The organism is Bradyrhizobium sp. HKCCYLS1011 (genome assembly GCF_051167795.1).
Classification (GTDB): domain Bacteria; phylum Pseudomonadota; class Alphaproteobacteria; order Rhizobiales; family Xanthobacteraceae; genus Bradyrhizobium.
In genome coordinates this window covers 225321-282991 of record NZ_JBNPTT010000012.1, presented here as the reverse complement: position 1 = coordinate 282991, position 57671 = coordinate 225321, and the positions used below count along the sequence as shown (strand labels likewise).

Below are 57671 nucleotides of genomic sequence, written 5' to 3'. Positions count from 1 at the left end.
CCGTAGCAGTCGAGGACTCCCGATCAATTTCGGATCGGTGGCTCTGCGATTATACTTGTCCGGTTGAATGTGTAGCTTTCGGCCATATCCCGATCTGATCTGTCGAGTGCAACAGCCATCGTCCAAGCTCGCGCGTCAACTTCCGGTCTACCAAATGCTCCGCGACGCCACTGGCCCAGAGTGATGCCGACCAACGTGGAAACATGTGCGTGAAGTGGCCTGATTAGTAAATCCAGTCGATTGCACAATCATGCCCCTCGGCCTCCAAGGCCCCTCTCAATGGAACAATTCGTCGTTAATAGTTCGTGGTGACGACGTAGTCCGACAGGCGGATCGCTCCGCACATTCTGTGATTCAGGACGCAATCACGCGGCGCCGCTAAGATAGAGCCGCTTGACGATATCGTTGCCCCGCAATTCGTCGACCGAAGCGGCCGATACGACGATTTCACCATGGACAATGATATAGCCGCGGCTGGCGATCCGGATCGCCTGATTGAAGTTCTGCTCCGCCATCAGCACCGTCAGACCGAGATGCCGATTGAGCTCGCCTATCTTGGCGATCGTTTGCGAGACCAGGAGCGGTGAGAGACCCACCGAAGGTTCGTCGACCAATAACAGGCGTGGTGACGACATCAGAGCGCGCGCAATCGCCAGCATCTGCTGTTGCCCGCCCGACATGGTGCCCGCTAGTTGCCCCTGCCGATCCTTGAGGACGGGAAACGTTTCGAAAGCGACCGCCAGATTGCGGTCGATACTGCGCCGGGCAGCCTTGCGGAACGCGCCGAGCATCAGGTTCTCCAGCACGGTTAACCGGGGGAACAACCGCCGGCCTTCTGGAACCATCGCTACGCCGAGGTCGACGATGTCTTCGGTCGACAGACGGGATAGATCGTGTGTCGCTCCATCAATCGTCAATGAGATGACGCCACGCTGCGGCCGCACCAGGCCCGCGATGCACTTCATCAGCGTGCTCTTGCCGTTGCCGTTCGTGCCGAGCAAGGCAACGGCTTCGCCGGTCTCGACATGGAGCGAAACGGCGCGCAGCGCCTTCACAGCGCCGTAACCCGCATCGAGGTCATTGATGGCCAGGCTAAGTGCCAAGGTAGGCCTCCTGCACCCGTTTGTCGGCCATGACTTCGGACGGTGTTCCGATTGCGATGATCCGGCCGGCATCGAGGCACATGACGCGTTCGGAGAAGCGCATCACTGCCTGCATAATATGCTCGATCATGATGATGGTGATATCCCGGCTTGCAAGGCTCAACAAAAGATCCAGCACCTCGTCGACTTCCGAGCCGGAAAGACCTGCCATGGCCTCGTCCGAAATCAGCAGCTTCGGGTGCGTCGCCATCGCACGCGCAAGCTCCATCTTGCGCAATTCCACCTGACTGAGCTGTGTGGCGGAGGCATTGACCTTCGAGCCAAGCCCCATTTGATCCAGGATCGACATCATGGAATCTCGGCGCTGCGTCACAGACACGTGCTCGCCCGCGGCGAAGTCAAGTGCGACCATGAGATTTTCGGCAACCGTCATGCTCCGGAACGGCCGCGGAATCTGGAAGCTGCGGGCAATGCCGCGGCGCGTACGCAGGTGCGGCTGGAGCCGCGTAATGTCCTCATCGCAAAACAGGATGGTGCCGGGTTCGGTGCGAAACGCGCCGGAAATGCAGTTGATCAGTGTAGTCTTGCCCGAGCCGTTGGGACCGATCAGGCCGAACCGCTCGCCGGGCCGAATATCGACGCTGACACTGTGGAGCGCTGTGAACCCGCCAAAGCGCTTCGTGAGCGCACAAATCCGCAACAGCGGCGACCGGCTCTCGGAGAGGGTCATTTCTCACCCTCCTTTCGGTTGCCGCGTAGCTTGTAGATCAGGCCGACGATGCCCTCCGGGGCGCCCACGACGAACAGTACCAGCATCAAGCCGAGCACTAACAAATTAACTTCCGACGAGATCGTGACCGTCAGAACCTGCTGCGTCGTACCGAGCAGGATCGCACCGATGATGGGCCCTGCCCAATGCGCGGTTCCACCGATCAGCGACATGGCCAGCGTCGTGACGGAGTAGTTGAGATTGAACGCCGACCCAGGGTCCGCATATTGCAGGTACATCGCAGCGGGGGCACCGACGGCGCACATCAGCGCCCCTGAGATCACGCAGGCGAGCAGCTTCAACCGCAAGGTCGGCACGCCCGTGCATTCGGCCGCAAGTTCGTCGTCCCTGAGCGCTTGCAAGCCGCGGCCGATCCACGAGTTGTGGATGTAGCGCGAGATCGCAACCGCGAGGACCACGAGGACAGCCTGGACGAAGAATAGCATCTGCACATAGCTGTCGAACGGTGGAGTCACCGCCGGCCGCTGGATCTGAATGCCCGCCGCTCCACCGACGTATCGCCAGTTCGTGACGGTCGTCTCGATTACGATCGTCAGCGCAATCGTCGCGATCGAGAAGAAGATTCCTTGCATGCGAAGCGTCAGAAGACCGAGCGCAAGCCCCATGACCGCGCCGATCGCGGCGCCGGTCAGGATCTGCACGGGAAGCGGCGCGCCAAAGGCACTCACCAGGAAGACCGAGGCATAGACACCAACGCCGTAAAACGCACTGGTGCCGAAATTCACATAGCCCGCATAACCGCCAAGGATACTCCATGCGACGGCGAGCGCGATGGATTGCAGGATGACGTAGCCGGCGAAGAACGGATATTGGTTACCGACGACTTGGGTCATCACAAGGACGGCAGCGAGAAAGACGACCGCTCCGGTCCAGAAGGCAATGCCGTCGCGTTTCATGATCGCCTGCCAAACAGGCCCTGTGGCCGTACGGCCAGAATGCCGAGCAACATCGCAAAGGAAATCGCTGGAGCCCAGGAGGCGCCAAACAGGGTGAGGACAATCGACTCGGCAACGCCCAGAATGATGGCCGCGACGAGTGTGCCTCCGAGGCTGCCGAGCCCCGCCATCACCACGATGCAGAATGTGCGTCCGATATAGGCGCGGTCGAGCGTCGGATCGACAGGAGCGACGATGATGAGCAGCGCACCAGCGATCCCGAGCACGGCCGTGGCGATGCCAAAGGCCCACTGCTTGACCTTGATCGGGTTGGCGCCCATCAACCGCAGAGCCTCCTGATCCTGTGCCACCGCGCGGATGGCGCGGCCCATGAACGTCCGCGATAGATACAACGTGAGCAACATGGTCAGTGCAGTGGCGACAGCGAAGGCAACGAGAAGCCGGTACGGAATGCGGATATCACCGAGTCGCCATGCCTTGCCGATATAGGTTGCGGTGACGGAGCGTTGATCGACGCCGAATTCCAGAATGGTCAGCACCTCGATGATGAAGGCGATGCCGAAGAAGAAGGCAATGCCGCGCACGCTGGCGTCGCTGCCTCGCTTCTCGAACGTCTCATAGTACAGGCGATAGGCCGCAAGCCCTAGCAGGAAGAATATCGGCGTGATCAGCAGCCCGGCGACTAGTGGGTCGACCGCATAGTTCTCGTTGAGAAAATACACCGCGTAGGACGCCAGCACCAGAAACGCCGGATGCGCTACATGGGGAACATCGAGCAATCCGAACGATACGGACAGCCCGAGGCTGACCGCGCCGTAAAAGCAGCCGAGCAGCACCCCGATCACCACCGCATCGAGCAGCAGATCCAGTGAAAACAATTGAGGTCCCCCTTGGCCCGGCTCGAGATGCGTCCCCGAGTGGCCCGCGCTGGAGTATTCCAACTTACAGCCCGGGACGCCTTTTTCCTGAGCCGTCTCGAGATACGTGGCTCATGTTCGCGCAGCCTCGAACGGAGCCACCAGCTCGCCCGACTTCAGGTTGTCAGGGAACAGGATCACCTGTTTGCCCGCGCTGCGAAACTGTTCGATGTTCTTGTCCACGACGCCCCGGAACTGGGCCTGCAACACCGCCGTTTCCTTACGCTCGCCGTCGGCCGAAAATGCGATCGGGCCGACGATGGTCTTGTGCGTGTTTTCGCGCAGATATTTTGCGAGTGCCTTTTGGTCCAGCGACCCTACGGCACTGATGGCCCGCTCGGTGAGCTGGCCGCTGGCATAGCCGAACGGCGCCAGATAGTAGCCGAGCGGATCGACTTTCGCTTCCACAGCCCGCTTGGTGTACTTGTCGAAGAACTCCTTGGTTCCCTCAAAGTACATGCTCTTCTCAGGAAGCCAGGTGTTGAAGTTGACAACGCCGTTGAGCAGCGAGCCCATATTCTCCATCACGGCGCCGAACTGAAGGCCAACCATGCCGCCGCCGAACACCTTGACGCTGTCGCCAATGCCGATCTCGTTGACGGCGCGCAGAATGCCGGTCGAGTCCGGCGGATAGGACGCGACGTAAACGATGTCGGGCTTGGTCGCCTTGAGCGCGCGGATGATGCTGGAAAACTCTACCGTGTTAGGCGGATAGGCCTGGTCGAACACGATCGGCAGGTTGCGCTTGGTCGCGACCTCGCGCGCGGTCTTCGCCAGATTCTGCGCGAATTCCTGATCGGCCGAAAGCAGCGCCATGGATTTTCCGCCGGCCTTCTGGCCGATATCGAGATACGAGGTCGCCCAGCTGTCAGCTGGTCCCCACGGCGCATTGTTGAACCACATATCGTGTCCGACCTTGCTGTTGACCTGGAAAGAGAAGTTGCCGATCAGCAGAAGCCCACGCTGTTTGACCATCGGCATGATCGGCGCTGTCGGTACCGTCGCATAGGGCGCGAACAAGAGGTCGACCTTGTCGATATCGATCAGCTTCGAATAGATCGCTGGCGTCTCCGAGGCGCTCGACTTGTCGTCATAGACCACGAGTTCGACCTTGCGGCCGCCAAGTAGCCCACCTTTGGCGTTGACGTCGTCACGCCAGATCTCGATGCCGAGCAGCGACGCCTTGCCGCCGCCAGCAAGACCGCCGGTTTGCGGCATGCTCATGCCTATCTTGATGGGCGCCTGCTGCGCGTGCAGCAGATTGGCGCCGAGCGGCGAAGCGGCAAGCGCCGCGCCAACGGTCGCCAGCAGACGACGGCGAGAAATCGATCTCGGCTTTATACTCTTGTTCGACATTGGAAGTCCTCTCCCTTAGCTGATTGTTGTTCGCGTGATCGCCTGTCACCCAGCGCCAGCACACAAGCGGGCAGTTCGGATGCCGGATCGGCCTGTGCAAGGCTGCCGCCAATGGCCCCCCGGTTGCGAATTGCGGGGGTCCGCGATGTGCGCCACCGCGGCGGCGAGAAGCGGCACGCATTTCACAATGTCGGATGATTTCAGGAGGTCGGCATGGCGGGTCAGCGCCCCGATGACGAGCGTTTCGCCCTCGACGGCGCTCACCGTAGACGGCCAGCAGCTCCAGCGCATTGGCAACGCTGGTCGCGCGCGCGTATGCGAAAGCCGAGGCTTTCATTCGGGCAAGTCCCTCCCCGGCCCTGCTCTTCTGCTTTTCTCGAATTAGAGGGTCGGACTTTTCAAAGGTCAAGCTACTTGATTTTGCAGTCCTATCGACTTTCGGACTTGCCCTATTCGAGCTGCCGACGCACGCTCGCGCCAAACAAGAATGGTTCGGGGAGACTCAGAAATATGAAACTCGGGTTTTTCACGATGCCGATCCATCCCTTGGACAAGGATTGGCGGCAATCCTTGCAGGAGGACCGGGAAGCCTTTCTGCTGGCGGATGAGCTCGGATTTTCGGAAGCCTATGTCGGCGAGCATGTCACCGATCGCGCCGAAAACATTACGTCCTGCATCGCTTTCGTCGCCTGGCTTGCCGCCGCCACCAAGCAGATCAAGCTCGGCACCGGCACGGTCAACATGCCGAACAGCCATCCGGCTACAATTGCCGCCTCCATCGCAATGCTCGACCACATGCTCGATGGCCGGCTGATCTTCGGCATCAGCCCGGGGGGCCTGTTGTCGGACGCGGAGCTGTTCGGCAATCTCGACGCCGATCGCAATGCGATGTTTTTGGAGGCGATCAACCAGGTGCTAGCGATCTGGGGCAGCAAGCCACCCTATAATCTCCTGGGGGAATACTGGAACATCTCGATCGAAAAAACCCTGATCGAGGACATCGGCCAGGGCTTTATCGCAAAGCCGCTGCAGCGTCCGCATCCGCCGATCGTGGTCACTGCCGTCGCCCCCTTCTCCAAGGGCGTCACCGAGGCGGCCGCACGCGGCTGGGAACCGATTTCCGCCAACTTCCTGATGCCGGCCTGGGTGAAGAGCCACTGGCCGAAATATATCGAGGGCTGCGAGCGCGTCGGCCGTCCGGCCGACCCGGCCAACTGGCGCGTGGCCAAAAGCGTCTTCGTCGCCGAGGACATCGCGACCGCCAAGGCGTATGCCACCGATCCGAACGGACCTTACGTCTATTACTATCGCTCGCTCTTCACCAAGCTGAAGCGAAATGGGCGCATCGAGCTATTCAAGACCCGGCGCGACCAGCCCGACGATGAGGTGACGCTGGAGAGCATCTGCGAAAAACTCATCATCTACGGCACACCGGAGAGCGTCGCTGATCGATTGCTGGCTTTCCAGGAAGAAGTCGGCAGCTTCGGCACGCTCCTTTACGCCGGCAAGGACTGGCGCGACCGCGAGCTCGGCCGCCGCTCCATGATCCTGATGGCAGAGCAAGTTATGCCGCGCGTCAACGCCGCCTGTGCCCGAAGTCGCGACACCGCAGGTTGGCCGCAATGACTCTCACCGAATCGCATCGCCTATCTGGCGCAGGCCGATCGCCCGAAACTCAGGTTGCCCGGCGGCAAGCGGCTCGCCGTCTGGGTCATCCTCAATGTCGAGGAATGGCGGATCGAAACCCCATACCTCGTACTGTACTGTCACCACCGCCGCCGCGCTGGAAGCGGGCTTCGAGTTTATGGGCCATGGCTTCCTGCAGGAGGCCGAAGCACAAGCTCGACGATCAGGCCGACGCGATCAAGCGTGCAGTCGACATCATCAAGTTCGCCGGCAAGCCGCCGCGCTCATGGGAGAGCCCGGGCCCCATTGAAACCGAGGCAACGCTCGACCTGCTCCGCCTTAACGGCATCGAATATGTCGCGGACTGCGTGATCGACGATCTGCCGCAGGATATCACCACCCCACGGCACCATAACCACCATCCCCTCTTCGGTGGAGACCAACGACATTGTCATCCATGCCCTACAGCATTTGCCGTCCGAGCAGTTTTTGAAGCGCTGCACCGACCATTTCGACCGCCTTTATCTCGGAGGCGCCGACAATGCACGGGTGATGGCGATCTCGATCCATCCTTACATCACCGGCGTCCCACATCGGATCAATTATCTGGAGGCGCTGCTCGACCATGTCATCTGCCATGACGGCGTAGCCCTGATGACCGCAAGTGAAAATGGCGACTGCTACCGCGCCGAGATGGCGAGGAAATAACGCTAGTTGAATTGGACCGGCTCAGATCCGAGATAGGCATGCGCAACGAACTCTGCGAGCTCATCTTCAAACTGGCTGCACCGAGATCTTTTTTGATCTCTCAGTGCACACATCGTGCACACGCTGGCTTCTAACCAGGTGAAACACAGAACTCGGCGAGGCGTTTTTGGCACAGTAGCAAGACGTGATGGGACCCTATGCAGCGGCTGCGCTGCCAAAAATCATGCCGGTAGTCGTGGAAACGGAAGTCCTTCACGCCTTGGCACGCATCCGCTGCCAAACCGGCTTCGCTCCATTAGGTGTGACAACATCTCACAACGTTAGAACCTCGACCGCGGTTGGTGAGACACACTGTGGAGGCACAAGTGCATTCGCATTCCTATTGTTTCCGCAGTTCTTTTGATGTCAGCCAAGGAGAAGGCCGTGGCGCAATTGGTACATATGGTGTGGAAGGGAGTCTCGGAGGATTCAGGCATTTACCACGCGACCTTCTTTTTCGACAGCCAGGGACGGCCGGCCTGGGGTCCTCAAAACAAGATCAATGGGGTTGGCACGAGCGCAAGTCCGGCCATTACATCCTTTTCCGGCGATGTGGTGCCGATCCCACGAACGGAACTGTTCATGGCTTGGAAAGGCATCCCTCACGATCAGGGGATTTATTGGTCACGGGACCTCGGAAGCCAAGCCAACGTACCTCACATCGGGACCAGTCATGGCCTGGCTCTCGCCCCGCAGCCCAATCAATATATTTACATGGCCTGGAAAGGCATCGAAGGCGACTCCGGCATCTATTGGTCGTTCAACAATCTTCTTCACGGTCTGGAGGGCTGGGCTCCGCAACAGAACGTGCGCGGTGTTGGCACGAGTGACAAGCCTGCCCTCGCCTATCGCTTCCCAAAACTCTACATGGCCTGGAAGGGAATTAGGGGTGATTCAGGGATCTACTGTTCGATCAATCAGGGCGACTCCAGCTGGCGGCCGCAGCATCGGGTGCCGAACGTCGGAACGAGCACTGGACCTGCCCTCGCTTTCTTCAAGGGCGCATTGCATATGGTTTGGAAAGGTATCGAAGGAGATTCAGGGCTCTATCATGCCTCGTCGACGGACGACGGACTGAACTGGACGCCACAGCAGCGCATCTCCGGCGTGGGCACAAGTCATAGCCCGGCTCTTACCGTCTTCAATGACCGGCTCATTATGGCGTGGAAAGGCATACCGGGTGACTCCGGACTCTATTTCTCCTCAAGCCTCGATGGCCTCCATTGGGACCCACAAGGCAAGGTACCCGATGTCGGCTCAAGCGACGGACCTTCTCTAGCCGTGTCGTAAGCCTTGGCGCACCCATTTGTGCTCCAGGTCATGTGGCTTACGACGAACTGGTTCAGAAGATTGGTGCCGGAGAAATATCGGTTCCGCTGGTGCGGTTGGAAGCCAGCCAGAAGTGTAAAGTAAATTCCTTGCGCGCAAGCCTCAACCCGGGCGCAATCGTCTCAACACGACGTCTGCGCCCAACAAGCTGTCCAACCGCTCCGACTGTCTTAAGACGGAACGGTCGATTGCATACCTATTTTATCGACGCCGAGGAGCGATCGCGAAGGTTGCGGGGAGCCGATGGCGGGCAGACGATCTACTGCGTATTTCCAGATTTCAAGTTGCCGCTGTTGCCGATATTCGACGTGCCGGCGCCAAGCACGATGGCCGTGGATCCCTGGCCCGTCGTATTGCCGAAGAGATTGCCCACGATGTTGACGTTTGACGCAGAACTGATGTTGATATTCGACGCGCCGCTTCCGCCATTCACGTTCATCAGATTGCCACTGATAACCAGTCCCGACACCCAGGCGCCAGCGCCATTCGAGTCAACGACGACATCAAAGTTGTCCCACATTTGATTGCCGGTGATGACGCCTTGGGTTGCGGTACAAGACGAAGGCGTCGGACACGAATTCGTATATCTGATGCAGGCGTTCAACCCCTCACAGCTATTCCCAACAATGGTGAGCGGCTCGACCGACGTATTGTTCAGTTGCGGGTTGATGGAAATGCCCGTGGTCTGGCTCGAGTTGGCACTTCCAGCCGTGTTGAATTTATTGCCGACGATCCGGCCTCCGCCTCCAGAAGAGATCAACAGATGCGAAAATGGACTCGTCGAGCCTGAAATAAACGTATTGTCGTTGATTTCCCAATCGCCGTATTGAACGCCTGCGGAATTGCCGAAAACGATCGAATACGTCAGCAGGTCATAAAACTTGCTCGAGGAGACCCACCATTCGACGCAACTTCCTATGCTGATCCCACGATCGCTTCCCGAGATCAGAACGTTCGAGATGCGCGAGTTGGAACAAAGTCCATTATTTCCCCCCGTCCCGGTAAACGCTATACCGGAGATGCCCGTGTAGGGAGCGGGATGGTTCAGATACACGATCTGCAAATCCCGAACTTGAATGGCATCATTCGTTGTCGCATATATGCCGTGGATTCCAGCCGACGGAAGAATGGTGGTCGCCCTGCTCGTCGTTCCCGCATCCAAATAGAGACAGCCTTGATCGAAATAACAGTAATTTTGCGTTCCCTGAATTCCGTCTCCATAAATAGCCACTCTGGACGAGATGGATAAGGTGCTCGAAATCACATATTGACCGCCAGGAATGTAGCAGGACGTCCTGAGCGTCTGTGCCTGATTAATGCAATTCTGCAGCGCCTGGGTATCGTCCGCTGAACCATTTCCCAATGCACCCAGATCGCGCGCATTGACATATGCTGATGCAGGATCAGTCATGCCAATTGCCATAGCCAACAACACGGCGACTCCTAACAGCTTGCCCATTGTCCCCTCGCTTTGAAATTTACGGCTACGTTTCCGACTGCACTCAACGACCGGCTGCTAACAGGTCCGCTATGTGATGAACCAAGCGGCCGGGCTGCCCACTTGCTGCTTCGGTGCGACGGCGATGGCGCGAGAATTTCCGGTCCCAAGTTTCTTGGCACATCCCCTCGTCCCAAGCTCGACGTTGGTGGTCGCAAACTGAGCTGCACGGCGTCTTCTCTTCCCGGTGTCCGCGGACACTATCGAGCAGCAATATGACACCTTCAATAGACGAAGAACTTGTCAACAATTTAAAATTGACTCGCATTTGCGCAGTCCGAGCGTCCTGCGTAACTAGCCACCACATCAGACGGAGATCAGGCGTTACTTAGGATAGAGCTGCAATTCGAGCGGCCGTCCGCTCTGCTCCAATTTCACACCGGTCCTATCAATCGATTTGACTTGCCAGCCCTGGAAAGCCTCTCCTTCACTCACCCAGGCTCCATTCGCCCCGCCCCTGCTCAACAGGAAGGCCCTGCTCAGGCCGGCTTTGATCATCACACCTTCAACAATCAAACCGGGATCGCTCGCCGCAACCAATGATTGTGTCTGGGGTGGAGGTTGAGGTGGCGTCGGCGGAGGGGCAACGAACGGGTCACGCGACTTGAAGAAGACCGGATGGACCAGAATCTGCGCGTAGGCCTCCAGTGGCTTACGGCCGGTCGCATCGGCGATCGACGATAGTCTGGCATCCCAGGTGGAACGACCGCTGATCGTCACGTCATTGGACAGAACGAACCTTGCGATCTCCAAGACCAAAAGCAGGTTGAGACAGCCGGTCGCAACTAGGGCGATTGCGGTGATCGGAGCAATACGCCTCCTCATGGTTGGCCACCGACCAGCGTCGCGCCGTAAACATCCAGCTGCGCCTGGAGCACCGGCTCCTCGACCTTGCTTGGCAGACCGAGCGGCGAGCTCTTCAAGCTCGCAGCCACGATAAAGAGATATGGTTTTGAACTTTCAATCGCATGGACCGTGCGCATCAAGCCTGGCAAAGGCGCGGTCAGATCGATCCGTACGCCGCTGAATTTGATCTGATCGATCGTCCGCGCCGGCAACGTCTGAACAGACCGGGATCGTGCACCGGTCGCTTCGATCATCGCTTTGAGCCTGGTCTGCAGGTCGGCTCCAATGACATTCTCGTTGGCGCCGGCGAGGAACTCGCCGCTTCGCAATTGAGCGTTGGTGTCGGACACGAAGGATTCGATGCGCGATGCCTGGGCGACGATGGCCTGGAGATGCGCAAGGACCCGCGCTTGATCCGCGATCTGCGCGTCACGATCGACGAACAGGGCCCGAATGGGCATCACGATGCCGCCAATGATCCCGATTAGAATTGCCAGATTACCGAGAATGAACAGCATCCGGCGTCGCAGCCGTGTATCAATCTGCGGTAACGGCTTCATCGCGCCACCTCCTTGATATCGGCAGGAGATCGCACCTTTGCCTGCAACGCGAAGCGCTCGCGACCCTCGTTCGCATCGAAAGCTACTGCCGACGTCAGCGCCGCATCAAAAAACAACCGAGACCCGTCAATGATGCCGACAAGGCTCGGCGCAGCGCCAGAGAAGCCGCTCATCATCACCTGCGCCTCCCGCCCGCCGGAGCCTTCGACGAGGCGGAGTTCGGTCAGCCAGGAATGCTGCGGCAAGATCCGCGTTGTCTCTTCCCATAAGTCGATCAATCCGGGCGCTTCGCTACGCTGAAGACGCAGCCGAACCAGCGCCTCTCTGCGCGCGCGCAGCTGATCGATCGTCTGACGCACCTGCTGCGCCTTATGGCCCGCCGAGGCAATCTCCACCGCCAAGCGATCGAGAGTCGTCTGCTGGTTGGAATATTCCAGATAGCCCAACAGCACCGCGAGAACGACGGCGCTACCGCAAAGCGCCGGGAGAACGGCTTGCCAAACGTTGCGCTTGCTAGCCTCGCGCGACAGTCGGATCGATGGAGCAGCCTGCTGCTCGCCAAAAGTGACAAAGCTCAGCTCAGCCAATGGCAGGCCAAGCTCATGAGCCGCACGCTCAACGGATTGCCGCCGCGTGACCCACTGCCGAACGAGGAGACGGCCTCCGTCGATTCCGCGGTCGATCTCGTGATCAGAATGGATGTCGGCGGCTTTGAACGGCGTCTTGCGTGCCAGGTCCTGGGCTGCGATCGCGTCGATGGACGCCCTCGCCTCGACCGGCAAGGCCAGCTCGCGGCTGAACACGAGCTCTTCCGGCAACCGCAAACCGATCTCGATGTCGCGCCGGTCGAGATCGCGCTGCGACAGGAAGGCGTCGATCGCTGCCACAACGTCTTCAGTGACGACGCGCTCGGCTTCGTCGACATCCGCCCCGGCGCTTCGCAGCCGCAATTCGAGCTGCCCATCTGTATGGCCCACGATAAGTGTCGGCCGGGCCTTTCCTCTCAGAGACGCGGCATAACGTGCGGGCAGCAAACTGAAGAATTCCTCCAGCCACCACGCCCCGGCCCGACCGGTCAGGTCCAGCAACCGAGCCAGACCATGTTGGCCCAACGTCAGCCACATGGAAACACTCTCAATTTGAAGCCGCGCTTATGCTCATGACGCATGTTTCCTTCAACCCATTCGTGTCGCACGCAACACCTCATCAATGGTTGTTTCGCCGCGCCAGACTTTCTGCACTCCCATTTCGTACATGCTCAACATGCCACGCTCGCGGGCAGCGCGTTCGATTGCAGCGTCTGACGCCTTCGAGAGCACGAGGCTTTGGCAGACCTCATCGACGAGCAGCATTTCGGCAATCGTCGAGCGGCCAGAAAACCCGACTTGACCGCACTCGGAACAGCCGAGCGGCTGGCGGATATCTGCCGGCCCGAGCGCTGCGATGCCCGGTAAGGCGCGCTCGCACGCCTCGCGCCAATACTCTGTCTGCCGATGGGTGCCCGTACAATGGGGACACAGCTTCCGAACCAGACGCTGTGCGATGACCCCCTTGAGGGTCGACGCCAGCAGATAGTTCTCCACACCGATATCGATCAATCGCGTGATCGCAGATGCCGCACTGTTGGTATGGAGCGTCGACAGTACAAGGTGGCCGGTGAGAGAGGCCTGAATCGCAATCCGGGCAGTTTCCAGGTCGCGGATCTCGCCGATCATGACGATATCCGGGTCCTGGCGCAGGATCGCCCGTAGCGCATACGGAAAGGTCAGCCCGATCTCTGCCTGGACCTGAACCTGGTTGATCCCCGGCATCTGGTACTCGATCGGATCCTCAACCGAAAACATCTTCCGTTCCGCGTTGTTCAACGCCTTGAGCGCGGTATAGAGCGTCGTCGTCTTGCCGCTTCCGGTCGGACCTGTGACCAGGATGATTCCATTGGGCTCCTGTAAGAGCTTTTGAAACGCAGCTATATGCCCGTCAGAAAAGCCAAGCTGCTTGAAGTCCAGCGCAACGCGATTGCGGTCCAGAATGCGCAGCACGACGCTCTCGCCGAAGGCAGTTGGAATGGTCGAGACGCGGAGATCGATGTCAATGCCGCGCACCGCGATCTTGATGCGACCATCCTGAGGCAGCCGCCGCTCGGCGATGTCGAGCTTGGACATGATCTTCAGCCGCGAGGTGATGGCCGCCCGCAGTCCCGACGAAAGCACCTGCGTTGACCGCAGCACACCATCGATGCGATAGCGCACCAGAACCTGATCGACATTCGGCTCGATATGGATGTCGGAGGCGCGCGCTTCGACGGCGTTGGCGATGATCTGGTTGACCAGACGGATGATCGGCGCCTCGCTTGCGATGTCACGCAACCGCTGGACGTCAACCTCGCTGGCCTCCGCCGAAGCCGACGGCCCTCCCTCTCTCTCGGCCTCTCTCGTGGCATAGAGCGCCTCGAACGCCCTTTCGAAATCGCTGACGGCAAAAAGCCGGACATCAAGCGCAAGGTCAGTCAGAAAGCTGATCGCGCGAACCGGCTCGCGATTGAAGGGATCGGTCACTCCGACCGAGAGCACGCCGCCTTCGATGCACAGAGGCAAAACCTGATTGCGCCGCACGAAGTCGGGCTCGATTATCTCCGGCAGCACCGGCTCAATCGGAAGGTCTGCGGAGCGCACCAGCTCCAGCGACAGGAACCTCGACAGCGCTACCGCAAGGTCGGATTCCGACACCAGGCCGAGCTTCGTCAGCACCCGGTCGAGCCGATCGCCGGTTTTCCGCGCGGCGCTGTCGGCGCGCTCCAGCACCATGCGATCGATGATCTTCTCGGTGAGAAGAAAGTCGCCAAAGTTCTGCTCCGGTCGGGCATCGTCCACCGACTGGACGAACGGCGAAGCTGCGCGTGGCTTGAGTAGTTGGAGCGATGCGCCGCGATTGCCGGTCACTTCGACCTCCAGTTCAACACCCAATAGGGCTGGTTCGGATTTTCCGTGAGCCGGATGGTAACTTCCGCGACGATCGCGCGCGAGGGCCGCGCAAATTCTGATCGGATCGTGAAGGCACGACCGCGCATATATGCGAGAACATCGCCGGCCAGCGCATCCATGATCGGCGGTCCGTTCTGACGCACGGCCAACGCAGCATCGACGGCCTGTGGCGTCATGCCGGGCATCACACGCAATACCTCGGGCGAAGCAACTTGAGGATCGACGAACTGGCGTCCAGAATAGACGGTCAAGGCTGGCGCTATTTTTCGATAGAGCTCCGGCGTCACGTCCATGACAAGCAGAAGCTCGTCGACGCTCTGAAACGGCCCGTTCCGAGGTCGATAAGCGCTGTTACGCGCGGCATAGTCCCGATCCTTGGCGCCATTGAGGTGCTTGAGCGGCGTCGCGATCCGCCAGTCGACGATCTTCTCCGCCATATTGTTCGCCGCATCGGCATCAAGGCCAGCGGATTGCAGCAGGCTGATCAGAAGCGATATATCGGCCTGGTTGAGGTCGATCTTACCCAGCTCGTCCTGAATTGTGATCTTGATAGGCGTGCCGTCAAAGGTGGCGTCATGCGGACGCCCGTCAGTCGGCCACCGGCGGTCAGGCGTTGGATCGAGCATCCCATCGACGGCCAGGTTCACGCCCGCTTCCACCATCGCATTGATGCCGGCCAGCTCAAGGTCGTTATGTGCCAGTCCGTAGGACACTCTGCCGGACCACAGCAGGGATGTCGACACTGCCGTCAATAGCGCGAGCGCCCATAGCACTGTTACCACCGGCATTTGCTTGCGCCCCGCGTCATCGCCTACCGTCCCCGGCAACGCATCGTAATCGGATCGTAAACGCAGCTCACATCCACCCGCACCCGCAAGCTGACCAGAAGCTCAGGCCAGGTCCGCGGGTCATTCGCACGAAACGCCACGCGCAGACGGACCAGACCCGGAATGTCGCTCTGCTTCTGCCAGCTGTCGTTCCATTGCCCGGACGCTCCCGGCTCCGGCGCGCCAAAATAAGCCAGCTCGGCGTGATCGATGTCGGAGACGAGCAATGTCCTTGTCGCCGAGACATCCTGTGCGCTCGCCAGCTCGGGCGTGGCCACCATCACGAGATCGGTCCGCTCGCGCGCATGATCAACGAACAACTTGAAGCGGAAGCGGCCGGCGCCTCCGGACACGCCCGGCGCATCGCTGAGGAACTCGACGGCTTCCTTCGTGCCTTCAAAATCGACCCGAGGCTGGATCGCATTTTCCGCTGACGTCATGGGATAGGCATTGCTCAGCAGGTGACGCAGGAGCCCCTGCGTCACCACGCTGCGCTGCAATTCGTCGGCGCGCGCGCTGCCACTGCGCCACGCCAGCACACCGAATCTGACATTGTTGAACAGCAACACCGAGACCATGCTGAACAACGCAAGCGCCACGATCATTTCGACCAAAGTGAAGCCGGCCTCGTTGCTCCTCCGGCTATATGGCTCGCAGGGCCGGCTCATGGCCTTGTAGCCCTGGGGCCCAACCGAAGCGTCGACAGTTCGAACGAGCGCTGACCGGCCCCTTCGTCCCAGCCAACCTGCGCGGACACCAGATAGAGCTCGATCCTGCGTTCTGCTCCCTCGCGCGACTGATGGTATGGGCGCATTATCAGCTGCCAACGGAACCCATGCGGGAACTCGCCGCTGCGCGCGCCCACTCCGACGGCGAGTTCAGTACCGACGCCAGCCAATAATGACTGCGCCAGCGACGCAGCTTCAGCGGTCCTCTCAGCAGTGCCGGTCCGACCGAGACCGCTCGAGATCATACCGAACAGAACGCTGAGCCCGACCAACAGCATCGCCAGCGCGACGATCACCTCGACCAAAGTGAAGCCGGCCTCGTCCGTCCGGTTCGAACGCTCCTGGACGATTGCACGACGTAGAAGCCTTGCCGGCATCGCGCATTGACGAATCCGCCTGACCAGCACGCCGGCCGCGGACCAGACCGGGCTAGCTGGCGCTGTCTCGACCGGACTCTGCATCACGATCCCCCTTCAGCACGTCGCTGCCGTGCGAACCAATCCCGTCAACCAGTCGACGCAAAGTCGAACCTGCTTTCCGTTCAACGCCAGTACGAGGTCTCCACCCGTTGACGATCCGTCCGGAAAAAACTGGAAGCCGCCCTCGGACGACGCCGAGCGCGTGGCCGCCGCGTAGGTCAGCTTGGCGTCGATGGTCGGCGCAAACGAGCGCATGGGGACCACAGCCGATCCGAATGTTCGGCGATCGACGTCCAGCTTCAGCGTCATGACAGCATTTTGCATGATCGCGGCCGCGCGCGTAGCCCGCAATGCGGCCGTGATCTCAGTCGATGCCGTCTCCAGCCGAAGCGTATCAGAACCGCTGGATAACAGCGGCATCGCCGTCGCCACCACAAGCGCGATGATTCCGAGAACGACCAGCATCTCGACCAAGGTGAATCCCGCCGTGGTGTCATGCCGATCATCGATCGCGAGCTTTGTCATCGTGCGGCCAGATCGTTAATGCTGAGCACGGCATTCATGACCGGCATGATCAGCGCGCCGACCATCAAGGCGATCCCGACCGTCAGCGCAGGTGTCAGTGCCGCCATGAAGCGATCGATGCTGGCCTGGATCTGCCGCTCCAGCATGAGTGCAACCCGCACCAGCATGCGATCGAGCTTCCCGGCCTCTTCGCCGACAGAAATCATCTGTAGCGCGATCGCCGGCAGCGTAACCTCGCTCCGCAACGCCCGGTGCAGCGCTGTCCCTTGTTGGATCGCTTCGATCACGCGATCGAGCCCGGCGCCAAGATGACGATTGCCGACGACGCCGCTTGCCGACCGGGTCGCCTGGACAAGCGGAACTCCCGCCGTCAGCATCGTTCCCAAGGTGCGGGTGAACCGCGCCGTCTCCTGCTGCAGCAGGAAAGTGCCGAGCACGGGCAGCCGGAGAACCAGCCCATCCAGACGACGGCGTCGCTCAGGCTCTGCCAGCGCCGCCGCTGCGGCGATGCCGCCGGCCAAGATAAGCGTAAACAGTACTCCCGCGATCTCGATCCAATACTCCCTGAGCGAGAGCATGACCTGCATGGTGACCGGAACCGGCTTGCCGCTTTGGGTAAAGATGGGCGCCATCGACGGCATAACCCCCCCGACGATGATGATCAGCGTCAAGAGGCTGAGCACGATCAGCATCGATGGATAGATCAGGGCTGATTGGATACGCGTGCGGACCTCCGCTCGCCGCTCCAAGAGCTCGGCGAGTTCGACCAGCACGTGAGCCAGCCGCCCTCCGGTCTCGCCGGCCCGCACGACTGCGACATAGTCCGCCGGAAAGACACGCGACTGCGCCTGCATCGCCTCCGACAGCGGCCGGCCGTTGAGCACCTCTGCAAGAAGCGCCTCGACCAATGTCCTCAGCCGTACCGAGGTCGCCTGCGTCTGGACGATCCGCAAGGCATCATCCATCGGAATGTCAGCCGCGCACAGAATGGAGAACTCACGCGTAAACGCGACCAAGTCGGCGCGCTGCGCCCCACCCCCGAGCGTGATCTCGCGATTCCACCATTTTGTGCCGGCGCTATCAGTTGCTCGCAGATTGAAGGGCGACAGCCCTTGCCCCCAAAGCGCATCTTGAGCGGCGTCAGCACTCGCCGCCTCGATCGTCCCCTCGGCAAAGGAGCCGTCCAGACCATAGGCGCGGTAACGAAAGCGCGGCATCAGTCCAAGATCCTGCGTCCTGTGGCTTCCAAGTTGCGCGCCGGCACCCGGCGATGCGGCCCTTCAATCGCCATGTAGCGCCGGTATTCGTCGGTGATCGTTCGTGCCTCGTCCAGGCTGCGGATGACATGAGGACGGATGAGCACGATCAGCTCCGTCTTCGTCAGCACATTGTCCTTGTTGCTGGCTGCGCTGCCGAGGAAGGGAATGTCTCCAAGGATCGGAAGCTGGCTGCGGCTGACGGACTTGCTGTCCTGGATCATTCCACCCAGCACCAGAGCGTCATTGTTATTCACGACCACACTGGTCTTGATCTTGCGCTGGCGGATCGTCGGCGAATCGATGTTCGATGACGTCGTGTTCGCAACGCTGGATACTTCCTGCTCGATATCGAGTAGGACGCGGCCGCTTTCGTTGATCCGCGGTGTGATGGACAGAATGACGCCCGTGTCCTTGTAGCTGACCGAATTGACGATCGCCGCATTCGACGTCAGCGTGCTGGTCGCCGATTGGGTCGTGATCGGCACCTGGTCACCGATCTGCAGCACGGCTGTCTTGTTGTCCATCACCGTCAGCGACGGCGAGGACACGATATTGACGTTGGTGATCTCGTTCAGCGTGCTCAGCGTCGCGGCGATCGAACCGGCCGCGAGCGCATACGAAAATCCGGGAAACACCGCACTGACGACGCCTGAAGACAACGTGCTGAACGTGGACTTCGATTGCTTGTTCTGCAGATACCATTGAACGCCGAACTGCAGTTCGTCATTCAAGGTCACTTCCGCGATCGTGGCTTCGATCAGAACCTGGTTGGGCATCTGATCGAGGCTTTCGATCACCCGGAGCACCCGCTTATAGTCTGCATCGGTCGCCTCGATCAGCACCGAGTTCTTGGCTTCGTCGGCAACGATCTTGACCCGTGGCCCGTCTGCATCGCTGTCCTTACCGAATTGCGCGACGGATACAGCGGCACCTGATGGGCCTGGCCCGGCCGATGATGACAGGCCGGGCGTCCGGCCTGCACCGCCCATCGAGCTGGTCCCCATCCCGAGGCCGCTGGTGAAAGCCGGACCATTTGCGTTCTGATTTGATGACGGCGCCGGAGACGACGACTGCATCGTCGCGTCCTGGTAGTTCGGCGCAACGGTCCGCCGCGACGCGCCATTGGCCGTGTCGGCAGCGAACATCGACTGCAGGACGTCGACGAGCTCCTGAGCCCGCCGGTTCTGCACGGCGTAGGTGAACAGCTGCTTCTCATTGCCCTCGGCCTGGGCGTCCAGGCGGTGGATCCAGCTCTCGGCGCGCCGCAGATATTGAACCTGCGGCGAGATCACCAGGATCGACCGCAGCCGCTTGTTGGGAATGAACTGCACCATGCCCGCCATAGGTCCGTCGCGGTCGGACGCGAACACGGATTTCAGCTCGCTCGCGATCGCGTCCGGCTGCGAGGTCTTGACCGGGATCACCGCGAACGACATGCCCTTCATGGTGTCGACATCGAATAGGGTGATCGCTTCCATCATGGCGACGATTTCCTGCCGATTGCCGGACAGCGTGATCATGTTGCGCGCGTCATCGACGCGGACCACGCCGCCGCGCGGCGCGATCGGCTCGATCACGCGCCGGATTTCGGAGGCCGAAACATATTTGAGCTGCACGACCAGCAGGCCGCCACCGACCGCCTCGCCGGAATCGGGATTGTCCTCTGTGCGGTAGGCGCCCGCAAGCGCGGTCTGATCGGCCGCGACAATGCGGTAGATGCCCCTGTTATTGACCAGCGCCGCATTGTTGGCGCGCAGCGCCGATTGAAACAGGTCGATGACTGTGGACTTTGCGATCGGCCTCGGCGTCTGAATCGTGATCTTGCCTTCGATGCCGGGATCGACCGTATATTTGACCGCAAGGATGTCGCCGAGGATCGTCTTCGCCGCCTGCGGCGCCGGCACATTGACGAGATTGATCGTCACGCCATCTGCGACCTCGTCGGAGGTGCCCGAGATCGAACCGGTTGCGGGATCGCCGACGAAGCGGCCGGAGCCTACGATGACCGTCGAGGAACTCCCTCGCGTATCAGCAAGCAGCGGCGAACCCGAGAGCCGATTTGATCGCCCCGAGGCGGCAACTTGCCTTATCGCAGCCTGAGCTTGGGCCGCTAACGTTGCGTCCGGACCCTGCGCCGAACTCCAGGCGAACGACGACACGCCCTCCTCGACCGTCTGGCACGCCGACAGCGCGAGCGCCACGGGGAGAACAATCAATCGATTTTTGCGAACCCCGCCGCGCACAAAATCACTCCGACCCCAAACAGCTCTGCTGCTCAACGACTAACAACTGCAGCTTAGAGAGTTTCGATCGCTAGAGATATTGAATGCTGGATGTGGCGTCGAGTCATGCACACCCTTTGCTGCAACACTTTGTGGGGAGCACGGTCTTACGCAACCTTAAGATGAATCTATCGAACACCGATTCGAGCCGAACTCCGCTTGTCACCACAAGGCCGCACAGGGCATTAGTGAGTTCGCTACAGGCGAACAGGTTTTCACGGTCCTAGCAAGTCAATGAATTAAAGCGCACTGTTGTCCGACCGCGGGAAGAGCAGCATTTATCGGGCCGACTGCTCATTAAATGCCAGACGACTCGTGGCTCGCGCTAGCCTACTAAGCCGAAGGAGGCCCCGATCGTGACGCCGTACCGCAGCACGATTATTCATGCGCTAGTCGCACTCTCTCGCATCCGTGCAAAGTCACTTTCCCGATTCGGCCTTTTACTGACGACTCCCACGTTTAGTTCTGATCCACGGCATTGTTGTTGACTCTTTTCTTTCTGCCTCCCACCCCTCCGGCATGTCTGCAACCTCGTGAAGAGTGGGATCGTGGTCCGTTAACACACTCACGATCACGAAGTTTCCGTCTAGGGCACTGGAATGATCTTGGTAGCCGCAGAGAAATTGCCACCCTCTTTCATGTATAACGAGCCGAGCGAGTCGTTCGTGGCGAAACACATGACCACAGCAAATTACACCAAGCCGACGATTAGAAAATTGAGAGACGATGGCCATTAGCGCTACTTACTCCCTCCTCCAGAGAGGCGGAAACCAATCCCGCCCGATCTCACGTGCACCCTTACTAAGATTGCATGGAACACACGCTAGGGCACCGTTGTTCGCCGCCGTTGCTCCACCTTTAGACCATGGGTCAATGTGATCATAGTGGTAATCGTCGGCTTTTTCACCGCAGTATTCGCAGCGCGGATCACCATCAGGTCCCCTAGCACGGTCCATAATTTCCTGCTTCTGAGCCTCCGAAAACTCTCTCCTTGGATCGTTTTGAACGAAATCGTCCTCCTTCTGCGCGCCGCCCTTCATCGGCATAATGTCTGGCCCGGTTGCCCAATCGGCGATGGCCGCAAACAGACCGCCTACCAACAAGCGCCCGGCGCCGGCAATCAGCACGTCGGCAGGACCGGTCTCAGCACCCGCGATACCGAAGACCACTCCGCCCACTGTTCCGCCGATCGTTCCCCATCGCAAAGCAGCCGCAGCGTTGTTAAAAAGATACCCAAACGCTGCCGTCACCGCTCCGTTGGCGAACTTTCCACCGCCGGCGACGGAAGCTAGACCTCCAGCAACTGCCGATACTACAGTTCCGCCTATTCTATCACCCAGGTTCTCCTGCGGATGCTGGAACACTGAGTTCGTAAGCGGCGACAATGCCGATCCGACTGCACTCGACAGGGCGCCTGATTTACAGTCGCCGCCAGATGCTACCGATGAACCGCAACCAACAAGCGCATGTCCGGCAACATTTTCGAAGTACTTGTCGCTACCGAATGCAGGCTGATGTCCCGTCAGGTTACCGACCTCGAAGAACGCCGCCGCTGTGACGCCGGCTATGAAGCCAGCTTTTAGCACTTGACCTAGATTGCCCCCCGAGAGTCCCGTCGCGATCATCGCACCACCCGCAGCCGATGCCACCGCGAGCGACATGCCGGCGAAGCCGATCCCGGGCAGCACGGCGTTGAGCAGGATGGTCGCGCCGATCTGCAGGATTGCCCTGGCGATGGCGTTGGTCTGGAAGAAATGGGTGACGGCCTTCACCGCGCTGCTGACCGCCTTACCGATCGCGTTCCAGAAGCAGCCGAGGAAGCAGTGGCCCGACGGATCGGTGAAGGTCAGCGGGTCATTGCCGACATAGGAATAGCGGTTCCAGCCCTGGGTGCTGAACGGGCTCTCCGTGATCGTGTCGGGACTGGTGAAGCGCGCCAGCAGCGGATCGTAGACGCGACCATTGAGGTGCACGAGGCCGGCGACCGACAGCTCCTCCTCGCCGGTGAAGCCGCGATTGGTCTGGCTGGTGATGCTGCCGCTGACATCGTCGGTGCCATTGACGTTACGCCGCTTGCCCCAGGCGTCATAGGAGAGCCGCTCGACCACCAGGCCGTTCTGGTCGGTGAGGACCGAGATCGAGCCGAGATGGTCAGTGTGAAAATAGCGCGTGGTCAGCGTCTCCGACGCCGTCTGCGTCACCCGCATGCCGACCTTGGCATTGCCGACCGACAAATAATCGGTCCATTTCTGCGTTACCTGGCCGGGGTTCTGCACCTCCGCCATCACGCCGAACGCGGCGATATAGAGCGTGGTTCCCTCCGGGGTCACCTGCTTGAAGCGCTGGTGCTCGGTATCGTCGACGAACGAGATCGTCCGCGTGCCCTGCGTGATGTTGGCCGGCTTGTTGTAGGAGGTGTAGACGATGCTGCGGCCCAGGCCCGAGATCTGGTTGCCGTTGGCGTCGTAGGTGAAGGTGGCACTGATGGTGCCGCCCGAGACGCTCATGACCGCATGCGGCAGCGGCTGCCCGGCGGCCGGATAGGTATAGGTGCCGACATCCGACTTCGACAGGATGTTGCCGGTCGCGCTGTAAGCAAAGGTCTTGACCAGCGGCGTCGGGTTCAGATTGGTCGTCGACGAGGTCAGCCGGCTCAGCGGATCGTAGACGAAGCTCTCGCTGACACTGGTGTTGGCGTCGCTGCGCGAGGTCAGGTTACCGAGCCGGTCATAGCCGAAGCCCAGATTCTGCACGGCATTGTTGACGCCGGTGGCGACGCTGGTCAGCCGTCCGGTCAGCGGATCGAAGCCTCTGGTCGTGACCAGGCCGTTGCCGGCGGTCTGCTGGGTGATATGCCCCTCGGCATCCATCGCATTCGCCGTCCAGTAGGACTGGGCGGTGGCATCGTCCTGCAGCTGATTGGCGAAGCCGAGGCTGTTGTAGCCGTAGCGCGCGGTGAAGCCGGAGGGATAGCTGACCTTGGTCAGCCGGCTGTTGGCGTCGTAGGTCGCCCCCATCGTGTAGGTCGCGCCATCGACGGTGGTCGCAACCTGGGAGGGCCGGCCCAGGCTGTCATAGCTGAAATTGCGGGCAAAACCGTTGCCGGAGCCGGCCGTGATGCTGCTCGAGGCCAGCTTGCCGATGCCGTTCGCCGCGCTGTCGTAGACCCAGACCGAGGTCATGTCCGGCTCGACCCGCTGCACCAGACGATTCAACTTGTCGTAGGTGAGACCGACGGTCTGCGCCTTGGCGTCGGTCTGACCGATCAGAAGCCCCAGCGTGTTGTAGCTATAGCTCCAGCTGCCCAGGTCAGGGTCGGAGCTTGCGATCTTGCGCCCGCGCAGATCGTAGCTCGCCGTGACCACATTGCCGTCCGGATCGGTGGTCTGCACCATGTTGCCGACCGCGTCATAGGCCGCCGTCAGGGTCTTGCCGAGCGCGTCGGTGACCGACACGATCTGGCTCTGGCTGTTCTTGGTCGTCGTGCGCGTCTGGTTCAGCGCATTGGTCTCGACCGTGGTCAGCCCGTGATAGGCCGCCTGCGACACACTGCCGTCCGGCTGCGTCGTCGTCACCACCCGGCCCAGGGTGTCATAGGTAAAGGTGGTGTATTGCGGCGTGCCGCCATTGGCGAAGTACGGCCGGCTGGTCTTGGTCACCCGTCCCAGCGCATCATAGGCCTTGGTGGCCTGGACGAGGCTGCCGTCGAAGCCCTGGGTCTGGCGCCCGATCTCGCGCTCCAACGCGTCGTAGAACACGGTCGCGACGGGCGCGATCACCGTGGTGCCGTCGGCCGCATAGGAGGTTTCCTGGACGAAGTAGCTCGCGCCGGAAAGACATGTCTCGGTGCCGCCATTGACGCCATTGCAGAAATGGTAGATCCACTTGCTCTGGGTGCCGTCGGGACGAACCTCCAGGATCTTGCGGCCGAAGCTGTCGTAGCTCCAGGTCGTGGTCAGTCCGTTTGGCCCGGTCTGGCTGGTCGGCAGCCCAAACCGCACGTCATATTGGATGCTCTCGCTCTGCCCCAGCGCATTGCTATTCGAGGTCGCGAACTGGCCGCGCGCGTCATAGCTGCTCGTACTGGAGCGGTTGACGATGTCGGCCCCGCTGACCGTGACCGACTGCTTGTGGCCGAAGGCGTCATAGACGTAGTCGGTCTGCAGCCGCAGCGACGGCGTATCCGGCTCGACCACTTCCTGGGTCAACAGACCGGACGCCGCATCATAGGCGAAGGACGAGGTTCGCGTGATGCTGCTCGAAGCCCAGCCCGGGCTCGACACCAGCAGCGCGATTGCAGCCACAACGGACGGCACAACAATTCTGGTCACGGTCTTCATGGCGCCAAGCCCCCAAGTCGCCGAAAGAAAATAGTCGTCGAAGAAAACTCGCCGGATACGCTCGATCGCGTCCTGATCGGTTCAACGCGAGACACAAACCCCTCTCGATCGCGTGGCGTGCCACGCGACCAACATCCTCACTGCCGCGCCTCTATGGCGCGACGCTCGTCACGGAAGCTCTGGTGAGACGGCCGAGATACCAGAGCGAAGGATCGTTACTGTAGGTGTTGAGGGTCGTCTTGCTGAAGCCATCCGGCGTCGACACGGTGACCTGCGTCGCGTTGCCATAGGCGTCATACTGGTTGGCCGTCGTCACCGTCGGCAGCGAAGAGCCGTCGAGATCCGTTCCGCTCGACACGTTCTGTGCAAGCGAAACCCGATACGGCGCGCTCGACGGACTGATCGTGGTCGTCCCGGCCGCGTTACTGAACTGATAGGTATTGGTCGATTGTTCCAGCGTCTGCCCGCCCAAGGTCCGCGTCGTGGACGCCACCATGCCGATATACGGGAAATCCTGCCGGAACGTCGTGGTGTCCGAGATCCCCGTCTGCAGATCCTTCACCGTCATCTGACGGAAGCCGAGCGGACCACGCCCTGACAGATCAACCTTGGCACCCCCGTAGCTATAGCTCGAGCTGTATTTTCCACCTACCCCGTTCGATGTATCCACACGTGAGACAACCGATAGAGGCAACTGAAGATCAACCGTAGGAAAGACGGCACTTGCATCCTTCGTATATGAGCTTCCTGGAGCCGACAGCGATTGATACGTAACTGACGTATTCGCGTTGAGCCCATTTGAGATCGAGTTGACCAGGTAGTACGGCTGTCCGATGCCTAAATAGCTGAACTGATTGTTTGCGCCAATAAAGGCGTAATCAGTCAGTCCGTCGCCGTTCAGGTCACCGGCTACGAGCCCGTAGCCATTCGTTGGCGGCGACCCAAATGCAAACCCATAAGGCAGCGGAGAAGTGTCCTTTAACGAAAACGTGCCATCACCATTGCTCAGAAACACTGATTGGCTTGCCGTGCCCAACAACGCGTAATCCGAAAGTCCATCCCCATTAAAATCGCCTGTTACCACCGAATAAGAGGCTGTCGGCGGCGTGCCGAACGGCCCTCCGCCTTGAATTGGGTTAGTGTGAAACTCGGCAAAGGTCCCGTCGCCCTTGCTCAGAAACACTGTCTGGCTCGAGGCACCGTTGAGGAGGTAATCCGCAGCACCATCACCGTTGAAGTCGCCGCTAACGAGCGCGTACTGACTGGTCGGTGGCGTCCCGAAAGTGCTACCGCTGGGAAGTGGATTCGTATCGACCCACGAAAATGTCCCATCACCTTTGCTGAGGTAAACGGTCTGATTGTGGTCACCGATGAATGCATAATCGGTCCGTCCATCAGCATCGAAATCACCGATTACAAGGGCATAAAGGCTCGTTGGCGGACTACCATACCCGGCGCCATTCGGCAGTGGATTCGTATCGACCTCCGAAAATGTACCGTCACCTCGACTTAAGAAAACTGTCTGGCTGTGCGCGCCTAGATAGGCGTAATCGGTCTTTCCATCACCATTGATATCCCCAACCATAAGCGCGTACAGCGCACTCGGCGGCGAACCAAAGCTACCCCCGCTGGGAATCGGATTGGTATCGACCACGCTGAATGTACCATCGCCTCTGCTCAGGAACGCCGTTTGATTGTGATCGCCAAGGAACGCATAGTCAGTCTTTCCGTCTCCATTTATATCGCCAACCATCAAATCATAAAGCGCGTGCGGCGGCGTACCATAGCTAGCCCCGCCGGGAATAGGATTGGTATCTACAGACGTAAATGTTCCGTCCCCATTGCTGAGAAACACCGTTTGATTGTGCGCACCCAGCCAAGAGTAATCGGTCTTTCCATCACCATTGAAATCCCCTACCAGCAAATCATACATCGCCGTGGGTGGAGTTCCGTAACCGGCCCCACCTGGGATCGGATTCACCACAATGGAATTAAAGCTTCCTGCAGCCGGAGTAGTAACGCCGATTATGTGCTCTGGAAGACATGAGCCATCTCCGGCGCACAACAAAATTGTGGTGAGCACGCTTACGCGAGGCACTCCACCATCGAAATAGCCGAGCTTGTAGTCATTTATCAGCGCATCACCGACGTATGTCTTGATGTCTGTGAGACGCACAGTCGAGCGCATCATCGAACCAGCTTGATAGCGAATTGGCATGTCGGGACGCGCAGCGTAGGACAAGCGGACAGAATTGTATGGGCTCACCCCAGCAGCTGAGTTACCGGTGTAGTCAATCCGCACCGGATAGAATTGTCCATTCGCTTGATCGTTCGTGTAACTGACTGCAAAATAGTTGGATTTTGTATCGCTGACTTTGCTGACAGCCCAAGCTCGCGCGGTGTTTTTGCCCTGCGCGAGGATCTGCGAATCGGGCGTATGGCCAAACTCCATAGTTTGACCGGACTTGGTATGGACTTCAAACCAAGCTGGTCCGTTGCCGGCAGAACCATGCGATATGATTCTGGAGAAGGTTTCGATCTCGGTCCGATACTCTGCACCATCAGCGCCATATGATCCGCTCGTAGCAACGAGGCGTTGCCCATCCATACAGAAGCGGTCGCTCATATTATATTTGACGCCTCCGAGCGATCCATCTTGCGCCATCGTTTGAGGACAGCGACCGATAGCCGGCAATCCGCCTAGGGCCCAGCCAACTCCAAGAAGACCATTGCTGGCTTGGCTGCTGTAGTCCAGAGATAGCGATGGCAGCACACCAGCCGATCCGGGTGGCAAGGCGATCGGCATAGAGTAAGTCGCCGCGCCGGCCTGGCTCACCGAGAACTGGCCGGATAGAGACATCACGCCAGAAAAGCTTAAGGTTGTGGACGTGGCCCAAAAAAAAGCCGCCGAAGCGACGACTACCCAAGGCCTCCGCTCCCGCACCAAAACACGCGGCTTCAGCTCTCGTTGCACCGACACCATCTCATGCCCCCGCATGGATATCCCCGTTGAACTACCGTATTGGAACATTCCGCCCCTATCGCCCTCAAGCATTATTGCAAATTATCCACAACGTGACGTTGCGATTGTAGTCAGATGACGGGAGATAACGCAGGCTACATTCCCGAACGGGAAGAGCCAAAGCGGCATCATAGACACACGACTCCGTTCGCATGATGCTGCTCGAGGCCCATCCCGGGCTCGACACCAGCAGCACGATTGCCGCCACAACGGTCGTTACGACAGTTCTGGTCACGGTCTTCATGGCGCCCACCCCAAAGTCGCCCAAAGAGAAAAGTAGTCGAAGAAAACTCGCCGGATACGCTCGATCAGGTCCTGATCGGTTCAACGCGAGACACTCCCAATCACGTGTGACCAGGCACACGCGATCGATATCGTCATCTCGTGCCGCTAGGGCGCGATACTGGTGACGGAAGCTCTGGTGAGACGGCCGAGATACCAGAGCGCCGGATCGTTGCTGTACGTATTGACGGTCGTCTTGCTGTACCCGTCCGGCGTCGACACGGTGACCTGCGTCGCATTGCCATAGACGTCATACTGGTTCGACGTCGTCACAGTCGGCAGCGCGGAGCCGTCGAGATCCGTCCCGCTCGACACGTTCTGCGCCAGCGATACCCGATAAGGTGCGCTCGATGGACTGATCGCGGTCGTACCGCTCGCGTTCGCGAACTGATAAGTGTTGGTCGACTGCCCCAGCACCTGGTTGCCATTTGACCGGGTCGTGGACGCCACCAGTCCGATATAGGGGAAATCCTGCCGGAACGTCGTCGTGTCCGAGAGCCCCGTCTGCAGATCCTTCACCGTCATCTGTCGGAAACCCAGCATTCCGCGGCCCGACAGATCCGCTTTCGCGCCGGCATAGGAATAGGACGAGCTGTATATCCCCCCCACCCCATTCGAGGTATCCATGCGGGATACGACGTAGAACGGTATCTGGAGATCGAACACGGGATACGAAGCCGAGTTATCCCTCGAATAGACGTTGGCGTTGGTCAGCGGAAGATAGGAGATCGACGTCGTCGTACCCAGCCCGGTGTTAGCCGTCACGATCAGATCGCCGATGAGTCCATTGCCCATGAAGACATATTGGTATGGGTACCCGTTTGCGTCGACCAAGAGGTAGTCCATCTTGCCGTCGCCGTTGAAATCGCCGACGATCGGAAAGTTGACGTTCGGCGTGTTGGCATTGATCGGGAAATTCCAGCCGTTCGGCAGGTTTTGGACCTGGCCTGAGAACGTACCGTCCCCATTGTTCATGAAGAGGTACTGATAAGGATAGCCGCCGCAGTCGATCACGACATAGTCGGTTTTGCCGTCACCATTGAAATCACCGGGAATGGGCAAATACGGCTGGTTCGCTTTGAAGATCCAGCCGTTCGGCAGTGTTTGCGTTTGTCCGGAAAACGTCCCATCGCCATTGTTGATAAAGACATACTGGTACGGGTAGCCGTTGGCATCGATCAAGAGGTAGTCGACCCTGTTGTCGCCGTTGAAGTCGCCGACGATCGGCATGTTGGCATTGGGGGTATTCTTGTTGATCGTGAACTTCCAGCCGTTCGGCAAGGTTTGGGTCTGCCCCGTGAACGTTCCGTCGCCATTGCTGATGAAGACATACTGATAAGGATAGCCGTTGCTGTCGATCAGCACGTAATCGGTCTTGCCGTCTCCATTGAAGTCTCCGGTGACCGGGGCGTTCATGTTCGGCGTGTTGCTGTTGTTGGGAAAATTCCAACCGTTTGGCAGCGTCTCGGTGATTCCGGTAAATGTCCCGTCGCCGTTGCCCATGAAGACGTATTGGTACGGATAACCGTTGCCGTCGACCATGAGATAGTCGGTTCGACCGTCGCCATTGAAGTCGCCGACGATCGGGGTGTATCTGAGGTTCGCGCTGAACTTCCAACCGTTCGGCAGCGTCTGCGTCAGGCCCGTGAACGTTCCGTTGCCGTTGCTCATGAACACGTATTGGTAGGGATAGCCGTTGGCATCGATCAGCAGGTAATCGGTCTTTCCGTCACCGTTGAAGTCGCCAACGATCGGCGTGTTCACGTTGGGTGTATTGCTGTTGATCGGAAAGTTCCAGCCATTCGGCAGTGTCTGGGTCTGGCCCGTGAACGTGCCGTCGCCGTTATTCAGGAACACATATTGATACGGATAACCACTGCTGTCGATCAGCAGGTAGTCGGTCCTCCCGTCACCATTGAAATCGCCTGTGATGGGAATGTATTTGGCGTCGGCCCTGAACTTCCAATCGTTCGGCAACGTCTGCGTGAGCCCTGTGAAAGTGCCGCTACCCGCGCCCGACTGCCATCCGAAACTCGTGGCCGGAAGGCAGGCACCATCTGCGGCGCATACGGCCACAGACGCGACTTCGCTGCGTTGCGTCGAATCGCTCTGCTGATACGCAATCCGGTAGTCGGCGACGAGCGACGAAGCGGCAAAGGTCTTGACGTTGGTGAGCCTGACCGTTGTCCTCACAATCGAGCCGCCCTGATAACCCTGAACGACGTCAGGCCGGCTGGCATAGACAAACTGCACCGAGTTATAGGCCGCGACATTCGCCGCGGCATTTCCCGTGTAGTCGACGCGACCAGGATAGGCCTGCCCGTTCACCGCATCATTGACGTAAGTCACCGTAAAGTAGTTCGACTTGGTGTCGCTGACCTTGTTGACGGCCCATGACCTTGCCGTCGTCTTGCCTTGCGCCAGAACGAGCGAATCCGTCGTGTGGCCGAACTCCATCACCTGACCGGACTTGGAACGGACCTCGAACCACCTGGGCCCCGTGCCGGCCGTTCCATGGGAAATGATCTTGCTGTAGCTGTCGACCTCGGTCCGATACTCCGTACCGTCAGCACCATAGGTTCCGCTAATCGCGATGAGCCGCTCCCCATCCATGCAGAAGCGATCATTGGCATCGTAGCTGACGGCGCCGAGCACACCGTCCTGCGCCGGCGTCCGCGGGCAGCGGCCGATCGATGGCAGTCCGCCGAGCGACCAGCCGATCCCCAGCAGCCCGTTTGGCCCCTGGCTGCTATAATCGAGCGACAGGGACGGCGCGACACCTGCTGCCCCCGGAGGTATCGCGATCGGAATCGAATATGTCGATGCGCCGGACGGGTTCACAGAGACCTGACCCGGCAGCGACATTGATCCAGCGTTACCTAAGGTTGTATTTGCAGCCAAAAAACACGCAGCCCAACCAGCAAGAAACAAACCCTTTCCCGCCCACGACCGAAATTGCGGTCGCGGCGCTCTTCGCACCGACACCATCACCCATGCCCCCGCATGAAACCCGTCGAATTACGGTATGGAACCGCACCCGTATTTTACCTGCAAGCGTCACGGTGAATTATCCACAACGTGACGTTGAGGTGACGACGGATGATCTGGAGATCACCCGGTGCCATATGCCTGGCATCATATTCAACGGCATGCATGAAAGAGGATTTTACGACGATCAGGGACCCCTTGCTGCGACGTCTTGAGGAAGGCCAGAACATGCCTTTCATCGCGTCGACGTCGACAGTGCGACCGCGTCCATCGTGGACGATTTGACGAGATTGATCGTCACGCGGTTCGCGACCTTCGTTTCAGATAGCTAGAGCTATTACTTTTACCACCACCGACCGTCCACACGCTGGGACAATTTGAATCTTTATGCAGCAGCCGATCGCGTTCAAGCAGCCGCCCGAACGATGTCACCTGGCGAACAAAATCAAGAGAAGCGGATCACGCTTTGCTGTGATCCGCCTTACGCGCAAATATGTGGAGCGTCACAGTATTCCGAAACTTACAGATGAGACGGCAATATCGCACCGCTCGCTAGATCGACAAGCATCGTCTCCTCATCCATTGCAGATAATTGAATGCTGCCACCAATGATCTGCCAGTCCTCGAGAATATCCGCGCTGCTGCGCCGCCAGTTGACATGCGCGTCTAAAGAGATAGCCACGACGCCAAGCTCATGAATAGCAAGCACTTGATTTCGTGAATCATCGGCAACGAACTCGAAGAACACTCCATCAAGCCGCTCATCGAGATGGATCTTGACTTTTGCGAGGTCTACGATCGTGACAGCTTGGTCGCGACCAATGCATAAAAACTTCCCGCTTCGTAGCAACTCACAGCAAACCGAACCGCCAGTTTGATTCGATATCACCCCAATTTCAACATACCCTGCAGAGGAAGGTGCCCGACACGAAAAAAAACTAGCGGGAGACTCGATATCACGGCCAATCAAAACGGTCCTTTCCGTTTTGGCCAAGTGCTCCAACAGGAGGTTGCGTGAATCCCACTCAATCAAGGACAGTTTCATTCTTTCCGGCCTCCATACAGCCTTCCCGTGATGAGCTTGTCGCCCTCCCAGACTGACTCAAGCTTCAATGCCCCATCCGGCCCCGTAAGGAGCGACTCTCGTACCACTCGCCCGTCCGCTTGAGTACGAGCAATATTGCTTGCGTCGTTGACAACACCCCTCAGGTGATCAGCAAGGTATTGACGGGTAGCTGCGGTGTCATCCAAGCCGATATCCCTCAACTGGCGCAGCATGCCCGTAGAACGATCAATATTGTGCGCGTTGCCTGTCGCCTTGCCCAAGAAGAAGTCAAGCTTTCGACCAAGGTTGGGCACTATGCCCTTCGCAAGTCCCGCTCCCCTCACGCCCGCAAAGCCGATTGCCCCCATCATTAACATATCTTCAGGGCCCGGCACAGCCGACTGCATTCCCGTCACTGCCGAACCGGTTAGGTTCATGCCGAAATTGAACATTTGATGGTTGTAGGTGCCGAAGGGTGTTTGAACCGGGCCACCGAGCAGAGAGCAGAAAAACGCGCAGCGAGGTTCCGGTAGTGGCGACGGCGGCGTGGGGTTGGTCGGCGTGCTCGATGCTTGCGGCATTCCGTTGTAACCAACCTGCTGAACCAAATTGTTTGACGAACCGATAAACGGGGCTGACATAATCGCGATCTGCTGATTGGCATAGTTCGTCATTGCCTGCATCTGCGCCTGCAACGCAGCAAGCGCCGCATTGTTCGCCGCGAGTTGCGCATTCTGCTGTGCCTGCATTGCGAAGATGTCTGTCGTCGGGAACACCGTCGGCGACGGTAACGGAGTTGCTGTCACATAGAGCGTGCTAGACGTTCCGCAGTCACCCGCGTAGGTGGCGCCTCCGATACTCGCACCGATAAAGCCATCGCCACCACCGCCTCCGAAGCCTCCGAAGCCTTCGAAGCCTCCGGTAGCGGCGCCGCCGCAAAATCCTGATGGATCATTGAATTTGAGCGGCCCATTGCTGACGTAAGCATAGCGATTCCATCCCTGCGAGCTCATAGGCCTGGAGACATCGGGATCTGCGCTGGTCATCCGTCCGAGAATAGGATCATAGACGCGACCGTTGAGATGCACGAGGGCCGCTACGGAGAGCTGCTCTTCGCCGGTGAACCCGCGCGTCGTCTGGCTCGTGATGCTGCCGCTCGGGTCATCGGTTCCGTTCGGAAAGCGCCGCTTGCCCCAGGCGTCGTAGGACAGCCGTTCCTGCACCGCGCCGTTCTCATTGGTGACGACTGAGATCGAGCCAAGAGGATCGGTGTGGAAGTAGCGTGTCGCCAGCGTCTCCGAACCGGGCTGCGAGACCCGGATGCCGAGCATGGCGCCGCCGACCGAGAGGTAGTCCGTCCAACGCGTAGACGTGGTTCCGGGGTTGCTGACCTCCGCCTGCACGCCGAAGGCCGAGATGTAGAGCCTGGTGCCTTCCGGCGTCACCTGCTTGAAGCGCTGGTGGTCGGTATCGTCGAGGAACGAGATCGTGCGCGTGCCTTGCGTGATGCTGGATGGCTTGTTGTAGGAGGTATAGACGAGGCTGCGGCCGAGACCGGACGTCTGATTGCCGTTGGCGTCGTAAGTGAAGGTGGCGCTGAGCGACCCGCCACTGACGCTCATTACGGCATGGGGCAGTGCGGAGCCGGCGGCCGGATAGCTGTAATTGCCGAGGTCTGACTTCGACAGCAGATTGCCGATCGAGTCGTAAGAGAAGGTCTTCGACAGCGGCGTCGGGCTCAAATTGACCGTCGACGACGTCAGCCGATTGAGCGCGTCATAGGTGAAGGTCTCGCTCAGGTTGGCATTGGCGTCGGACCGGGACAACGGATTGCCGCGACGGTCATAGGCGTAGCTGAAGTTCTGGACTGCGCCACCGGCCCCGGTCGCAATGCCGGTGAGCCGATCCGATAGCGGATCAAAGCTCCGGGTCGTCGTGAGGCCGTTGCCGGCCGTGTCCTGCGTCACGCGCAGTTCGGCATCGAGCGTGTTCGCGGTCCAATAGGATTGCCCGGTCGCGTCGTCCAGAAGCTGATTGGCATCGCCAAGCGCCGTGTGGCCGTAGCGGGCCGTGAAGCCGGAGGGATAGCTGACCTTGGCGAGCAGGCCGTTGGCATCGTAGGTCGCGCCCACGACATAGGTCGCCCCGTCGATGGTGGTTGCCACCTGCATCGGACGGCCCAAGGCATCATAGCTGGTGGCGCGGGAGAACCCGTTTCCCGGGCCTGCCGTGATGCTCGTCGACGCTAGCTTGCCGACACCGTGCACGGCCGTGTCATAGGCCCACACGCTGGTCATGTCCGGCTCGACCGTCTGCACCAGGCGGTCGAGCTTGTCATAGGCCAGACTGACGGTCTGGCCCTTGGCATCTGTCTGGCTGACCAGCAGCCCGAGCGTGTTGTAGCCGTAGCTCCAACTGCCGAGGTCTGGGTCCGAGCTCGCGACCTTGTTGCCGCGGACGTCGTAGGCCGCCGTGACGACATTGCCGACCGGATCGGTCGTGCGCAGGAGATTGCCGACCCCATCATAGGCATAGGTCATGGTGTGGCCGAGCGCGTCCGTCACCGACACCACGTTACCCTGGCTGTTTCTGGTCACCGTCTGGGTCTGACCCAACGCGTTTGTCTTGGCGACGGTCAACCCATGATAGGCCACCTGGGACACGCTGCCGTCGGGCTTGGTCTTGGTCATGGCGCGGCCGAGCGCATCATAGGTCAACGTCGTATATTGGGGCGTGCCGCCGTTGACAAAGTAAGGCCGGCTTGTCTGCGACACCCGCCCGAGCCCGTCATAGCTCGTCGTCGCGCGGATCGTGCTGCCGTCGAAGCCCTGGCTGTCGCGGGCGATCTCGCGATCGAGCATGTCGTAGTAGACGATCGCGAACGGACCGTTGACGGTCGTACCATCGGCCGCATACGACGTCTGCTGGATCAGATAGCTCGCACCCGATGGGCACGTTGCGGTGCCTCCGTTGACGCCGCTACAGAATTGATATGTCCACTTGGTTTGCGTGCCATCCGGACGGACCTCCAGGATCTTGCGGCCGAGCCCGTCATAGCTCCAGCCGGTCGTCAATCCGTTTGGCCCGGTCTGGCTGGTCGGCTGACCGAAGCGTGCGTCATATTGTACGCTCTCCCCCTGCCCCAGCGCATTTGTGTTGGAGGTCGCGAACTGCCCCCGCGCATCATAGCTGCTCGCGCTGCTCCGCGTGACGATGTCCGCCCCGCTGACCGTCGAGGTCAGCACGTTGCCGAAATTGTCGTAAGTGTAATCCGTCTGCAGGCGAACCGCCGGCGTATCCGGCTCGACCACCTGCTGGATCACAATACCGGTGCCGGCATCATAGGCAAAGGACGACGTCTGCGTGACCGTGCTCGATCCCCAACTTGGACTCGCCATGGCCCCAACCGCGACTGCTACCGAGACCATTTTACTTTTCGTCAACATCTTCATGGCGCCAAGCCCCCAAGTCGCCGGAGAACATCTGTCAGGTTGCTGTCTCTTCAATAGAACATAGAACTCTCACCTCCGCGCGCACCGACGCACGTGCGGAGAGCCCTCGGCGCAAGTCTTAAGGCGCGACGCTCGTGACGGATGCTTTGGTCAAGCGCCCGAGATACCAAAAAGTAGTATCGTTGCTGTAGGTGCTCGCGATCGTCTTGCTGAAACCATCAGACGTCGAGTTGGTCACCTGCGTCGGATTGCCATAGGCATCGTATTGACTCGATGTGGTTATCGTCGGCAGTGCAGAGCCGTCGAGATCAGAGCCACTCGCTACGCTCTGAGACAGGAGCACCTGCGACACCGCTCCCCCGGTCGAGGAACTCGAGCTGCCCGCTGTCGTCGACGCCGAGTACGTGTTGTTGGCAACCGAGAAGGATTGCGAACCAAGTGCCTTGACGGTCGATTGAACCATCCCGATGAAAGGATAGTCCTGGCGATAGTTGGTGGTCGTCGCTATATTCGTCTGCAGGTCCTTCATTGTCATCTGACGAAAACCGAGCAGCCCACGGCCGTTCAAATCAGCCTTTTCGCCGGAATAGGCATAAGTGTAGCTGAAGTTTCCGCCGACCCCATTTGCCGAGTCGACACGAGTCACGACGTTGATCGGGACTTGAAGATCGACGATCGGATAAGACGCGTCGGTTCCCTTCTGATAGGGTGCCGACGACGTGGCGATCGATTGGTACGTAACGGACGTCTGAGCTCCGATGCCGGACGAGATCGAGCTGACGAGATAGAATGGCTGCCCGCTACTGAAATAGGAGTATTGGCTGTTCGATCCGATCAGCGCGTAGTCCCCTCGGCCGTCGCCGTTGAGGTCTCCGGTCACCAATGCATATGACGTCGAGGGCGGGCTTCCAAATGCCCAGCCGTTCGAGAATGGAAATGTCCCGGTTTGCGAGAACGTCCCATCGCCATTGCTCAGGAACACCCACTGTCCGTTGCTCCCAAGCAACGCGTAGTCAGTGCATCCATCTCCGTTGAAATCGCCGTAGGTCACGGAGTACGAGCCGGTCGGTGGCGAGCCGAATGCCCATCCATTGGGGATCGGATAGGTCCCAACCGGCAAGAACGTTCCGTCGCCCTTGCTCAGATACACATACTGGCTGTTCGTCCCAATCAGCGCATAGTCCCCCAGACGGTCACCATTGAAGTCTCCAGTGACGACCGCGTACGAAGCCCGCGGCGGAGACCCGAACGCCCAGCCATTCGAAAGCGGCACCTCGCCGGTCGGCGTGAAAGTGCCGTCACCATTGCTCAGATAGACCCAGCGCCCGGCGCTGCCCAACAGCGCATAGTCCCCACGGCCGTCGCCGTTGAAATCACCCGTAATCACGTCATAGCTCGCCCGCGGCGGCGCACCGAAACTCCATCCGTTGGCCAGCGGATATTCGCCCGTGGCAGCGAAGGTTCCGTCGCCATTGCTGAGGAACACCCAACGCCCATTGTTTCCGATCAGTGCATAGTCGCCTCGCCCATCGCCATTGAAATCGCCTGTAACGACATCGTAAGAACTGGTGGGAGGCGTACCAAAAGCCCATCCATTCGGTATGATCGAATCTTTCTCGGAAAACGTACCGTCACCGTTGCTTATGAAGACATATTGAGCATTGGTTCCGATGAACGCGTAGTCCATCTTTCCGTCGCCCGTAAAGTCTTGGGTCACGAGTGCATATGAATTGGACGGCGGCGTCCCGAACACGTTCGGCAGGCCACCCGTATCCTTCTCAAGAAAGCTCCCGTCGCCTTTACTGAGAAAAACATACTGGGAGTTTGACCCAATCAGTGCGTAGTCCGTCTTGCCGTCACCACTGAAGTCGCCAACTACCAACGTGTAGGACCCGGTCGGTGACGAACCAAAAACGTTACCGCTCGGAATCGGGTACACACCCACCGGGTCAAACCCTCCGGTTGCGGGCGCGGTTACGGACAAGCTCAGCGGCGGCAGGCACGTTCCGTCGGCAGCACAAAGCCCCACGGCCGACAGATAGCTGGCACGAACGAACCCGTTGTCCTGATAAGTCAATCGATAGTCGCTGACCAGCGTGGTGCCGATGAAAGTCCTCACATTTGTCAAGCGAACCGTAACCCGGGTCATTGAGCCGGCCTGAAACCGTGGCGGTTTATCAGGCCGATCGGCATACACGAACTGCACCGAATTGTACGCCGCCATCCCGGTCGCGGCGTTTCCGGTGTAGTCAATGCGGCTGGGGTAGAACTGACCGTTCGTCGTGTCGTTGGTGTACGCAATTGTATAATAATTCGACTTGGGATCGGTGACCTTGTTCTGGGCCCAGATCCCCACACTGCTCTTCCCCTGCGCCAGTATTTGAGAATCGGTTGAGTGACCGTACTCCAAGGTTTGGCCAGACTTCGTATGCACCTCGAACCAGGCCGGTCCGGACCCGACCGTCCCGTGGGAGATGATTCTCGAGTAAGTGTCGATTTCGGTTCGATATTCGGCACCGTCCGCGCCGTACGATCCGCTGATGACCACGAGCCGACGACCGTCCAGGCAGAAGCGATCGTCGGAATCAAAGAACACGGGCCGGATGACGCCGTCCTGCGCAATCGTGCGCGGACAACGTCCAATTGAGGATAGACCGCCCAAGGACCAGCCGACACCAAGAAGGCTGTTGCCACCCTGGCTGTTGTAGTTCAACGACAGAGATGGACTCATGCCGGCGTTGCCCGGCGGCACTGAGATCGGGATGGAGTAGGTCGCAGCGCCGGCCGGGTTCACAGAGAACTGACCCGGTAGCGACATTGATCCAGCGTTACTTAAAGTTGTATTTGTGGTCAAAAAACACGCCGCCCAACCAACAAGAAACAAGCCTTTTCCCGCCCGCGACCGAAATTGCGGTCGCGGCGCCCTTTGCACCGACACCATCACCCATGCCCCCGCATGAACCCCGTCGAACTACGGCATGGAACCGCACTCGTATTTTACCTGCAAGCGTCACGGTGAGTTATCCACAACGTGACGTTGAGATAACGCCGAGATGATGCGGAGATGACCCGGGCCAATTCAACGAGCGGTCGTTGGTGCAGTTTTCAAAGACAACTAAGAACTTTCAACCGACTAGCATCTGATGCAACAATTGGAGGTCTTTGTCCCGCGTGATGCGGACGACTTCAAACTAAAGGTCGTTGCTAATGTTGGCTCTACGTCGAGTGGCTTGACCTTCGCCTGCCCTACTCCTCATCGCGAACTCTGTCTTCCGATCCCGCACTCAGAAGCTAAGGTTACGTGGTGGCTCGGGTAATATTGCGGAACTAGCCGCTTCGCCTTTGTCGCCGATCTTATTTGTTTCGATGCCGGTTCGAACGAACGAATACGATTCCGTGCCCCCACGAGCCGCACATCAGAGTGGGATGATAGGTTACGAGATCAATTATTTCAGATGAAGGCGTTTTCTGATCAACACGAAACAACAACGCAACACAAATTCGCGATCGTCTGTCCTGAGCTGTCGTGAGACTAACTCACTGGGCCGGACAATGGATGTCGGAACATTCGAAGATCTGATCGATCGGCTCGGACACGACCTGCCGAGATGGCCCGACGCGGAGCGCTGTGTAGGCACGCTCCTTCTGGCCTCCTTACCCAAGGCCAGCAGCCTTTTCGAACAGGCCAAAGCGTTGCGCACCGCGCTCGCAGCTCCCGTGGTTCGCGCGCCGGCCGGACTTGCGGGTCAGATCATCGCCGTTGTGAGGACGTTGAGAAGCTCGCCGGAGGGCGCCGAAACTGACGCCGCCGCGCCTGCGGTCAACGTTACCTTGCCGGTTGTTATTGGCGAGCAGCTACGAGACCCGGAATTGAGAAGCTCAACCACGTCAAGCTCGCACGAGGAAGCCGGCAATCGATCGAGATACCAAATCGAGATGAACAGGCGTCGTTAGAGAGGACGCGTTCGATGAACGTTATCGGCTACGAAACCGGCCCTATCGCATGCAGAGCTGCGTTTACTGCAGACTTCGAGATGGCGGCCGGGTTGTCTCTGCAGCAAATCATCACCAATCTTGAGGTCGGACGGAAAATAATGGATGTGCGGCCCGGCATGCGTCACAAATACACGCCGCTGCGTTTCGATCCGGCAACCGGCATACGGCAGATCGGAGGGCGTTACCTTTTTGACACGTGGAAGAATGTGGTCGACTACCTGCGTTTCACAAGCGAGGAGCTCGAACTCGAACCGGGCGTGACATTTTGGGATCGGCCTTTTTTTATCGGCGTCGACAAGCATGCGTGGCATGTCATCGGCGCTCACGACTTCACGCCAATGCCGACCCATTACGCCAACCGATTTGAACGCTTCGCGTATGCGAACGATGCATCGACCGAAATCCTCCAGGCGCTCTGGCCGTCGATACGCGAAACGGCCAAGATTGCCCATCTGTCGAGTGTCTGGTTGCTGCATCAGCCCGACGAGTGTCAGATCGGCCTTCTGACGGTCGTTGCGCAAAAGCCTGGAAGCAGTGCCGCAGAGCGTGCGTCGGAATCTCTATTGGGGTTGGAGCGCATGGAATCGCTTTCCAGACATTTCACGCAGCCCGTGCAAGCCCGAAAGATTTTCGATCGCACCAGCCTGAACCTGTCCCTGTGGTTACCTTGGTCGCGACACGCAGGAGGCGATCCAGCCGCATTTCCAACGTTTTCCGTTCATCCACTGCCGGAGCCGGCCATGGAGACCAATATCAACGCCTAACTTGCGACTTTCTCGTCCGTCATAGCCAAGGACTCACATCATGGATTTCATTACAGTCCACAACCGCGAGGTTGAACTCAACGTCGCAATCGAGGGCAAAGGCCCGGTGATCCTGTGTGTCCATGGCTGGCCAGAGCTCTGGTACTCATGGCGTCATCAACTCAGCCGTTTCGCAGCACGCGGTTACACCGTTGCGGCGATGGATGTGCGCGGTTACGGCGGAAGCTCCCGGCCGCAAGCTGTCGAAGCCTATACGTTGCGCCGCCTCGCTGACGATGTCGCGGCGGTAACAAACCATTTGGGTGGCAAGGCGATTCTGGTCGGCCATGATTGGGGAGCGCCCATCGTCTGGACCACCGCGGTGCTCCATCCCGGGATGATCACTGCCGTCGCCGGTCTGAGCGTGCCTTATATCCCCGTGTCGGATGTGCCCTTCAGCGAGCTCGCGAAGCAGATCTACGCCGACCGCTTCTTCTACCAGGCCTATTTCCAGCCGGAAGGAGTGGCGGAAGCAGAGTTGGAGGCGGACATTCCCGCATCGCTTCGCAAGATCTATTTTACTCTCTCGGGCGATGCCCCGCGCAACACATGGCTCGTGCACAAGCCGGTCGACGCGAAACTCCTTGATGGCATGGTGGACCCGCCGCAGTTTCCAGCCTGGATGAACGCTGACGACCTCCAAGCCTATACCAATGCGTTCAGCAGCACCGGCTTTCGTGGACCATTGAACCGTTACCGCGCCCAGCGCTTCGACCCTGCCGAGCTCGCGGATATCAAGGGAAAGCCGGTCACGCAGCCGTCGTTCTTTATCGCCGGCGAACGCGATGTCGTCCGTCGCTTCATTCCAGGCATAGACCTCTATGCCGATCCCGGTGCAGCCTGCACCGACTTCCGCGGTTCCGTCATCATTCCGCGTGCCGGCCACTGGGTGCAGCAGGAGGCACCGGCGGAGACGAATGCGGCACTTGAAAGGTTCCTCGATGGTCTCTCTTAACGCTGGCCTGGATGGTGTAGATATGCTGCCATCCGCGCCCGTTGAATTGAGATCGTTGGACGCAGTGCCGGCCCGTGTGCCGTGGAACTCGCGGATACCTACGCCGTAGAACGATACAATCGAAGAGGTTGGTGCCATGACGATAAGACCAGACCCGACGTTTTACGCCTCCCCTAAACTTGCGATGGAAGCCCCGCCCGAGAACTTTGCTTACACCCTGCTGTTGAGTCCGGACTTCTCAAAGCCCGATGCACTTGCCGTCATCGATGTCAGGCGCGGCTCGCCGACCTTCAGTCAGGTCGTCCACACGGTGACGATGCCGAACAAGGGAGACGAGTTCCATCATTTCGGATGGAATGCCTGCTCGTCCGCCCTATCGCCCCTCTCCGGGCACGCCTTCGTTGAGCGGCGCTATCTCATCATCCCCGGTATTCGGTCCTCGCGTATCTATATCATCGATACCAAACCCGATCCGACGCAGGCAAAAATTCACAAAATCATCGAGCCCGAGGAGATCTTCAAGAAGACCGGCTATTCGCGGCCGCACACCATCCACTGTGGGCCGGAAGGCATATACGTCTCGACGCTTGGTGGCGCCGGCAAGGACGGCACCGACGGACCTCCCGGCGTGTTCATCATGGATTGTGAAAGCTTCGAGGTGCTCGGCCGCTGGGAGATCGATCGCGGCGCACAAACCATGCATTATGATTTCTGGTGGAATCTGCCACGCGACTACATGGTGACGAGCGAATGGGCGCTGCCGCCACAGTTCGAGAACGGGATCGTGCCGGAGGACCTGCTCTCTAACAAATATGGTCATCGGCTTCACTTCTGGGACCTTAGTGCGCGACGTAATGTGCAGACTATCGATCTCGGCGCCAATCACCAGATGGCACTCGAGGTGCGTCCCGCGCATGATCCGGTCAAGGAGTACGGCTTCGTCGGTGTCGTCGTTGACACCACCAATCTCGAAGCTTCGATCTGGACCTGGTGGCGCAAGGGCGGCCAATTCCACGCAGAGAAGACGGCGACCATTCCGCCCGAGCCCGCTCCAAAGGAGAAGCTTCCGCCCCTCCTGCAAGGCTTCGGCGCCGTGCCGCCGCTCGTCACCGATATCGACCTGTCGATGGACGACCGCTTCCTCTATGTTTCCTGCTGGGGAACGGGTGAGATGCGCCAATATGATGTCACCGATCCCTGGAAGCCGAAGCTTGCGGGCTCCGTTCACATCGGTGGCATTGCGCGTCGTACCCCGCACCCGAACGGCAAGCCCTATGCTGGCGGTCCGCAAATGGTTGAGATCAGTCGGGACGGCAAGCGGGTGTATTGGACAAACTCACTCTATTCAACCTGGGATGATCAGTTCTATCCCGAAGGCGTTCCGGGTGCGGAGGTCATGGCCAATGTCGGCGCAAACGGCGGCCTGGAGCTCGCCAGCGATTACTGGATAAGTTTTCCCGACGGCTATCGCGCGCATCAGATCAGACTCGAGGGCGGCGACTGCTCTACAGATTCGTTCTGCTATCCTTCGGCTTGACGTGAGCGAATTGGCACCTGCCTGGTGGTGGTTGGCGATTGTTGCGAGCGGCCTTTATCACGGGATCAATCCGGGGATGGGTTGGCCGCTCGCGGTCGCGGCGGGGCTGATGGAGAAAAGCCCGCGGGCGCTGTTTGCGTCGCTGTGGCCGCTGTCGGTGGGTCATCTGGCGGCCATGCTCGTGATGCTGCTGCCGTTCGCGGCCCTGCTCGTGCTTGCGCAGTGGCAGCTTCAGATTCAGGCCGGCGCTGGCTTTGTGGTCATCGCCTTCGGGATCTTCCGGCTGATCGAGCCGAGCCATCCGCGCGTGCTCGCACGGATCAAGCCGACGCAACTCGCACTTTGGTCGTTTGTGGTCGCAATCGCGCATGGTGCCGGCCTGATGCTCGTGCCGATCTATCTAGGGCTTTGCGCGACCAACAGCTCCGACCGCGGCCACGAAGCGGCAGCCGCACTCGCCACCGCGAACCTCGGCATGGCCGTGCTGGTGTCCGTTGTCCACGCGATCGCGATGGTCTCAGCCGGAGCATGCGCGGCATGGCTTGTTTATCGACATCTCGGCCTGCAATTCGTCGCAAGAAGCTGGTTCAACCTAGACAGACTCTGGGCCTTGAGCCTTATCCTTGTTGGCGCAATTGCCATCGGTCGCATGCTCGCTTCCAATGCGGCGATGCAATAACGGCTTCCGCGATTTCCATTCCGGCCGGACCTCAGCCGGAAGCGCCCGGGCGATATCGGATCGCGTCGACGAGCACCGAGAAGGCCGACGACGGTTGGCGACGGCTCGGGTAGTAGAGGTGATAACCCGGAAGAGATGGACACCAATCCGTCAGAACCCGGACAAGTTCACCGCTCGACAGATGAGGCAAGGCATACGGCTCGGGCAAATAGGCAATGCCGAAGCCTTCGAGAGCGGCATAGAGCAGCGCGTTCGCATCGTTGAAGACGAGTTGCCCTTCGACACGAACGTTCAGCTTGCGGCCGCCTTTTTCGAAACGCCACACGAAGAGGCCACCTTCCTGCATGAATCGGAAGTTGATGCAGTTGTGTTCTGTGAGATCCTGAGGCTGACGCGGCTTTTTTCGACCGGCGAGATAGGCTGGCGCCGCGACCACTGCTATTCGGATATCCGGACCGACCCGCACCGCAATCATGTCCTTGGCCAAGAGCTCACCCACTCGAATTCCAGCATCGAGCTGGCTGGCGACAATGTCGGTCAAACCATAGTCGATGACGACTTCCACCTTGATGTCCGGGTATTTGAACAGGATCTTGGCTAACGCGGGCATCAGGATCATCCGAGCCGAGTAGTCGGTCGCGGAGATCCGAATGGATCCGGCCGGATTGTCACGCAAATCGGTCAAAGCCACCAATTCCTGCTCTATCTCGTCGAACTTTGGTCCGATCTTCAGCAGCAGCCGCTCGCCGACCTGGGTTGGCGTCACACTCCGCGTCGTGCGGTTCAGAAGTCTCATGCCGATTCTCTCTTCCAAGCCAAGAATGAGTTGGCTGAGACTGGGCTGCGACATCCGCAACTTCGCTGCGGCCCGTGTGAAACTCCGCTCTCTTGCGACTGCAAGGAAGGCGAGTAGATCGCTCGCGTTGTCCCGGTCCACTTATATTCCTATCCAATAATTGCATTCCGATTTTACCATCTAATCAGGCCAATACGAAAAGACTAGTGTTTCCAGCGGGTCGCACGCTTGGGCAAATCGATCACGACTGGTCTCTCGCATGATCCGAAGCATCGCTTGCGAAGATCACGCTGCGGTCAGGTCGTATCGCTTGCAATCTGCGTGCGCCCTGTGCCGAGGCGGCCTTGGCCGAGCGGCATTCGATTCCCGCGCCGAGAGCGCAAGGAAAAAGCGAGATGAGAAGTGTCTTAGCCAAGATCCTGGTTCTATTCACGATTTCTAGGGAGCAGATATCCGCATTGCAGGAGATTTTCCTTGCCTGGGCTTTGATGGCCCTTTCTCCGGAGCGTCCACAAAGACGCGATGCATCGTTTGATGCCCCATTCGCGAGCAAGGACATCGCAACATGGCGAGCCCCCGCCACAGCTCCTGCGAGCTGGCGCCGGGCGTCATTCGGTTCGGAACTCGGGTAGATCGTCATGAATATTGGCGAGAGTATCGATACAGCCCGAACCACCTCCGACCGACAGACCTGGAGGCCCCCTGCTCCGACTTCGGCGGCTTTAGCAAACATTCGCTCGAGACCGACAGGAATCATCCTGTCCTGCAATGCTCAAGAAATCGGAAGCTTTCTGTCAGATTTCTACGACGTTTACTGCTATGCGCACCACGACGTAACGCGCGCTGCGCACCATTTCGACTCGTCTAAGCTGCAGTTTCTCATTTTGGAATGGGCTGATCGAGAGCCCACCTTGCAAGCTCTCGCATGGACAAGGACCACATCCACCTTGCCCACAATTGTCACCGGACCGGCGAGTGAGCCGGAATGTGTCGCGGCGCTCGAGGCCGGTGCCGCTGACTATGTCGTCCCTTCCGTGGGCAAGAGAGAGCTGCTAGCGCGCATCAGTGCGGTGCTCCGCTATCATCGGCCATCAGGAGCAAACTGCCAGGCTGTCAGGAAAGAGGAACGCTCTGCGGGCCAACACATTTATGAATTCGGACTATGGCGGCTGGATACACGTCATAGGCGTTTCACAGATCCTCACGGCTCACACATCGCCTTGACAAGATCTGAATATGCCCTGCTAACGGTGTTTGTTGAAGCCCCGAGAAGAGTACTCACACGGGAATATCTCGTTAAAGCGACGCGGATGGCCGGGGACACCCTTGATCGAAGCATTGACGTTCGCATCCTTCGCTTGCGACGGAAGTTGCGTGCGGCAGCACCGGATGCACGCCTGATTTCCACCGAACGAGGGATTGGATACAGGTTTTCGATGTCGGTGGAGAGGCGCTAGTTGCATGCAGCAGCAGACTTCAGACACGCCCGGGCCGACTCTTGATGCAGCGGATCAAGCGACCTTGCATAGCAATCGGCCTTCTTCAATAAAGGAGAGATCCAATGGGCAACCTTCAGACCAAACTCGACGCTTTCAGGGCAAATCTCGAAGCAGGTAACCCTCCCTACAACGCCTCCTCTTCGGTCGTTGAAGCCATGCACCGCGCGACGGCAGAGCTTAAATCGTCCGGACAAGCCGAGCGAGCCCTCAAGGTTGGAGATGGTGCACCCGTTTTCGGACTGAAGGATTCCGAAGGCGACGTTGTTTCGTCATCGGTTCTCCTCGAAACAGGGCCGCTGATCGTCAATTTCTTCCGCGGCGTATGGTGCCCCTACTGCAATATGGAGCTACAGGCGCTGCAGAGCGCCTTGCCGGATTACAAAACGCTCGGCGCAAACCTTGTTGCCATCTCGCCGCAAACCCAACCCAACAGCCGCAAATCCGTTCGCGAAAATGGCCTCACATACCCGATGCTCTCCGATATCGGCGGCGAAGTCGGCGCTGCATTCGGTCTCAAATTTGGGCTGCCAGGATATCTGGTGGAACTCTACAGAAAAGCGAAAATCGATCTCCCAAGGTTCAACGACGATCCCGAATGGACGCTACCAATGCCGGCTAGATACGTCATCAGCCGGTCCGGCCTCATCGTGTATGCCGACGTCAGTGCCGACTATACGCGTCGGCCAGAACCGGAAGAGTTGCTCCCCGCGCTCCGGAATGCCACGATCGAGCGCTTGCCGTTTCCGGCTGCGAGCCCGTCTCATCTCCCGACATAATGAAACAGCGGGGCCCAACTCTGTTGCAACTGTAACCCAATTACGGGCACACGACATTGCAATGACATATACATGATATGTCATGCGTCATCTTTTTATCTCGTTTCGATAGTTTTCGATGTGATGCACATCACAGCGAGCCCCAGTCAGGACTTCGCACGGAACAGAGCAAGCGAGAGTCGAGACCCGCGGGGATCGAAGAAATGCAATCTTTTGTCACGACATCGCACGGCACTCTTGCGGTCGAGCAGGTCGGCCCGGGGAGCTTGCCACTCGTTCTGATCCACGGCAACTCGACCTGCCGGGACGTGTTCCGCCATCAGCTGACGGGACAGCTCTCAGAACATCACCGGCTCATCGCGTTCGACTTGCCCGGCCATGGCCAATCCAGCGATGCGCCAGATCCGGCGCGGACCTACACGCGGCCTGGCTTGGCTGAAGCCGTCGTCGAGTTGCTTGAAGGGCTTGACGTGACGGAGGCCGTTGTGCTCGGTTGGTCGCTCGGTGGTCATATCGGCATCGAGATGGTTCCTCGCTTTGCCGGCATGCGAGGTTTGATGGTGATCGGCACACCGCCTGTCGCCCGTAACGGTATGGCCGATGGTTTCCAGCGCTCGGCGCACATGCAGGTGGCTGGGCAAGAGCATCTGTCAGAGACGGAGATCCAGAGTTTCGTCGATGCGATCTTCGGCAAATCGGCCGAGCCGTTCATGCAGGCGGCCGTCGCGCGCGCGGATGGCCGCTTCCGCAAGACGCTTTTCGAGGCAGCGCGCGCTGGATCTGGCGTCGACCAGCGACAGATCGTGGAGATGAGCCCGACGCCGCTTGCGGTGATCAACGGCAGCGACGACCGCTTCGTCAAGCTCGATTACTTTGACGCGCTTGCTTATGCCAACTTGTGGGAAGGCCGCTGTCATCGCCTTGCCGGGCTCGGACATGCTCCGTTCTGGGAAAGTCCGCGCGATTTCAATCCCATTCTCGAACGCTTCCTCTTAGACATAGAAAACGACCGAGCGCGCCCGTGCTGAGGACGGATGCGCAGCCTTATCGAAGGTGTGTCTACGTCACCATCATACGCCAGGTGTCGCATCCGCTCGGGATCGCCGGCGCGTCCGGCAATTTCCTCTTCCCCAAGCCCTGGCACATCCTACAGCACTCGACAGACGTTTCAGCTGCGCCGGTCATCATCGGCATTCTCTCGCTGCGGAAGGGCCTCCGACCGGCGTGCCAGACAACCAGCTCCCCTTTTCGTTGCCTAGATCGTAGTTAGAGACCGCAGCGCCTCATGACCGATGCAGACGAGGTGCGTTTCGCGTCAGGGTGGCGCCGGAAGTGAATTCTGCAATGCGCTCGCGATTGCGCCTTTCGAAATCGCGAGAGTGTGCACGGCATCCGAGCTATTCGCCTGCCGTTCGGTTCGCATTTCCTTTGGTCGCGACGCGCGCAAGTTGACTGGATTGAGACGAGTTCATATAAACTTCCAAGCACCTATGCGCTTTGATGAACGAGTCGTACCTCGGTCGAGACCAAGGTACTGGCAAGGTACTGGAATGAAGGCGCGAGAGCGTAGCGTCGTCTTCCGCATCGCACGCGCGTTCTCCTCCTTCGTCGTGCAAGATACATTGATAACACCCTCCCGTATCGGCGCGGCTGTGGGGGATGATGGTACCGACCTGACGAGCTTCTTCGGTTTGGACCGAAGTTCGGCTGCGGCGTGGTTATCGAGATGAATCTTTCATCGTTTCTGGGCGCAGGTTGGACCCACGGCCCTCAAATCCTGCACGATGACGACGGTATCTTGTTGTGCCGAGCCTGGCGTGAGTATGCCAATCGCGAGCGCAAGATGGTGCTGGCGGTCGTTTCGGCCGCCGAACATCCAACGCCGCAAAGCCTTGATCGCCTTGTTCACGAATTTGAATTGGGTGACCAACTGGACAGTGCCTGGGCCGCGAAGCCGGTCGAACTGATCCAGGACCGCGCCCGTACCATCCTGGTTCTCGAAGATCACGGCGGCGAGCCCCTCACGCGCCTGATCAGTGCACCCTTGAAGATAGGAAACTTCCTGCGCCTTGCGGCGCAGATTGCCAATGCGTTGAGCAAGGTCCATCAGCACGGTCTCGTGCATAAAGATATCAAACCAGCTCACATACTGATCAACCGTAATACCGGGAGCGTGCGCCTTACCGGCTTTGGGCTTGCATCGCGGCGTCCGCGCGAGCGGCAGCCGCTCGCAGCTCCGGAATTGATTGCCGGCACTCTCGCCTATATGGCGCCAGAGCAGACCGGGCGCATGAACCGATCGATCGATTCCCGAACCGACCTTTATTCGCTCGGTGTCACTTTCTACCAGATGCTAACCGGCTCGCTCCCCTTCACAGCGTCGGATCCGATGGAATGGGTGCACTGCCATGTCGCGAGAAGACCTGAGCCACCAGGCGATCGGTTGAAGAATGTCCCGGCCCCGGTCTCGCAGCTGATCATGAAGCTGCTCGCCAAGACGGCTGAGGATCGTTATCAGACCGCAGCCGGCGTCGAGCGCGATTTGCGGCGTTGTCTCGGCGAATGGGAACTTCGGCATCGGATCGATGATTTCCCGCTGGCCCAGGACGACACGCCCGACCACCTGCTCGTCCCCGAGAAGCTCTATGGCCGAGCGCGCGAGGTCGATGCCTTGCTCTCGTCATTCAGCCGCATCGTCCAGAGCGGCGTGCCGGAATTGGTTTTGGTTTCAGGCTACTCCGGAATCGGCAAGTCATCGGTTGTCAACGAGCTGCACAAAGTGCTGGTGCGCTCGCGCGGGCTGTTCGCATCCGGCAAGTTTGATCAGCTCAAGCGCGACGTCCCCTACGCGCCGCTCGCTCAGGCGCTTCAAAATCTTGTTCGGCCGCTTCTGGGGAAGAGAGAGACGGAGCTGAGCGAGTGGCGCCGCGAGCTTCTGGATGCGCTCGGCTCACACGGGCAGCTGATCGTTGACCTCATCCCCGAACTGAAGGCCGTAATCGGGGAGCAACAGCCAATTCCAGAGCTTCCGTTGCAACAGGCGCAAAGTCGCTTTCATCAGGTTTTCAAGCGCTTCATCGGGGTATTTGCCCGAGAGAAACATCCGCTGGTGCTCTTCCTCGATGATCTGCAATGGCTGGATGCGGCGACGCTCGACCTTCTTGATGATCTGTTGACCCGATCGGATCTAACCCACCTGATGCTGGTCGGCGCTTATCGCTCCAATGAAGTCGATTCCACTCATCCTCTGACGCGCATGCTCGACGGCATCAGAACGATGAATGCAAAGATCGTGGAGATCACCCTTGCACCACTCGGCCGAGATGATCTCGGACAGTTGCTTATAGACGCACTTCACTGCGGGGCTGACCTTACCGCGCCACTCGCGCAGCTCGTCCATGATAAAACCGCGGGCAATCCGTTCTTCGCCATTCAGTTCATGCTTTCGCTGGTCGAAGAAGGCCTGCTCGTCTTCGATCATGACGCAGCGCGTTGGTCGTGGAATTTGGATCGCATCAACGCCAAACGATACACCGACAACGTCGTCGACCTCATGCTGGGGAAACTCATCCGCCTGCCGGTGGCGACACAAACTGCTCTGCAACAGCTCGCCTGTCTCGGAGGTCGTGCCGAGACCACCATGCTATCGCTGGTCCTCGAAATCTCGGAGGGCCAGGTTAGGGCAAATCTATGGCCGTCTGTCCTTCAAGAATTCGTCGAGCCTCAGGCGGATGCGTATAGGTTCGTCCATGATCGCTTTCAGGAGGCGTCCTACGCGCTGATATCAGAGGCTGAACGCCCGGCAGCCCACCTGCGCATCGGTCGACTGCTCGCAGCGCGAACCGCGTCGGCAGCAATCGAAGAAAATGTCTTTGAAATCGTGGGTCAGCTCAACCGCGGCGCCGCTCTGATCAGCACGGTTCAGGAACGGTTGAACCTCGCAGAGCTGAACCTGCGCGCCGGCCGGCGTGCCAAGGCGGCCACGGCGTTTGCGATGGCACTCGCTCATTTCAGCACTGGCGAGACCATGCTCCCGGATGACCGCTGGGAGCAGCACTATGCGCTCAGCTTCGCTCTGGCCTTGCACCGCGCGGAGTGCGAATTCCTGACCGGAGAGCACGAAGCGGCGAAGGCGAGGCTTGCCGCATTGTCACTCCGTGCCGCCACGCTCCCAGACCTGGCCGCCGTTACCCGGCTGCAGATGGAGCCGAACGATCGCCAGATCGAAATTGCTCTCGCTTACCTGAAACGAGTCGGCATCTCGTGGTCGACACACCCCTCGCCGAAGGAGGTTCAGCAGGAGTACGAGCGGATGTGGCAGGGAATCGGCGCGCGTCCGATCGAAGCGCTGCTCAATCTGCCTCGAATGATCGATCCGGTCGCGTGTGGGACGATGGACGTGCTGACGGTGCTCGTGTCTCCAGCGTGGTACATCGAGGAAAGCCTGCGGCGTCTCATCATCGCCCGGATGGCAAATCTCAGCTTGGAGTATGGCAACTCCGATGCCTCCTGCCTCGCCTACATTCTGCTGGGCACAGTGCTTGGACCCGACTTTGACGACTATGATTCAGGCTTTCGCTTTGCCCAGCTTGGCCTAGACCTGGTCGAAAGGCTGCGGCTGGACCGCTTCAAGGCCCGTGCTTATTTGGGTTTCGGAAGCTGGACGCGTCATCTCAGGACGGGCCGCCCGTGGCTGCGGCGAGCCTTCGACGCAGCTCAGCAGGTCGGCGACTTCAATTACGCCAGCTTTACCCGTCATCATCTCTTGACCCACCTCCTCGCCTGCGGCGATCCGCTTGCCGAGGTGCAACGGGAGGCCGAGGCCGGGCTCGAGTACGCGCGGCAAGCCGGGGTTGATCTCGCAGTCGACCGCATGATGGGTCAGGTCCAGTTGGTCCGCATGCTGCGCGGCTTGACTTCGACGTTCGGCCGTTTCGACGAGCGTGGGTTCAATGAGGACCAGTTCGAACGTCGTCTCGAGGCCGATCCGCGCCTCGTACACGCTGGGTTCTGGTACTGGGTCCGTAAGCTACAGGCTCGCGTCCTTGCGGATGATGTGAGCGCGATCATGGCTGCGACGAAGGCGAGTGGGCTGCTGTGGACGTCAAAGGCGCTGTTCGACACTGCGGACTTTCATTTCTATGCCGCACTGGCGCACGCCGCGTTCGTCGGCACCGCGTCCGTCACGGAGAGAGCCACGCATCTCGAGGCCCTGGCGGCTCACCATCGCCAGATTCAGCAATGGGCCGTTCTCTCTCCGGATAACTTTACCGACCGGGCCGCGATCATCGCCGCTGAGATTGCGCGGGTTGAGGGCCGCGAGCTCGACGCGATGCGCTTTTACGATCAGGCAATCGCTTCAGCGCGGGCGAACCGCTTCGTGCACAATGAGGCGCTCGCCAACGAGCTTGCCGGGCGCTTCTACGCTGCCCGCAGCTTCGAAAAGATCGCCTATACTTATCTGCGTGATGCGCGCTACGGCTATCTTCGGTGGGGAGCGGAGGCGAAGGCGACGCAACTCGAACGGCTTTACCCTCGGCTCCACGTGACAGACCACGTTGGCCCTGTCGCTGCCATGAGTGTGCAGCAAATCGACGTCACTGCCGCGGTGAAGGCCTCGCAAGCCGTATCAAGCGAGATCGAGCTGCCGAGACTGATCGAAACCTTGATGAAAATCGCGCTGCAAGACGCCGGCGCGGACCGCGGCTTGCTGATCGTGGGGGACCATACTGAGTTCTGGGTCGAGGCCGAGGGCGAATCGAAAGGCGACGAGTTCGCGATCGTGATATCCCACGTTCCCATTTCCGACCCCGATTGTCCAGAGGCGCTGCTCCGCTATGTCATACGTACACAAAAGACGCTTATTATCGATGACGCTTCGCAGTCGGATCCGCTCCGCGACCAGCATTATATTCATCGCCGTCGCCCCAGATCGATCCTATGCCTGCCTCTGATGAAGCAGGCCAAACTGACCGGGGTGCTCTATCTCGAGAATACGCTGGCAACCTACGCTTTCACACCGGACCGGGTCACCGTGCTCGAGCTGTTGGCGGCTCAGGCCGCGATTTCTCTCGAAAACACCCGCCTCTACCGCGATCTGCAGGAGCGCGAGGCTCGTATCCGCCGGCTGGTTGATTCCAACATCATCGGAATCCTGTTCTGGGATGCGAACGGCGATATCAGCTACGCCAACGACGCCTTCCTGAACATGACCGGCTACTCGAGGCAGGAACTCGTCTCCGGATCAATCCGATGGAAAGACATCACGCCGGTGGAATATCATGTTTCTGATGCGGAGCGGGTCCGCAAACTTCGGCTGCTCGGGCAGCTTCCACCTCGCGAAAAGGAGTTTTTCCGAAAGGACGGCAGTCGGGTTCCGGTGCTGATCGGTACGGCCATGCTCACTGGATCCTCCGACCAAAACATCTCTTTCGTGCTCGATCTCACGGCACGAAAGCAGGCGGAAGAGAAGTATCGGCTGCTCATGGAGCGGGCCCACGACGCCATCCTGGTTCTCGATCAGAGCGGCCATGTCATCGAAGCCAACCACACGGCCGCGGTCATGCTTGGCCGCTCCCGGGAGCAGATCACCCAGCGTCCGTTCCGATCCGTCGTAGGTCCCCTGGCAGCAACCGAGTTCGACAGCCTGCTCAAGCCAAACCCGGCTGGCCTGATTCAGCTGCGCCTCGGAGGCCAGGACCGCAAGGGGCTGGATGCAGAGGTATCGGCGACCCGTGTGTCAATCGGTGGCCAAGAACTGATCATCGTCATCGCGCGTGATATCACCCACCGCCTTCGCCTCGAGCAGCAGCTGCGCCAGTCGCAGAAAATGGATTCCATCGGCCAATTGACTGGCGGAGTGGCTCACGACTTCAACAACCTGCTGACCGTGATCACCGGGACCATCGACATCCTGATCGATGGTTTGTCCGATCGGCCCGAGCTGGCCGCGATCGCGCGAATGATCGATGACGCCGCCAGCCGGGGCGCTGAGCTGACCAAGCAATTGCTTGCGTTCGCGCGCAAGCAACCCTTGCAGCCTCGTGATACCGACATCAATAATCTCATCATCAATACGGCCAAGTTGTTACGACCGACGCTCGGCGAGCAGATCACAATCGACTCCAGGCTCGAAGCCGATTGCTGGCATGCGTTGATCGACCCAAGTCAACTCTCAACTGCTTTGATAAACCTTGCCGTCAATGCTCGAGATGCGATGCCGAGCGGTGGCGCAATTACTTTCACGACAGCCAAAGTGAGCTTTGCCGGCTTCGACTCCGGCCCGGAAGGGGCGCTCGGCGACTACGTCATGGTCGCCGTGAGCGATACCGGGTCCGGCATTCCATCGAACATCCGCGACAAGATATTCGAACCTTTCTTCACGACCAAGGAGCTGGGAAAAGGAACGGGCCTGGGATTGAGCATGGTTTACGGCTTCATCAAGCAATCCGGAGGCCACGTTACGATCGATAGCGAGGAAGGGTGCGGAACGACGATCAGCTTGTATCTGCCGCGCGCAGTCGAGGCGGAAGCTGTTTCAGATGCGCCGCCACGACATGAAGCCCAACGTGGGAGTGAGACCATCCTTGTCGTCGAAGACGATCCACTGGTGCGCAATAACGTGGTGCTGCAACTCACGAGTCTCGGCTATCGCACGATGACTGCAGCCAATGGCCCCGAGGCGTTGGCTTTGTTGGCCGAGGGCGAGTCCTTCGATGTGCTCTTGACCGATATGGTCATGCCCGGCGGCATGAATGGGCGCGACCTCGCCGAAGCCGTCAGGCAGCAGCGTCCCGAAGTCGCCGTCCTCTACATGTCCGGGTATCCGCAAGCTGCCATGACGGATGATGGCCGTCTCGAGCCAGGCATCACCTTGATCAGCAAGCCCTATCGCCCGTCGGAGCTGGCGCGTTTGATTCGCGAAGTGCTGGCGGCCCGAACCGTTTCGAACCGCGACAACTGATCCCGGCGCGGAATCTCGAAGCCCACCCTCGTCAGTTGGACGAGAGGCGTACCACATTCCATGACGCCGGCTTCAGCGTGGCCTGCAGCCGCCTCCCGACGATCGTGACGTCCTCTAATGGCTGCGGAGCCACCCGCTCCGGTTCGTTCCTAGTATTTGTCGCCTGAAGGTCATCGTGACGCAATTCGAACGCCTGGGCCAGAGCAAGGGGACCAAAGCTTCGCGCCTCCACCGTCACTGCGATCTCCTGCTTCATGTCGCGGTTGAGCATGAAGAGCGAGAGACTGCCGCTTTCTCCTGCAACTGCCGCAATCTTGAGATACGGCACGTTAGGGATTGGAAACGTCAATTCCTGGTCGCCGCGAGGATCGTCGTAGCGGGAATCGTAGGTGTCGGATTCGACCTGGGTACGCAGGACCCTGCCACGACCGAAGCTGCTCATATGTGCGAACGGAAAAAAAATCGGTTGGCGCCACGCGCCGCCGCCGGTCTCGGTCATGATCGGTGCTATGGCGTTCACAAGTTGCGCGAGACAGGCCACCTTTACGCGATCGGCGTGATTGAGCAATGAAATGCAGGCGCCGCCAAAGGCGAGCGCGTCCTCCATAGTGTAAACTTCCTCCAAGATCGCCGGTGCCACCGGCCAGCCTTCCGGGACCCGATCGGCTCGGGGACGGCGGGTTCGATACCAGACGTTCCATTCATCGAAGCTCAGCATCATGCGCTTGCTGGAGCGCCGCTTGGCCGCTGCGGCGTCGGCCAGGGCAACGACCTCATCGATGAATCTGTCCATCAGGTCGGGGCTGGCGAGAAACGACGCAGTGTCCTGCCTATAATTATTGAGATAGGTATGAAGCGAAATATAATCCACGTGATCGAACGTGTGCTCGAGGACCGTCTCCTCCCAATGCCCGAATGTCGGCATGTTTCGCGCCGATGAGCCACACGCCGCCAACTCGATGGTGGGATCGACCCATCGCATCATCTTGGCAGCCTCGCGCGCTGCCACCCCATAAGCTTCAGCGCTCTTGTACTCCATCTGCCACGGCGCATCCATTTCGTTGCCTAGGCACCATAGTTTGACATTGTGCGGTTTCTCCCAACCATGTGCACGCCGCAAATCCGACCAGGACGTCCCACCCGCATGGTTGCAGTATTCAATCAATCTGCGCGCGGCGTCGCCTCCACGGGTACCGAGATTGACCGCGAGCATCGGCTCGACCTCGGCCGCCTTGCACCAGTCCATGAATTCATTGGTGCCGAAGTTATTCCGTTCGGTACTGAACCATGCGAGGTCAAGGCGCGACGGACGACTTTCCAACGGCCCGACGCCATCTTCCCAATTGTATCCCGACACGAAATTGCCCCCGGGATATCGGATGATAGTTGGTCCAAGCTCCTTCACAAGCGCGAGCACGTCCTTCCGAAACCCCTTCCCGTCCGCAGTCGGATGGCCCGGCTCGAAGATGCCGCCATAGACACAGCGTCCGAGGTGCTCGACGAAGGCGCCGAACAAACGATGGTCGGTGTGACCGATGCTGAAATCACGGTCCAGCAGCACGCGTGCTTTTCTCATGGCCTGCGATCTGGTTCTCCGGTGCCTTTCACACCGGTCATGCTGATCGGAACGTCCGCTTCGGAGTTGGCAAGATCAGGCAACAACACAGCATCCCGCAGCTGACGGCAATAGGGATGCTGTGGGTACTTCAACACCGCCTTCGCATCGCCACTTTCCACGATGCTTCCGTTCCGTATGACCAGGATGCGATCGCTAATGTAGTAGGCCGTAGCCAAGTCATGCGTGACATAGATGATCGAAATGCCGAGGTCGCGCACAGTTCGGAACAGGTTGACAATCGACAGGCGTAGCGACGCATCGACCATGGACACTGGCTCGTCCGCAACAATCAGTTTCGGCCTCGCGAGCAGCGCGCGGGCGATTGCGACCCGTTGAAGCTGTCCGCCGGAAAGCTCGTGCGGGTAGCGGTGACTGACTTCCTTTAGCGACAATCCCACCTGGTGCAGCGCGTCATCGACGGCCGCCTTGGGCGAGGCCGGCTGCTGCGTTGCAGCTAGGAAACGACGCTGGGTCAGGAACAGGTAGCGCTCCAGCCGCTTCATCGGGTTGAAAGAATCGAAGGGATTCTGAAAAATCGGCTGGACCCGTTGCCTGAACACCATTCGGTCTACCGCAGTTCGAACTGTTGCAAGGTCGACGCCGTCGAAGATCAATCTACCGGTTGTTGGCAGTTCCAGATTCAGGATCATCCGGCAGAGCGTCGTCTTGCCGCTGCCGGATTCGCCGATGACGGCCAGGATCTCCGGCCGGCGTTTATCGATCTGGAAGCTCACATCATCGACGGCGGTAATTCGCTGCCTGGACAACAGCCCTCCCCGGCTGAAGAGCTTGCTGACGTGACAAACATCAAGCAGCAGATCGCTCATGCTCCACCGCTCCGGTTGTAGGCAAAGCAGGCGACGCGATGTCCGGGCGCCGCCTCCAGCATCGCTGGAGCTTCGCCGCTGCAAACCTTCATGGCAAGCGGGCAGCGCGGGTGGAAGCGGCATCCGAGCGGAGGATCCGCGAGATTTGGTGGGGCGCCCCCAAGCCCACATCGAAGCGCATCGTCGCCGATGCGCGGGAGGCTTGAAATCAGATGCCTGGTGTAAGGGTGGAGTGGATTGCGGAAGATCTCCGCTGTACCCGCCTCCTCGACGAGATGACCCGCATACATGATGCCGAGGCGGTCGGACACGTGCGCGTGGACACCCATGTCATGAGTGACGAGCAGGACTGACGAGCCCATCTCGCGCTGAATGTGTCTGATCATCCCGAGCACCTCCTTCTG

General features: G+C 59.4%; 39 protein-coding genes (1 of these 39 only partly in view). 12 read left to right on the top strand and 27 right to left on the bottom strand.

Going from position 1 to position 57671, the window contains the following annotated elements:
- Nucleotides 1-365: 365 nt before the first annotated feature.
- The 6 genes from ACQR1W_RS33940 to ACQR1W_RS33915 all read right to left on the bottom strand — a co-directional run bounded on the left by ACQR1W_RS33940 (nucleotide 366) and on the right by ACQR1W_RS33915 (nucleotide 5175).
- On the bottom strand, nucleotides 366-1055 hold the full coding sequence (locus ACQR1W_RS33940; RefSeq protein WP_434854829.1) for an ABC transporter ATP-binding protein: 690 nt from the start codon (nucleotides 1053-1055) through the stop codon (nucleotides 366-368).
- 37 nt (nucleotides 1056-1092) lie between these two features.
- A complete protein-coding gene (locus ACQR1W_RS33935; RefSeq protein ID WP_434854828.1) occupies nucleotides 1093-1833 on the bottom strand; it encodes an ABC transporter ATP-binding protein in 741 nt (246 codons plus the stop codon).
- A complete protein-coding gene (locus ACQR1W_RS33930) occupies nucleotides 1830-2789 on the bottom strand; it encodes a branched-chain amino acid ABC transporter permease (RefSeq protein ID WP_434854827.1) in 960 nt (319 codons plus the stop codon). Before ACQR1W_RS33930 ends, ACQR1W_RS33935 begins: the two co-directional genes overlap by 4 nt.
- Nucleotides 2786-3667 (bottom strand): branched-chain amino acid ABC transporter permease, encoded by an 882-nt coding sequence (locus tag ACQR1W_RS33925; RefSeq protein WP_434854826.1) that lies wholly within the window; start codon nucleotides 3665-3667, stop codon nucleotides 2786-2788. The genes ACQR1W_RS33930 and ACQR1W_RS33925 overlap by 4 nt, the downstream gene beginning before the upstream one ends.
- A 111-nt stretch (nucleotides 3668-3778) precedes the next feature.
- Nucleotides 3779-5062 carry an amino acid ABC transporter substrate-binding protein gene (locus ACQR1W_RS33920; RefSeq protein WP_434854825.1) on the bottom strand — a complete coding sequence of 428 codons (1284 nt, stop codon included), beginning with the start codon at nucleotides 5060-5062 and terminating at the stop codon, nucleotides 3779-3781.
- The gene (locus tag ACQR1W_RS33915) at nucleotides 5044-5175 is read right to left on the bottom strand and encodes a hypothetical protein (RefSeq protein WP_434854860.1); all 132 of its coding nucleotides are present in this window, start codon (nucleotides 5173-5175) and stop codon (nucleotides 5044-5046) included. The genes ACQR1W_RS33920 and ACQR1W_RS33915 overlap by 19 nt, the downstream gene beginning before the upstream one ends.
- A gap of 397 nt (nucleotides 5176-5572) precedes the next feature.
- Here ACQR1W_RS33915 and ACQR1W_RS33910 point away from each other — a divergent pair, with 397 nt between their 5' ends.
- From ACQR1W_RS33910 to ACQR1W_RS33900, 3 genes are all read left to right on the top strand, one after another.
- Nucleotides 5573-6688 carry an LLM class flavin-dependent oxidoreductase gene (locus ACQR1W_RS33910; protein WP_434854824.1) on the top strand — a complete coding sequence of 372 codons (1116 nt, stop codon included), beginning with the start codon at nucleotides 5573-5575 and terminating at the stop codon, nucleotides 6686-6688.
- A gap of 489 nt (nucleotides 6689-7177) precedes the next feature.
- Entirely contained in the window at nucleotides 7178-7396 is a 219-nt protein-coding gene (locus ACQR1W_RS33905) for a hypothetical protein (RefSeq protein WP_434854823.1), read from the top strand.
- A gap of 402 nt (nucleotides 7397-7798) precedes the next feature.
- Nucleotides 7799-8725, top strand: coding sequence for a hypothetical protein (locus tag ACQR1W_RS33900; RefSeq protein ID WP_434854822.1), 927 nt, complete (start codon nucleotides 7799-7801; stop codon nucleotides 8723-8725).
- A gap of 298 nt (nucleotides 8726-9023) precedes the next feature.
- Here ACQR1W_RS33900 and ACQR1W_RS33895 read toward each other — a convergent pair whose 3' ends face one another.
- From ACQR1W_RS33895 to ACQR1W_RS33815, 17 genes are all read right to left on the bottom strand, one after another.
- Nucleotides 9024-10223 carry a glycosyl hydrolase family 28-related protein gene (locus ACQR1W_RS33895; RefSeq protein ID WP_434854821.1) on the bottom strand — a complete coding sequence of 400 codons (1200 nt, stop codon included), beginning with the start codon at nucleotides 10221-10223 and terminating at the stop codon, nucleotides 9024-9026.
- 363 nt (nucleotides 10224-10586) lie between these two features.
- Nucleotides 10587-11087 (bottom strand): hypothetical protein, encoded by a 501-nt coding sequence (locus ACQR1W_RS33890; protein WP_434854820.1) that lies wholly within the window; start codon nucleotides 11085-11087, stop codon nucleotides 10587-10589.
- Nucleotides 11084-11668 carry a type II secretion system protein GspM gene (gspM, locus tag ACQR1W_RS33885; protein ID WP_434854819.1) on the bottom strand — a complete coding sequence of 195 codons (585 nt, stop codon included), beginning with the start codon at nucleotides 11666-11668 and terminating at the stop codon, nucleotides 11084-11086. The genes ACQR1W_RS33890 and gspM overlap by 4 nt, the downstream gene beginning before the upstream one ends.
- A complete protein-coding gene (locus ACQR1W_RS33880) occupies nucleotides 11665-12792 on the bottom strand; it encodes a PilN domain-containing protein (RefSeq protein ID WP_434854818.1) in 1128 nt (375 codons plus the stop codon). Before ACQR1W_RS33880 ends, gspM begins: the two co-directional genes overlap by 4 nt.
- A gap of 51 nt (nucleotides 12793-12843) precedes the next feature.
- Nucleotides 12844-14607, bottom strand: a complete 1764-nt coding sequence (locus ACQR1W_RS33875; protein WP_434854817.1) for a GspE/PulE family protein — start codon at nucleotides 14605-14607, stop codon at nucleotides 12844-12846.
- The gene (locus ACQR1W_RS33870; protein ID WP_434854816.1) at nucleotides 14604-15437 is read right to left on the bottom strand and encodes a general secretion pathway protein GspK; all 834 of its coding nucleotides are present in this window, start codon (nucleotides 15435-15437) and stop codon (nucleotides 14604-14606) included. Before ACQR1W_RS33870 ends, ACQR1W_RS33875 begins: the two co-directional genes overlap by 4 nt.
- A 23-nt stretch (nucleotides 15438-15460) precedes the next feature.
- Nucleotides 15461-16144: a prepilin-type N-terminal cleavage/methylation domain-containing protein gene (locus tag ACQR1W_RS33865; RefSeq protein ID WP_434854815.1), complete on the bottom strand. Its 684-nt coding sequence runs from the start codon at nucleotides 16142-16144 to the stop codon at nucleotides 15461-15463.
- On the bottom strand, nucleotides 16141-16665 hold the full coding sequence (locus ACQR1W_RS33860) for a type IV pilus modification PilV family protein (RefSeq protein WP_434854814.1): 525 nt from the start codon (nucleotides 16663-16665) through the stop codon (nucleotides 16141-16143). The genes ACQR1W_RS33865 and ACQR1W_RS33860 overlap by 4 nt, the downstream gene beginning before the upstream one ends.
- Nucleotides 16666-16677: 12 nt before the next feature.
- A complete protein-coding gene (locus tag ACQR1W_RS33855) occupies nucleotides 16678-17148 on the bottom strand; it encodes a GspH/FimT family pseudopilin (protein WP_434854813.1) in 471 nt (156 codons plus the stop codon).
- Nucleotides 17145-18365 (bottom strand): type II secretion system F family protein, encoded by a 1221-nt coding sequence (locus tag ACQR1W_RS33850; RefSeq protein ID WP_434854812.1) that lies wholly within the window; start codon nucleotides 18363-18365, stop codon nucleotides 17145-17147. Before ACQR1W_RS33850 ends, ACQR1W_RS33855 begins: the two co-directional genes overlap by 4 nt.
- A complete protein-coding gene (gene gspD / locus ACQR1W_RS33845; RefSeq protein WP_434854859.1) occupies nucleotides 18365-20620 on the bottom strand; it encodes a type II secretion system secretin GspD in 2256 nt (751 codons plus the stop codon). The genes ACQR1W_RS33850 and gspD overlap by 1 nt, the downstream gene beginning before the upstream one ends.
- An 812-nt stretch (nucleotides 20621-21432) precedes the next feature.
- Nucleotides 21433-25029: an RHS repeat-associated core domain-containing protein gene (locus tag ACQR1W_RS33840; protein ID WP_434854811.1), complete on the bottom strand. Its 3597-nt coding sequence runs from the start codon at nucleotides 25027-25029 to the stop codon at nucleotides 21433-21435.
- Nucleotides 25030-25180: 151 nt separating this feature from the next.
- A complete protein-coding gene (locus tag ACQR1W_RS33835) occupies nucleotides 25181-28012 on the bottom strand; it encodes an FG-GAP-like repeat-containing protein (protein WP_434854810.1) in 2832 nt (943 codons plus the stop codon).
- A 429-nt stretch (nucleotides 28013-28441) separates the two neighbouring features.
- Complete coding sequence (locus tag ACQR1W_RS33830; protein ID WP_434854809.1) at nucleotides 28442-31264, bottom strand: FG-GAP-like repeat-containing protein; 2823 nt, start codon at nucleotides 31262-31264, stop codon at nucleotides 28442-28444.
- 577 nt (nucleotides 31265-31841) lie between these two features.
- On the bottom strand, nucleotides 31842-32366 hold the full coding sequence (locus ACQR1W_RS33825) for a hypothetical protein (RefSeq protein WP_434854808.1): 525 nt from the start codon (nucleotides 32364-32366) through the stop codon (nucleotides 31842-31844).
- Nucleotides 32363-35764, bottom strand: a complete 3402-nt coding sequence (locus ACQR1W_RS33820; protein ID WP_434854807.1) for an RHS repeat-associated core domain-containing protein — start codon at nucleotides 35762-35764, stop codon at nucleotides 32363-32365. The genes ACQR1W_RS33825 and ACQR1W_RS33820 overlap by 4 nt, the downstream gene beginning before the upstream one ends.
- A 172-nt stretch (nucleotides 35765-35936) precedes the next feature.
- Nucleotides 35937-38636: an FG-GAP-like repeat-containing protein gene (locus ACQR1W_RS33815; RefSeq protein ID WP_434854806.1), complete on the bottom strand. Its 2700-nt coding sequence runs from the start codon at nucleotides 38634-38636 to the stop codon at nucleotides 35937-35939.
- Between the two features lie 734 nt (nucleotides 38637-39370).
- Here ACQR1W_RS33815 and ACQR1W_RS33810 point away from each other — a divergent pair.
- The 5 genes from ACQR1W_RS33810 to ACQR1W_RS33790 all read left to right on the top strand — a co-directional run bounded on the left by ACQR1W_RS33810 (nucleotide 39371) and on the right by ACQR1W_RS33790 (nucleotide 43788).
- Nucleotides 39371-39772, top strand: a complete 402-nt coding sequence (locus tag ACQR1W_RS33810) for a hypothetical protein (protein ID WP_434854805.1) — start codon at nucleotides 39371-39373, stop codon at nucleotides 39770-39772.
- Nucleotides 39773-39786: 14 nt separating this feature from the next.
- Complete coding sequence (locus tag ACQR1W_RS33805; protein WP_434854804.1) at nucleotides 39787-40578, top strand: hypothetical protein; 792 nt, start codon at nucleotides 39787-39789, stop codon at nucleotides 40576-40578.
- 40 nt (nucleotides 40579-40618) lie between these two features.
- A complete protein-coding gene (locus ACQR1W_RS33800) occupies nucleotides 40619-41572 on the top strand; it encodes an alpha/beta fold hydrolase (RefSeq protein ID WP_434854803.1) in 954 nt (317 codons plus the stop codon).
- 136 nt (nucleotides 41573-41708) lie between these two features.
- Nucleotides 41709-43109 (top strand): selenium-binding protein SBP56-related protein, encoded by a 1401-nt coding sequence (locus ACQR1W_RS33795; RefSeq protein WP_434854802.1) that lies wholly within the window; start codon nucleotides 41709-41711, stop codon nucleotides 43107-43109.
- A 76-nt stretch (nucleotides 43110-43185) separates the two neighbouring features.
- Nucleotides 43186-43788: a hypothetical protein gene (locus tag ACQR1W_RS33790; RefSeq protein WP_434854801.1), complete on the top strand. Its 603-nt coding sequence runs from the start codon at nucleotides 43186-43188 to the stop codon at nucleotides 43786-43788.
- Between the two features lie 31 nt (nucleotides 43789-43819).
- Here ACQR1W_RS33790 and ACQR1W_RS33785 read toward each other — a convergent pair whose 3' ends face one another.
- Nucleotides 43820-44725, bottom strand: coding sequence for a LysR family transcriptional regulator (locus ACQR1W_RS33785; RefSeq protein ID WP_434854800.1), 906 nt, complete (start codon nucleotides 44723-44725; stop codon nucleotides 43820-43822).
- 497 nt (nucleotides 44726-45222) lie between these two features.
- Here ACQR1W_RS33785 and ACQR1W_RS33780 point away from each other — a divergent pair, with 497 nt between their 5' ends.
- From ACQR1W_RS33780 to ACQR1W_RS33765, 4 genes are all read left to right on the top strand, one after another.
- Complete coding sequence (locus ACQR1W_RS33780) at nucleotides 45223-46041, top strand: winged helix-turn-helix domain-containing protein (protein WP_434854799.1); 819 nt, start codon at nucleotides 45223-45225, stop codon at nucleotides 46039-46041.
- 104 nt (nucleotides 46042-46145) lie between these two features.
- A complete protein-coding gene (locus tag ACQR1W_RS33775; protein ID WP_434854798.1) occupies nucleotides 46146-46859 on the top strand; it encodes a peroxiredoxin-like family protein in 714 nt (237 codons plus the stop codon).
- A 77-nt stretch (nucleotides 46860-46936) separates the two neighbouring features.
- Complete coding sequence (locus ACQR1W_RS33770) at nucleotides 46937-47887, top strand: alpha/beta fold hydrolase (protein WP_434854797.1); 951 nt, start codon at nucleotides 46937-46939, stop codon at nucleotides 47885-47887.
- A 698-nt stretch (nucleotides 47888-48585) separates the two neighbouring features.
- Nucleotides 48586-54822, top strand: coding sequence for an AAA family ATPase (locus ACQR1W_RS33765; RefSeq protein WP_434854796.1), 6237 nt, complete (start codon nucleotides 48586-48588; stop codon nucleotides 54820-54822).
- 31 nt (nucleotides 54823-54853) lie between these two features.
- Here ACQR1W_RS33765 and ACQR1W_RS33760 read toward each other — a convergent pair whose 3' ends face one another.
- The 3 genes in view from ACQR1W_RS33760 to ACQR1W_RS33750 are tightly spaced (each overlapping or abutting the next) and all read right to left on the bottom strand, a layout consistent with a single transcriptional unit that may run on beyond the window.
- Nucleotides 54854-56398 carry an alpha-N-arabinofuranosidase gene (locus tag ACQR1W_RS33760; RefSeq protein ID WP_434854795.1) on the bottom strand — a complete coding sequence of 515 codons (1545 nt, stop codon included), beginning with the start codon at nucleotides 56396-56398 and terminating at the stop codon, nucleotides 54854-54856.
- Nucleotides 56395-57267: an ABC transporter ATP-binding protein gene (locus tag ACQR1W_RS33755; protein WP_434854794.1), complete on the bottom strand. Its 873-nt coding sequence runs from the start codon at nucleotides 57265-57267 to the stop codon at nucleotides 56395-56397. Before ACQR1W_RS33755 ends, ACQR1W_RS33760 begins: the two co-directional genes overlap by 4 nt.
- Nucleotides 57264-57671, bottom strand: the end of a protein-coding gene (locus ACQR1W_RS33750; RefSeq protein WP_434854858.1) for an ABC transporter ATP-binding protein. The gene runs 585 nt beyond the window's last position; 408 of the gene's 993 nt are visible here — the last part of the coding sequence; its start codon lies beyond the right edge, outside the window — the gene reads right to left on this strand; its stop codon occupies nucleotides 57264-57266. The genes ACQR1W_RS33755 and ACQR1W_RS33750 overlap by 4 nt, the downstream gene beginning before the upstream one ends.

Excerpts from the sequence above, each read along its gene's own strand:
- ACQR1W_RS33935 (WP_434854828.1), bottom strand. The coding sequence starts at position 1,833 with ATGACCCTCTCCGAGAGCCGGTCGCCGCTGTTGCGGATTTGTGCGCTC.
- ACQR1W_RS33930 (WP_434854827.1), bottom strand. The coding sequence starts at position 2,789 with ATGAAACGCGACGGCATTGCCTTCTGGACCGGAGCGGTCGTCTTTCTC.
- ACQR1W_RS33920 (WP_434854825.1), bottom strand. The coding sequence starts at position 5,062 with ATGTCGAACAAGAGTATAAAGCCGAGATCGATTTCTCGCCGTCGTCTG.
- ACQR1W_RS33910 (WP_434854824.1), top strand. The coding sequence starts at position 5,573 with ATGAAACTCGGGTTTTTCACGATGCCGATCCATCCCTTGGACAAGGAT.
- ACQR1W_RS33900 (WP_434854822.1), top strand. The coding sequence starts at position 7,799 with ATGTCAGCCAAGGAGAAGGCCGTGGCGCAATTGGTACATATGGTGTGG.
- ACQR1W_RS33895 (WP_434854821.1), bottom strand. The coding sequence starts at position 10,223 with ATGGGCAAGCTGTTAGGAGTCGCCGTGTTGTTGGCTATGGCAATTGGC.
- ACQR1W_RS33890 (WP_434854820.1), bottom strand. The coding sequence starts at position 11,087 with ATGAGGAGGCGTATTGCTCCGATCACCGCAATCGCCCTAGTTGCGACC.
- gspM (WP_434854819.1), bottom strand. The coding sequence starts at position 11,668 with ATGAAGCCGTTACCGCAGATTGATACACGGCTGCGACGCCGGATGCTG.
- ACQR1W_RS33880 (WP_434854818.1), bottom strand. The coding sequence starts at position 12,792 with ATGTGGCTGACGTTGGGCCAACATGGTCTGGCTCGGTTGCTGGACCTG.
- ACQR1W_RS33870 (WP_434854816.1), bottom strand. The coding sequence starts at position 15,437 with ATGCCGGTGGTAACAGTGCTATGGGCGCTCGCGCTATTGACGGCAGTG.
- ACQR1W_RS33865 (WP_434854815.1), bottom strand. The coding sequence starts at position 16,144 with ATGAGCCGGCCCTGCGAGCCATATAGCCGGAGGAGCAACGAGGCCGGC.
- ACQR1W_RS33860 (WP_434854814.1), bottom strand. The coding sequence starts at position 16,665 with ATGCAGAGTCCGGTCGAGACAGCGCCAGCTAGCCCGGTCTGGTCCGCG.
- ACQR1W_RS33855 (WP_434854813.1), bottom strand. The coding sequence starts at position 17,148 with ATGACAAAGCTCGCGATCGATGATCGGCATGACACCACGGCGGGATTC.
- ACQR1W_RS33850 (WP_434854812.1), bottom strand. The coding sequence starts at position 18,365 with ATGCCGCGCTTTCGTTACCGCGCCTATGGTCTGGACGGCTCCTTTGCC.
- ACQR1W_RS33840 (WP_434854811.1), bottom strand. The coding sequence starts at position 25,029 with ATGAAGACCGTGACCAGAATTGTTGTGCCGTCCGTTGTGGCTGCAATC.
- ACQR1W_RS33835 (WP_434854810.1), bottom strand. The coding sequence starts at position 28,012 with ATGGTGTCGGTGCAACGAGAGCTGAAGCCGCGTGTTTTGGTGCGGGAG.
- ACQR1W_RS33825 (WP_434854808.1), bottom strand. The coding sequence starts at position 32,366 with ATGAAACTGTCCTTGATTGAGTGGGATTCACGCAACCTCCTGTTGGAG.
- ACQR1W_RS33820 (WP_434854807.1), bottom strand. The coding sequence starts at position 35,764 with ATGGCGAGTCCAAGTTGGGGATCGAGCACGGTCACGCAGACGTCGTCC.
- ACQR1W_RS33815 (WP_434854806.1), bottom strand. The coding sequence starts at position 38,636 with ATGTCGCTACCGGGTCAGTTCTCTGTGAACCCGGCCGGCGCTGCGACC.
- ACQR1W_RS33810 (WP_434854805.1), top strand. The coding sequence starts at position 39,371 with ATGGATGTCGGAACATTCGAAGATCTGATCGATCGGCTCGGACACGAC.
- ACQR1W_RS33805 (WP_434854804.1), top strand. The coding sequence starts at position 39,787 with ATGAACGTTATCGGCTACGAAACCGGCCCTATCGCATGCAGAGCTGCG.
- ACQR1W_RS33800 (WP_434854803.1), top strand. The coding sequence starts at position 40,619 with ATGGATTTCATTACAGTCCACAACCGCGAGGTTGAACTCAACGTCGCA.
- ACQR1W_RS33795 (WP_434854802.1), top strand. The coding sequence starts at position 41,709 with ATGACGATAAGACCAGACCCGACGTTTTACGCCTCCCCTAAACTTGCG.
- ACQR1W_RS33790 (WP_434854801.1), top strand. The coding sequence starts at position 43,186 with ATGGGTTGGCCGCTCGCGGTCGCGGCGGGGCTGATGGAGAAAAGCCCG.
- ACQR1W_RS33780 (WP_434854799.1), top strand. The coding sequence starts at position 45,223 with ATGAATATTGGCGAGAGTATCGATACAGCCCGAACCACCTCCGACCGA.
- ACQR1W_RS33775 (WP_434854798.1), top strand. The coding sequence starts at position 46,146 with ATGGGCAACCTTCAGACCAAACTCGACGCTTTCAGGGCAAATCTCGAA.
- ACQR1W_RS33770 (WP_434854797.1), top strand. The coding sequence starts at position 46,937 with ATGTCATGCGTCATCTTTTTATCTCGTTTCGATAGTTTTCGATGTGAT.
- ACQR1W_RS33765 (WP_434854796.1), top strand. The coding sequence starts at position 48,586 with ATGAATCTTTCATCGTTTCTGGGCGCAGGTTGGACCCACGGCCCTCAA.
- ACQR1W_RS33760 (WP_434854795.1), bottom strand. The coding sequence starts at position 56,398 with ATGAGAAAAGCACGCGTGCTGCTGGACCGTGATTTCAGCATCGGTCAC.
- ACQR1W_RS33755 (WP_434854794.1), bottom strand. The coding sequence starts at position 57,267 with ATGAGCGATCTGCTGCTTGATGTTTGTCACGTCAGCAAGCTCTTCAGC.